The following is a 57,671-nucleotide window of genomic DNA, read 5'->3' as shown; positions in this document are numbered from 1 at the left end:
GCCGGACGAGACGTACCTGCCGCCCCGAATAATGTAGTGGCAACAAAACTTAGTACCATAAGTGCTTCAATCAGTTGGGAAGCGCCGACCACCGGATTAAACAACAGTTGGTTTGATAAGGAGTCATTAGCTTATAAAGTCATACGTAAACCTGATAACACAACACTGATAAACGGCACAAAAGAGACATCTTACACAGACGAAAACGTAACAAGTTTCTCCAATTATAGTTATCAAATCATTGCTATCAGCGCTGATGGTGAAGGAGGTAGCGCAATATCAAATTCCGTAGCTTTAGGAGAAAGTATTCAAATGCCATTCTCATCACCATTGGACACAGAAGAGGATTTTAATTTATGGACAGTATTCAATAGAGATGAAAAAGAAGATTGCTGGTATTTTGGAAAGTCTGTAGGTTCTAAAAATGGAGCCGAATCATGTGCAGACAAAACCAATTTCACTCCAACGAATAATTGGTTAGTATCTCCTCCTTTAGCACTCGAGAAAGGTAAAATATATGAATTATCATTCAAAGCAAATACTGCTTATTATGAAACAGAACGACTAAGAATTACTTTAGGCAAAGAAATAGAACCGGAAGCACAAACTATTATCGTACAAGATCTGGAAATAAAGTCATATTATGGCACTGTATTCTATGTCACATTACCTGTATTGGAAGAAAGCGGTAAATACTATTTAGGACTGCAACATACTTCCGTTTCAAATCAAGGAATGGTACTTCATATCAACGATGTCCTGCTGAAAGAACAGGATAAAGGAGAAGTAGCAGGAACTGTTACAGACGGAACAAACCCATTGGCAAATGTTACTTTAACGCTAAGCGGACAAGAAACGTTTACTACACAATCCGATACAGAAGGCAAATATAGCTTCACGGACATCATTGCCGGAGAATACAATTTAAAAGCTACTTTGCTCGGATATGAAGAAAAAGAAACAAAGATAACCGTAACACCGCTAAAAACAACGGAAAGTAATATTACAATCACAACATTACCTCAGTACAGCGTGAATGGAAAGATTACCGACAACGGAAATACTCCCGTTCGAGGAGCTTGGGTAACCATAAGCGGATACAATAATTACAAGACATCCACAAACGAAAACGGAGAATATACGTTTGATAAAGTATATAAGAGTGACAATTATCAGTTAACGGTCAGAAAGAATAACTTTGAAGTAATTTCTAATCAGCCATTGCAGGTACAGGGTAATGTCAGCAATGAAGTCATTAAATTAACCTATAAGAATATCCCGCCGTCCTCTGTCACCACAGAAGAATCAAACACAGGAAATCAAACTATTAATTGGGAACGTCCCTTCGATACCGTAGAATATTTATATGACAACGGTACACCTAAAGAACCTATGGGATATAACGAAGGTGGCGAATACCATATATTAGGAAATATTTTCCGTACTCCTACCACTATCCATCGCGTAAAATGGTTCACCAATAGCAGCGAAGGAAAGAAGCCGTATGTTCACGTGTATATCATTGATCTTGATGAAAACGGAATGCCTACAGGCACATTATTATTCTCACAAAAGAATGTTCCTACAAATGACGACGTATGGACTACATTTGAACTACCGGAACGAGTAAACGCTCCACGTGGTTTCATGCTGGCTCTGAGCAGTGATGGAAACGTATATTTAGCCAACGATAATAATTCTGATGTCATAGGAAAACAAATCCAATGTTTCAGTACAGACTATCGGTACCCCAATGGTTACACTTATTTCGACGCAAGAAATTGGGAAGGCGCTCTCATGCTACGGGCAGAAGGCGAAATGATAGAAGCTAGCGAACATCCGCTAAATGTAACCTACGATGTATGGAGAATGACCGAAAAAGAACAGTCTACTCCTGAAAAATGGACAAAGATAAAAGCAGGAACAACAGAATTGACAACAGTCGATGAAACGTTTGCCAATCTACCTAAAGATACATACAAATATGCCGTTAAGGCAAACTATCCGCTAGACAAGCTTACCTCTGATGCCACAATATCAGCTCCTATTTACCATAAACAATTCACAAACATCACAATGAACGTAACAACCAACTCTGTTCCGAAAGATGCAGAAGGGGCCTCTATCAACATAGACGATAATAAAGGAAATAAGTACCAAACAACGGTATCGAATGGAAAAGCAACCTTCCAGAAAATATGGAAAGGCAATTATACTTTGACTTTAATGCAACCCGGATTTGAGAAACAGGTTACGAATCTGAATGTAACGGAGAATGACCAATATGAGTTCTCATATACGCTAATTCAGAAAAAAGCTCCTGTATCTAATATTGATATTATGGCAACAGACAAGCCGGCAGAATGGCAATTATTATGGAATCTGTTTGCCAATATTGAAGACGGATTCGAAGATTCCTCTTATGAAGATTTCGAACTTAATCCGGTTGGTAATACAGGATGGCAATACGTAGATAACGACCGATACCCAACTTATGGATTTGGTGCTACAACATTCCCGAATATGCGTGAACCGATGGCTGCTATCATATTCAATTCTAATACAACCGAGCCTCCATTGGGCATTAACACAGCTCATTCCGGCCAGCGTGCTTTAGGATTCTTCGCTTCAAGAGAAACAGAAGATGAAAACGAACAAATAATTATGCACGACAGTGATGACTATTTAATCTCACCGAAACTTAATTTCCACAAAGACTTCACTTTCAGCTTCTTTGCCAGAAGCTATGACAGTGAGAACGGATTGGAAAGAATTCGTGTCGGATATTCTACCACAGATGCCCAATTAAGCAGTTTCACTTATCTGGAAGAGGAGTTTATCAACGTTCCTACAGAATATACGGAATATTCTTATTCCATACCGAAAGAAGCCAAATACGTGATATTAAATAGTCATTCAAGAAGTAGTTTCTTATTGTTGGTTGATGATGTCTTTATTGGTACAGACAAGAACTTTATAACAAATCCGGAAGAAGGAAACGGTTCTTTCAAGACTTATAAAGTATATCTGGACAACAAGCTGATAACCGAAACTCAAGACAGCAAATACTTATTGACCGGACTATCATCGGGCAAGCACACTGCCGCGATAACTAAAGTTTATAATTCAGGAGAATCAAATCCGGTATCTATCGACTTTACAGTAATAGGAGGCGATAATATCGATTATGTAAATGATGGAAATCTCATTGTTTATCTAACTCCCGAAAACAAACTGGTGATAAATGGTGATTATAAGCTGATGAATCTATATTCTATGGCCGGAACGCCGATTATGAGTTCAGAAAATCAACCGGAAATCGATTTGAACAGATTATCGAAAGGTGTTTATATGGTATACATAACAACATTGGATAACCGCCAGTCTATCCATAAGATTATCATAAAATAGAATCTTTATTCTTAAACAAATATTTGCCATTAATCAAAATTCTCTTAATTTTGTGCAAATAAGAGAATATAATGAAAACACTTATACTATTCCTATTCCTATTCCTGGCTTTATCAGAGTCAGGAATAGGAATTTTAGCACAAAATGACGACGTCGAAGCCATACTTAGAAAAGCATATGAATTAGACACGTCAAACCCTGAAGAAGCAATAAAAAATGCCCAGCAGGCATACGAAATAGGTAAAGAAAGAAACGATCCTGTCATTTGCAGCCGGGCTCTTTTCATTTACGCAAGAATAACTATGTTTGAGGGAGATTTCGACCTCGGACTAAGTTTGTGCTTCAATGCATTAAACTACTGTCCTGACGATTCCATCTCTTTACAAGCAGAAATATACAATGGCATTGGTTGGGGTTATACAAAACTAAACAATAAAGATAGAGCAATAGACTATACAGACAAGAGTTTGGAAATATATCAAGAATTATCCGATTCCATTGGCATTGCGTTGTCATACAATCATAAAGGATTTATCTACTATAATGCACAGGAATATGATAAAGCTGACTATTTCTTCAATATGGCACTTGATATTTTTAGAAAAACCAATAGCCAAAGAAATATAGCCGCCGTCATCAACAACTTATGTATGTCACCGGGCAACAGTGAAGAAAAGGTCAAACTTATACAGGAAGCTATAAAAATCAACTTATCTCTTGGAATTATCTGGTCTGTAGCCGCAAATTACAATAATCTTGGAAAACAATATTATTATTTGCACAAGTATGAGGATGCTCTGGTTGCATTGGACATGGCTAAAGAATATGCACAGAGGGTAAAAGCAAAAGATCTTTTAAGTGAAAACTATCTGCAACGCTCACTGATTTATGCGGCTCAAAAAGATTATCCATTGGCTTATAGCTGCCTTCAAAAGCAAACGGAAGTCAATAAAGAGATACAATCCGAAAAGAACCTGCGGGAAATAGAACGTAAAATAACAAGTCAGCAATTGCTTAAACTAAAACAAGAGTACGAGCTTCAACAAAAGGAACATGATCTTGCCATACTACAAAAGAACTGGATAATAACATTTATTGTCATGTTACTTTGTATACTATTATTATTTGCCCGTTTCCGCTGGTTCAAAAAGAAAAAAGAACTGGAACTAATCGCCCAACAATACGAGCTAGAGCAGTCACAACGCAAAATTATGGAATTGGAAATTAAAGAAAAAGAAGAAAAGATAGGAAATATAGATCATGAACTGCAAGCTGCAAAAGAGAAGTTAGGATATATGTTATTGTTCTTAAGAAGCAGAAACGAATTGCTTGAAAAGATAAGGAATATGATCAGAGAAACCTATAAAATGGAATCGGCAGAACAACTCACATACTTGAAAAAAGTAAATACATTTATCGCGCAATATCAAATAGAAGAACAGAAGGACGAGTTATCCATCCAGATAGAAGAACAAAACAAAGCCTTTTCAAAACGTCTGGAAGAACGATTTCCTTGTATTACAACTGCTGAAAAGAATCTGGCTGTTTTGCTCAGAATGAACCTTTCTTCCAAAGAAATAACTCTCATTACCGGCAACTCTACCAAAACAATCAGTATGACACGACATCGATTGAGAAAACATCTGGAATTGGCTTCCGATGAAGATATTATTGCATTTCTTCAGAAGGTTTGATTAATCCGGCTTCACGCAAATATTTAATAACAGTACGAGCAGATGTCCTGTCTCTTCTATTCTCGTTTCTATAACGTTCTAATAAATCAGGACGTTTAAATAACATTTGCTCCACATCCTCCTCATAAATCCGATTAACATTCTTAGAATCAGAAGATATTGAATAACAAACAAGCTTATCATAGACAATAGAAGCACCTACTAACCCAAAACTTGTTGTTATAAAAGCTTCTCTACTACCAACCGGCATAGAAGCAAATATTATCTTTTTATAACTATAGCAAAATGCAGGAGCATATCCTGTCCCTAAACGAAAAGCTCCATTTTTTAATCCTTTACAATTAACCAAAAGCATATTCTGGTATTCGATAATACGCGCTTTTTTAAGAACCTTCTTTAAATCTTTATTTTTTACTTCAATCTTTAAATCGCCCCCTCCAATCAAAGAATTTTCACGCGCAGATACTACCAAATCTGTTATCTCATTATATTTCCCTATTACATAATCCCCATAAGTCGAATAATACTTCCCACTAGTAATAAATACAGAATCATTATCCTGAGACTTTTGTTTGGGTCTAACCGAATATTTCTCTTGAGAAAATGATGATAAACTTACACACAGAAAACAAACAACAGCATAACAAAAATACTTCATAGCTTATTTTCCTTTCACAATTTTCTTAATATCATTCAGCTTATTCAAGGCTTCAAGCGGAGTCAGGTTATTGACATCAAGATTAAGAATCTCATCACGAATCTGACAAAGGATAGGATCATCCAACTGGAAGAAGTTTAATTGCATACCTTCTCTATGCTCACTTACTTCAGATAACGGTTTAGAAATTCCCTGTTGACGATTATCCGTTTCCAGTTGATGCAGAATATCATCGGCACGTTTTACAATGCTCTTAGGCATTCCCGCCATCTTTGCCACATGGATACCGAAAGAGTGCTCACTCCCACCCCGTTCAAGTTTACGAAGAAAAATTACTTTATTATCGACTTCTTTAACCGATACATTGTAGTTTTTAATACGGTTGAAAGATTTCTCCATTTCATTTAATTCATGGTAATGGGTAGCAAAAAGCGTTCGCGCTTTACCTTTCGGATGCTCATGGATATATTCTACAATAGCCCATGCAATAGAGATGCCGTCATACGTAGAAGTTCCACGCCCCAACTCGTCGAAAAGCACCAAACTTCTGGGAGATATATTATTCAGAATATCAGCCGCCTCATTCATCTCAACCATGAAAGTAGACTCGCCAACGGAAATATTATCACTTGCACCCACACGGGTAAATATTTTATCGACTAATCCTATGCGGGCACTCTCAGCAGGTACAAAACAGCCTATTTGAGCCAATAAGGTAATTAATGCAGTCTGCCTTAATAAAGCCGACTTACCTGCCATATTCGGACCGGTAATAATAATAATCTGCTGCTTTTCACTATCGAGATATACGTCATTTGCAATGTACTTCTCTCCTATCGGCAATTGTTTCTCAATCACTGGATGCCTGCCCTGCTTAATATTAATGACATCACTATCCTCTATTATCGGACGGATATAATTATTCTCACGAGCTATATTGGAAAAAGCAAGTAAACAATCCAAACGGGCTATCTGATTGGCATTAATCTGTATAGCCGGAATAAACTCGGTCAAGGCAAGCACCAAATCATTATAAAGCTTTGTCTCCAGTACCAGAATCTTATCTTCCGCACCAAGAATCTTTTCTTCGTATTCTTTCAGCTCCTGCGTAATATAACGTTCTGCGTTGACTAACGTCTGTTTACGAATCCACTCCTGAGGTACCTTATCTTTATGTGCATTTCTCACTTCAATATAATAACCAAATACGTTATTATAAGCGATCTTCAAACTTGGAATACCCGTCAACTCACTCTCACGCTGTTGTATTTGAAGCAAATAATCCTTACCCGAAAAAGCAATCTTACGAAGTTCGTCCAGTTCCTCATTCACTCCATCCTGAATAAATCCTCCTTTATTAATCAGCAAAGGAGGGTCGTTCTTTATCTCTTTGGCAATACGGTCACGAATAGAAACACAGAGATTAAGCTGTTCTCCTATCCTGTTCAAACTCGGATTATCGGCAGCGGAACAAGCCTCTTTTATCGGCTCTATCGCTTGTAAAGCAATTTTTAGTTGAACGACTTCACGAGGAGATACACGTCCTACGGCCACTTTAGAAACAATACGCTCCAAATCGCCAATCAAATGAAGTTGTTCCTCTATCATTTCCTTAAATTCCGGCTCACGGAAGAAATACTCCACCACATTGAGACGTTCGTTGATAGGTTTCTCATCTTTCAAAGGAAATACCATCCAGCGTTTCAATAGACGGGCTCCCATCGGGCTGATTGTTTTATCAATAACGTTGAGCAGACTAATGCCCCCGTCATTCATACTGTTGATAAGTTCCAAACTACGCACAGTAAACTTATCAAGACGTACATAACGGTCTTCTTCAATCCGTGAAAGCGATGTAATATGACCAATCTGCGTATGTTGTGTCATATCCAAATATTGCAGGATAGCCCCTGAAGCAATAATACCGTTTCTTAAATGCTCTACTCCGAATCCTTTAAGATTCTTCGTTTCAAAATGTTTTAATAGTTTTTCACGCGAACTGCTTTCGGTGAATATCCAGTCATCCAACTCAAAAGTAAAGAACTTAGAGCCGAAATTACCTTCGAACATGCCACGTTTGCCCCGTTCAAACAACACTTCTTTCGGAGCAAAATTATTCAATAGTTTATCCACATAATCGAAAGGTCCCTCTGCCGTAAGAAATTCTCCCGTAGAAATATCAAGGAAAGCAACGCCACATGCAGCCTTTCCAAAATGAATAGCGGCAAGAAAATTGTTTTCCTTATAATTCAATATGTTATCATTAATGGATACACCCGGAGTGACAAGCTCCGTAATGCCTCGTTTAACCAGTTTTTTTGTTGTTTTCGGATCTTCCAACTGGTCACAAATAGCAACCCTCTTCCCTGCCCTGATCAGCTTCGGCAAATAAGTATCGAGTGCATGATAAGGAAAACCTGCCATCTCAATGGTTTTTTCTTTACCGTTAGCGCGTTTTGTAAGTGTTATGCCAAGTATTTCTGCAGCTACAATAGCATCTGTGGAATAAGTTTCATAGAAGTCTCCACAACGAAACAGCATCACCGCATCCGGATGCTTGGCTTTCAAGTCCAAAAACTGCTTCATCATCGGGGTTAAAACGATATCATTTGCCACTTTTATATCCTTTCTTTTTAATAAATAACGAGGACAAAGATACTCGTTTTTTGATGAAGATAGATAAAGAAAATAGATAAAATTAATGAAGATAGGCTTAATACCACCCAAGATAAATATAAGTTTTAAGGTACAAGTATTAGGAGATTTCATGCTTCTTTTCTACATTTGCCAAATAACATTAAAGATAATGCCTATGGCGAACTAAAATATTTTAAAGACATATATATAAAAGAGCGTTAGCTTTTATTCTTAAATTTACTGGAATCTGGAAAATTCAACGTCTAACAAAGAATATAGAGTTATACGCCCGTGTCGTTTATGACGTGGGCTTAATTTTATTGTTAGACGGGTATTCCAGAACCTCAGTAAATAATAAAGTTCGGTTCCACGTCTTTTTTATATCCCTTTGATTCGATCACCCATATAAACATACAAAGTAATTAAGCAGATGGAACCATGCTTATATATCACAACCTTTCATTGCCAAATTTATGAAAACCATCAGCGAATTGATAAAGGAAGAACTTGAACATCAAGGAAAGAGCATATCATGGTTTGCCCAAAAACTCTCTTGTGATCGCTCCAATGTTTATCGTATCTTTCAAAAAAACAGTATTGACACTAACATACTCACCCGAATCTCAATAATTCTCCATCGTAATTTCTTCAAAGAACTTGCAGAAGAGATAAATCAAAAGGAAAAGTCGCAATATTCGCAATAAAAGCGTGTCATTCCTGCAATACAAAATTGATTAACAGTAATCTTTTTATACGGACATTTGCATAATGATTACTTAACAATAAAAACGACATTATTTATGAGAAAGTTATTATTAATTATGTTCTTAACAACTGTTGGGTTTAGCGGAGCATACGCACAAAACAAAGTAGAATTCAGAGAATCTCAGGCACGTTTGCTTGAACCCGTACAAAATGCCTATGTAAAACCTTTAATTGTAGAATTGGAAATAAATGAAAGTAAAGGGAAAATTGTCGACAGCTGGAAATTTACCAATAAAGAAGTTAATGCACTCAATGGTGAAGTAAGTAATCTCAGAACCCGTGCACTTTTCAATTCAACTCAAAAGCATAATGCAGACGTTATTGTAGCTGCTACCTTTGATATAGCTTCTCTTAGTGACGGAACCGGATATGAAGTAAAAGTTATCGGTTATCCTGCCAACTATAAAGGATGGACTACTGCAAAACCGGAAGATTACGAATGGATTCGCATGGAAAAAACAATCACAACTAATGAGAAAGACAAAATACAAGCAATAATCAAAACAAAATAAATTGAATAAACAACACTATTAATTTAATTTCTTAGAACAATGAAAAAACTATTACTGATTTTGAGTACCACCCTATTTTGTACAGCAATAAATGCACAAATTGTTACTTCCAGAAGCGTTTCAACCGTTTCTACACCCAAAGAATCCAAAACAACGTGGATGTTTCGTGTTGGTGTAGGTAGTAATACATTCAGCGGAAGTGATTATAAAGATGTCGGATCTAAATTTGGATATAATTTAGGATTTGACTTCAATAAAACAATCAAAAGTAAAGGTGCATATTGGGGTATGGGATTTGCTTTGGGAAGCAGAGGTTACAAATATTCCGAATCTGCCGGCGGTTATAAAGTGGAAGAAACATATACTGCACATAATATACAATGGGCTCCATTCAACTTCGGATGGAAAATTGCAGTGACAGATGATATAAAAATAGATCCGCATGTGGGTATTTATTTAGGTTGTGATTATGCAGGAAAAGCGACCGATAAAGTAAGTTACAAAGGAGATAGCGAATCTGAAGATATTAAATTAGGCGATATAGAAGATTATAACCGTCTTGATGTGGGTATGAATATCGGCGTCGGTGTATGGTATAAACGTTTTAATCTGGATCTTATGTATCAAAAAGGATTCTTGGCTACAGATTTTGATTTAGAAGGAGGAGCCAGCAATTTCATGGTACGACTCGGAGTTGCTTTTTAAGCCTACTGTTCTTAATCACTTATAACAAATTATCAGAGCTCCTTGTTAAAAGGAGCCTGATTTAAATATTTTCCATAATTATGAAGAAACTATTGTTTTTCATTCTCATTTTCATATCAATCAGAGTTTCTGCCCAAATGTATCAGGAACAAGGCGACAAGTACCCTATCATAGCAGACGAAAACAAATACATCGTAAGCGGGTTTATCGCATTCAATGGATTGGGCGATGAAACAATTTTCTCAAACGCTCTGTTATGGGCTATCGACAATATTTCTCCAAAGATGCGTGAAAACCTGAATAATATAAATGTGAAAGAAAAAAGCTTTGAAGCTGCAATAACAATCGCTTCAATAGCAGGATCAGGAGTTAACAACACTTATCACTGTAAGGCTATATTCCGCGTTGCCAATGAAAAACTAGTTTATCATATTTCAAATATTACGCTGGAATCATCCGGACTTTTGAATAGCAAACTCATCCCTTTTGAAAGTTTCAATCCACAAAAAAAAGAGAATCATAAGATTGCCATGGAAGATTTCACTGCATCGGAATCCCTTATGCTCAATAAACTCTTTGACTTCATTCTTACAAACAAAATACCAACCATAACACATTGGGAAGAAATAGGCAAACAAAAAGCCATAAAGGGAATGAATGAAACAGAATGTAAACTAGCATTCGGAAAACCTCAAGATATTCAGGACAATGGTACGGAAATACAATGGATGTACACAAGTTCTTTTTATCTTTTCTTTAAAAACAATCTTCTTGACACGATTATTAAATAAACTCATAAAACAACATCAGTATGAAAACAACAAAGAATTATTTTAATTACTTATTCATAGCACTTACCTTAGTATTTTCCATTAGTCTATCATCTTGTAGTGATGACGATGAAAATGTTGGTTCTAAAAACGATTTGATCGGTACATGGCAATGCATACATTCTGAAGGATACGAAAAAGACAACAAATATCCGGAAGATAATGATAAGTGGGACGAAGATTACAAAAATGGATATGTAATTACATTCAACGATGATAAAACTTTCAACCATGAGGGTGAAGAGGGAACTTGGAGTCTTTCCGGTAACAAACTCACGATGAATTACAAAGGTTACTATGAAGGTGAAGACTGGACAGAAGTGTGGAAAATTTTAGAACTTAATACTAATACATTTGTATTTGAACTTCATGAAAAAGATAGTGAAGGAGATTTTTACACCAAAGAAACTTTAAAAAAGATCAGTGATTAAATAAACAGCAATTCATTTAAACAAAAAGAAAGTGTTTCAAAATTCTGATAAAAAGTTATTTGAAACACTTTCTCAAATTAATTTGCGTAAATACATCACTGAATGAACAAATGGAAGCACGACATAAATACAATACTCCCTATTAATAATTATGAAACCAATTGGTGAATTAATAAAGGAAGAACTTAAACGCCAAGAAAGAAGCGTATCCTGGTTTGCAAGACAACTTTGTTGTGACCGTTCAAATGTTTATCGTATCTTTCAAAAAAGTAGTATTGATACCAGCACTCTTGTTCGAATTTCGATAATACTGCATCATAATTTTTTTGAGGATCTAGCAAGAGACATAATCGAGAAAAAAGAGTCCCAGGAAGTGTAGTAAAACGAGACAGTACAACATACGGTCGATTGTTTATGAACGATAGGAGTTTGTTATCAATCGACCGTATGTTTGTTCACAATCGTCTAGACGTTTTTTAAAATCAACTCGATGATTGATTACGATCAACCTGATGTTTTTGAAAAACATCTAGATCAATTTAAATAAACCTTATCCGACATTTTTCAGGAGAAAACCATATAAATAAGGATAAATCCTACTTATCCTTCAATCCTTCAGTCATTGTTTTTATATTTGATTATCAGCTCATTATCCTGAACCTTTACGCTCAAAAAGATTCAGTCAATAAAAATCATCCCTCTCTCCTTCCCAATCACTCCCTTAAGCGTTGCTTCTCGCCTAAAGGAGTGACGGCTAACGCTCAAGGGAGCGATAGCTTACAGCTACGGGAGCGTAAAGCATTACTCCCTTAGGCGTTTTTAGCTCGTTTATTCTACTAATTTAGCTGTTTTCAACTTTTACTTTGAACTGCCTTCACCTTAGCACTATTTACTTATTTATGGTTGATTGTCAACTAATTAAAGTGAAGGCACTCTTTTTAAATTGAGAATTATTCACCCTCCCTTTTTTGACTCTCAATTCTTAACTCTCAACTCTCCATATAAAAAGTACCTTCACTCCTACCGACTATAAATCAACGTTTTATCTTCAAACAGTGAAGACGTGAAGGTACTATTTTACTTTTTCAAATCTGTTAATTCTCCCCTACCAATCCACCAACCCATTAAGTTTTTTGCAGTTGTTCAACCTTATAACCTGAACTTTCACTATCTTTGCGCTCTAAATTATCACTTTACGAATAAACTAACAGAAATAAGATAAAAGAATATCACTATGGAATATGATTTCAGGGAGATTGAAAAGAAATGGCATCAGAGATGGGTGGACCAGAATACCTATCAGGTGAAAGAAGATGAATCGAAAAAGAAATTCTATGTGCTCAACATGTTCCCCTACCCTTCCGGTGCAGGTCTTCACGTGGGACATCCACTTGGTTATATCGCTTCTGATATTTACGCCCGCTACAAACGTTTGCAAGGTTTCAACGTGTTAAACCCGATGGGTTATGACGCTTACGGTTTACCTGCAGAACAATATGCCATTCAAACCGGGCAACACCCTGCAATTACTACCGTAAATAATATTAACCGCTATCGTGAACAGTTGGATAAAATCGGCTTTTCATTTGATTGGAGCCGTGAAATACGTACTTGCGACCCGGAATATTATAAATGGACGCAGTGGGCTTTCATTCAAATGTTCAACAGTTACTACTGTAATGATGAACAACAGGCACGCCCTATCACTGAACTTATCTCCGTATTCGAAAAGAACGGCACAAAGGGATTGAATGTAGCCTGTGGTGAAGAAATGAATTTCACGGCAGATGAATGGAATGCTAAATCCGATAAAGATCAACAGGAAATCCTGATGAATTACCGTATCGCTTACTTAGGAAATACAATGGTAAACTGGTGTCCGCAACTTGGAACGGTACTTGCTAATGATGAAGTGGTAGACGGTGTTTCCGAACGTGGCGGTTACCCGGTCATTCAAAAAGTAATGCGTCAGTGGTGTTTACGTGTATCCGCTTATGCACAACGCTTACTTGACGGACTTGGCAAAATAGAATGGACAGACTCTCTGAAAGAAACCCAACGTAACTGGATAGGACGTTCGGAAGGTGCTGAAATGCAATTCAAGGTAAAAGATTCCGATATGGAATTCACTATTTTTACCACACGTGCCGATACTGTATTCGGAGTTACTTTTATGGTGTTGGCTCCTGAAAGCGAACTGGTAGCTCAACTAACCACTCCCGAACAGAAAAACGAAGTTAATGCATATCTTGAACGTACCAAGAAACGTACGGAACGTGAACGTATTGCAGACCGCAGCGTTAGCGGTGTATTCTCCGGAAGCTATGCCATCAACCCACTTACGGGCGAAGATATTCCTGTGTGGATAAGTGATTATGTACTGGCAGGATATGGTACGGGAGCCATCATGGCTGTACCTGCTCATGACAGTCGTGACTATGCTTTTGCTAAACACTTCGGTCTTGAAATCCGTCCGCTGATAGAAGGTTGTGATGTCAGCGAAGAAAGTTTCGATGCGAAAGAGGGAATCATGACAAACTCTCCCCGTCCGGGATTTGAAACAGCAGACGGATTAAATCTGAATGGATTAACAGTAAAAGAGGCAATCGCTAAAACAAAAGAATACATTAAGGCAAAAGGTCTTGGAAAAGTAAAAGTCAATTTCCGTCTACGCGATGCTATTTTCTCGCGTCAACGTTACTGGGGAGAACCATTCCCTGTTTACTACAAAGACGGTATGCCTTATACAATCGATGAAAGTAAACTGCCGCTTGAATTACCCGAAGTAGATAAGTTCCTGCCGACAGAAACCGGTGAACCTCCATTGGGTAACGCCACAAAATGGGCATGGGATACAGAAAACAATAAAGTTGTGGAAAATAGTAAAATAGACAATAAAACGGTTTTTCCTCTCGAATTAAATACCATGCCGGGATTCGCCGGCTCAAGTGCTTATTATTTGCGCTATATGGACCCTCGTGACAATGAGGCGTTAGTATCTCGCAAAGCCAACAATTATTGGCAAAACGTAGACCTTTATGTTGGCGGTACGGAGCATGCCACCGGACATCTTATCTATTCCCGTTTTTGGAATAAATTCTTATTCGATTTAGGAGTTACAATCAAAGACGAACCGTTCCAAAAACTTATAAATCAAGGAATGATTCAAGGAAGAAGTAACTTTGTATATCGTATTAAAGATACGAATAAATTCGTGTCTCTAAATTTAAAAGATAAATACGAAACTACCCCTATTCATGTAGATGTCAACATCGTTAGCAATGATATTCTTGATTTGGAAGCATTCAAAAACTGGCGTCCTGAATATAATAATGCCGAATTTATCTTGGAAGACGGTAAATATATCTGCGGATGGGCTGTAGAAAAGATGAGTAAATCAATGTATAACGTTGTGAATCCGGATATGATTGTGGAAAAATACGGTGCAGATACGTTAAGAATGTACGAAATGTTCCTCGGACCGGTAGAACAATCCAAACCATGGGATACAAACGGAATAGACGGCGTACATCGTTTTATTCGTAAATTCTGGGCACTTTTCTACAACCGCAACGGAGAATATGTAGTAAAAGATGAACCTGCAACGAAAGATGAATTGAAATCCTTGCATAAACTGATTAAAAAAGTAACGGGAGACATTGAAACTTTCTCTTACAACACATCAGTAAGTGCATTTATGATCTGTGTAAACGAACTTACCTCTTTAAAATGCAGTAAGAAAGAAATACTTAATGAACTGGTTATCCTACTTGCTCCTTTTGCTCCTCATATCAGTGAAGAACTATGGGAAGTCTTAGGACATGATACTAGTGTATGTGATGCCCAATGGCCTTCTTATGATGAAAATTATCTAAAGGAAGATACGGTAAACTACACTATTTCTTTCAACGGTAAAGCTCGTTTTACTATGGAATTTCCGGCAGATGCAGATAATGAAACAATTCAATCTGCTGTTATGGCAAACGAATCAGCTCAGAAATGGATTGAAGGTAAAACGCCTAAGAAAGTTATCATTGTACCAAAGAAAATTGTGAATATCGTACTTTAATATATTTAAACCATGATGCATAGACCCACAAAAACAGAAATGATGAGGGAAGCCAGAGATTATATCTTCATCACTTTGGGATTGATCAGTTATTCCTTTGCTTGGGCTGCCTTTTTGATTCCTTATGAAATCACTACAGGTGGTACGACAGGTATCGGTGCCATTATTTATTATGCTACCGGATTCCCGATTCAATGGTCTTATTTCATCATTAATGCCGTTCTGATGACATTTGCCATTCCTCTTTTGGGTCCGAAATTCAGTATAAAGACTACTTATGCAGTCTTCATGCTGACATTTATGTTATGGTTCTTTCAAGTGATAGTAAACAACTACATTGTTAATGCAATTGCTTATAGTCCATCCGGAAAACCGTTATTATTGGGAGAAGGACAAGATTTCATGGCTTGTATCATAGGTGCAGCGATGTGTGGATTGGGTTTAGGAATTGTATTTAATTGTAATGGAAGTACAGGAGGTACGGATATTATAGCAGCTATTGTAAATAAGTACAAAGATGTCACACTAGGACGTATGATTATGCTCTGTGATGTCATAATTATCAGTTCATGTTACCTCGTATTCCATGACTGGCGAAGAGTTATATTTGGATTCGTTACACTATTCATTATCGGTTTTGTATTAGACTATATCGTAAATAGTGCCCGCCAATCCGTACAATTTCTTATATTCTCTAAGGAATATGAAAAAATAGCCGACCATATTACTCAAGAAACCCATCGGGGAGTAACTGTGTTGGACGGAAAAGGATGGTACAGCAAAAACAACGTAAAAGTTTTGGTAGTATTAACCCACAAGCGTCAATCTGTTGAAATATTCCGTCTCGTAAAAGATATAGATCCTAATGCTTTCATATCTCAAAGTTCCGTCATCGGAGTTTATGGGGAGGGTTTTGATAAGATAAAGGTGAAATAATCTCATAAGAAATAAAAAATAAAGAGATAAGTATAGTATTAAATAAATTGTAATACTATATCTATCTCTTTTTTCATATCATTATACAATTAATGACTATCATTCAACGTTATATCTAAAACAGATAATAAGATGAAACTTGTTTTTGCTACAAATAATCAACATAAATTGGAAGAAGTATCAGCTATTTTAGGCAATAGCATTGAATTACTTAGTCTGAAAGATATCAATTGTGATACAGATATTCCCGAAACAGCTGATACATTAGAAGGAAATGCTTTATTAAAAGCACAATACATTTATAATAATTTTGGTATAAACTGTTTTGCTGATGATACAGGACTCGAAATAGAAGCCCTAAACAACGAACCGGGAGTATACTCAGCCAGATATGCAGGAGAAAATAAGAATCCGGAGGCAAATATGCTTAAAGTTTTAGATAATCTAAGAGAAAAAGAAAATAGAAAAGCACGATTTAGAACTGTAATTGCATTGATTTTAAATGGAAAAGAATATTTGTTTGAAGGTATTATTAATGGAAAAATAACTAATTCAAAACAAGGCAGTGCAGGATTTGGATATGATCCTATTTTTATGCCGGAAGGATATAATGAAACATTTGCCGAATTAGGTAATAATATTAAGAATAAAATAAGTCATCGTGCATTGGCAATCAACAAACTATCTGACTTTTTGAAAACAATTTAATCTACAAATATGAAAAAATATCTGTTTATATTGTTAGCATTCCTATGTTTTAATAATCTAATACATTCACAGGCTATTGGAGATTGGACTATATATATGGCATATCATAACGCCACAATGACAGCACCTGCCGGGAACCTTATATATGTATTAAGTGACGGATCTTTATATTCTTACGATACTGAAGATACAAGTATTCAAACATATGATAAGACAAATTATTTAAGTGATGTTGACATTACAAATATCGTATATAGTAAAGACTATAAAACTCTATTGATAGTCTACGAAAATTCAAACATAGATTTATTTATTAATAATGAAGAAGTATTTAATATTCCGGATTTTATGAATAAATCAATGATTGAAGATAAAACCCTTAATAACATATCTATTAAAAATGAATATGCGTATTTATCTACAAACTTCGGTATTGTAATTGTCAATTTAAAAAAGAAAGAAATTGCTAACACATATAATTTAGGTAAAATTGTTTATCAATCAATCTTAATTGATAAAACTATATATGCTGCAACAAAAGAAGGTATTTTTAAAGGTAACATAACAGATAACCTTTTAGATAATAAAAACTGGGAATTGTTTAATAATTCCACATATGATAATATCATATATTACAATAATTCCATCTTAGCAAAAAACAGTGAAGGTTTATTCAAATATGATGAAACAAGTCAAAAATTCAATTCTATTTTAAACGGTTCATATTCGTATATAAACCAATATGACGAACAACTTATTTTAGGAAATGTAAATACAGTTACCATTTACAATACATTAAGTTCTAAGACTACAATCAATACAGAAAATACTAATCATATTTCTTACAGTAACAATATATATTGGGGTAGTAATGGAGAAAAAGGATTAAATGGTTATAAATATAATAAGAACAACAATACATTTGAAAAAACTATTGAATCAATTATACCTAATAGTCCTAAAAGAAATTTAGATTATTATTTAACTTATACAGATAGATTACTAATTGCGGGAGGTGGTATATGGAAAGATAGAAATAACGATCCAGGAACTATAATGGAATTAAATAATAATGAATGGAGTTACTTTGAAGATAATACTATACCTGATAAAACAGGATTACTATATAAAGATATTAATTGTATTGCAGAAGATCCTAAAGATAAAGAACATATATTTGCTTCATCCGGAGGAGAAGGTTTATACGAATTTAAAGATAAAAAATTCGTAAAACTTTATAATATAGATAATAGTCTTTTAGAAGCTGTTGATCCAACATCCAACAATAGGTATATTTATACACGTATAGCAGGATTAAAATATGACAATAATGGAAATTTATGGATACTTAATTCTAAAGCACAAAGAGCTTCTATAAAAGTGATAAAAAAAGACAATAGTTGGATGGAATTTCATCATCCTAATCTTATAAATAAAGAAACTTTAGGAAATATTATTTTTGACAATAGAGGATGGGCTTGGATAAATGCAGCCAGAGTAGAAAGAGGTGTTTTTTGTTTTAACACTAATAATACATTAGAAAACACAAGTGATGATAAAACCGTATTTTATGATACATTTATTAATCAAAATTCAGAATTAGTAAGTCCAACAAATATTTACTGTTTAGTTGAAGATAAAGAAGGAGCTATTTGGATAGGTACCAATGCAGGTCCATTAATAATAAATAATCCAACTAAAATTTTTGAAAGTAATGCTTGTACACAAATTATAGTTCCTAGAAATGATGGAAGTAATTTGGGAGATTATTTATTAGAACATGAAGATATTAAAGTTATTTGTATAGATGGCGCTAATAGAAAATGGATAGGTACTCAAAAAAATGGAATTTATCTTTTGAGTGCAGATGGCTTAGAAACAATCCATCATTTTACCTCAGAAAATAGTCCACTGCTGTCCGATAATATACAATCAATAACAATAAATCCCTATAATGGTGAAGTTTTTATTGGAACTGATAAAGGATTAGTCTCTTATAAAAGTGATGCGACAGAAGCTGAAACAAGCTTTAATGATGATAATGTATATGCATATCCTAATCCTGTTCGCTCAAATTACGATGGAATAATTGCAATTACAGGATTAGTACGTGACAGTGATGTAAAAATAGTCGATATAAGTGGTAAATTAATCTATTCAGGAACATCAGTAGGAGGGCAGTTTACGTGGAATGGTAAAAATAGAACAGGAAAAAGAGTTGCTTCCGGAGTATATCTTGTTCTTGCTACAAATTCGGAAGGAAAAGAAGGAATCGTTACAAAAATTACAATGATAAAATAGTTCATAAATAAAAAAGCTATCTCAATTTTCTATTATGAGATAGCTTTTTTATTTATAACCCTAATCTTCGAGAAATTTCTAACATTTTCTTTATAGGCTTAACAGCCTCTTTTGCTATTTTTTCATCGACTTCAATAGTTGGAAACTCATATTTCAAACAATTATAAAGTTTTTCTAAAGTGTTTAATCGCATAAAATTACATTCATTGCATGCACATGTACTATCATTAGGAGGAGCAGGAATAAATGTTTTCTGAGGGCATTGTTTTCTCATCTCATGAATAATACCCGATTCTGTAGCTACAATAAACTCATTTTTATCCGATTTAACGGCATATTTTAATAAAGTAGCTGTAGACCCTACTACATCAGCCAACTTTAAAACTACGCTCTTACATTCAGGATGGGCAAGAATTACTGCATTAGGATACTGTTTTTTCAATTCTACAATCTTTTCAACAGAAAATTGTTCATGTACATGGCATGCACCATCCCATAACAACATATTTCTGTTGGTAATAGAGTTAATATAATTACCTAAATTTCTATCCGGACCAAAGATTATTTTCTCATCTTTGGGAAAGCTTTCTACAATTTGACATGCATTTGTTGAAGTAACTACTATATCAGTAACTGCTTTTACCGCTGCGGTTGTATTAACATAAGAAATAACCGTATATTCGGAATGCTCTTTGACAAACTGTACAAATCTATCAGCAGGACAACTATCAGCCAAAGAACATCCGGCATTTAAATCAGGTACTAAGACTTTTTTATCAGGACAAATAACTTTAGCTGTCTCTCCCATAAAATGAACACCACACAAAACAATAATATCTGCGGTAGTTTTTGCAGCCCACTGAGCTAATGCCAAACTATCACCAACATAATCTGCTATATCTTGTAAATCTCCTTGTTGATAATAGTGGGCAAGGATTACAGCATTTTTTTCTTTGCGGAGTTCATTTATAGCTTTTTTCAAATCTATCGATTTATCTATAGGTTCATCTATAAAACCTTTTTTTAACCATTCTTCTTTACTCATTATATTTATATTTTTTCTTTTTTAAATTTAAAAAAAACAATGTTAGTAATAATAGTCGGTTAATAATGTTGGTAATAATATATTGTTTTTCTTGCTTTTAAAGTTATTATTTGAAAATATTCAGTTATTAATATTTTATAAACAGCTAAGAACTTAATTTATTAGTTGATTATTAATACTATATAGTTTTCTATTAACATATTGTTGATAATATGCAAAGTTAGAAACTTTCTAATATATTTGATTTAAAATCGGGGTAAAAAGATGTTTAAACACAAGAATAAAGTTTATTATTATTAATTTGGATTGTTTATTTACGTTCTTCTATGAACCTTTTTATGATTTATGCAAGTGTAATTTATGAATTTCTTTTCTGATTCTTTTGACAGCTTTTCAATGGTTATTAACTGGGTATTGTGAATTGTTAGTATCTTTGCGATAGATAAAATGAATAGCATGAAAAAACTTAAAATTACGGAACTTAATCGAATAAGTATAGAAGAATTTAAAGTAGCTGAAAAGTTACCTTTGATTGTTGTATTAGATGACATAAGGAGTCTACATAATATAGGTTCTGTATTTCGTACATCAGATGCTTTTCGTATAGAATGTATTTATCTTTGTGGTATTACAGCTGTTCCTCCGCATCCAGAAATTCATAAAACAGCTTTAGGTGCTGAATTTACTGTAGATTGGAAATATTTTGAATCTACTGTGGATGCAGTAGATAATCTTAAGAAACGAGGATATATTGTATTGGCTATTGAACAAGTGGAAGGAAGTACAATGCTTGATGAATTAGATTTAGATCCATATAAGAAGTATGCTATTATAATGGGAAATGAAGTAAAAGGAGTGAAACAAGAAGTAGTGGATCATTGTGATGGTTGTGTAGAAATTCCTCAATATGGTACTAAACATTCATTAAATGTTTCTGTAACGACAGGAATTGTCATTTGGGATTTCTTTAAAAAGTTGAGTATTAGGATTTGACAGAGTTTTAAACAGCTAGTTCATAACTGTCCATTTTCTACTAGTGTGATAACTCTTTCAGTTAATTTATCATTTCCTTCTGCATCATATTGTTTTTTAAGACTAGCTCCGAATAATGCAGCAAAAGTTTGATAAAAACCTGCTTTAAAAGGTCCCATAAAAGCCTTAACTAATTCATAAGAAGATTGATTACATTCTCTATCCACTAATTTTATGAGTAATTTACCTTGTGCAAAAGTTAGTTTCTTCATCATTGGAGTGTATTGTTCTTTCAAGCCTTTTTCAACACGTTTCAAATGTTTTTCTTTAGCTTTTTTATTTGGAAGTGTTTCCATGTACTCATAAGTTTCAAGAATAGTACGGTTAATAATTCGTGCAATAGGAAGTGTTTTTTTTACATTACGTACTAAACGATAATATTCTAGTTGTTCTTTTTTATTTTTAAATTTTAATTCAGGAAATATATATGTATTACGTAAAGTAACACAAGGAATAGTATCTCCATTATAAACACATACAGGAACTAACTTGCCACTGATTGACATTTGCTGTTGAGCCTTTGTTTTAAATGCGCATAAGACTATGAAACAGAGTATGATTACTATTTTTACAGTTCCTTTCATATGGGCAAAAATACATCATTCTATTTTATTTTAATTAGGTTACTAACAATTATTTGTTGATAACTTTGTCTTATAAGCCTATTTTAACTAACTTCGCCGAATATAAAAAATATTAGATGAAATGCTTTTTAATAAGCATCCTCTACTTTACTGTTTTTCCATACTTCTTAAGTATTTGTAAAGCCTTGGATGTCTATCAATATATAGATGCTAAGGCTTATTCTATGGGAAATACTCTATCTGTATTGCCTGGATTTGCTAATCCGGCAAGCTGTTCTTTTACTACTGTTCGTAGTGCATCTTTGCAATATGTTAATCGTTATGGGGTTAAGGAATTATCAACGTATGCAGGTCTAATTAATTTGCCTAATAAGTATTTAAATACAGGATTATATATGTCTCGTTTCGGATTCAATGCATATCACGAAACAATGGTTAGTGTCAATGTGTATAAAAAACTGTCTTCTTACTTAGGTTTAGGTATTCGCATTAACTATTTAAATTTGCATTACTCTGATAAAGAAACGAATAAGTCATTAGTAACAGGAGATATAGGTGTTTATATAAAACCAATAAAACATCTTATATTATCAGTATTAGCTGTAAATCCTTTAAGAACAGGTATTAAAGTAGGAGAGAATAAATCTGATATATCGGTAATTTTATCAGTTGGAGTTTCCTATGAAATAGCAAAATATTTTTTAGTAACAGGAGAGTTGGAGAAAGATTTTTTATATCCTGCAATAGTAAAATTAGGGATGGAATATATTCCTATTAAACAATTGAGTATTCGTGCAGGAATGTATGCTAAACCATTTACTCCTTCATTTGGATTGGGTATCAATATTTCTCCTTTTGTAATAGATTTAGCATTTAATAGGCATCCTGTATTAGGTTTTTATTCATGTTGTGGCTTGCTATTTAACTTCTGAATCAATGGATATACAGAATAATATTAACCGATTGTTTATTTCTTTGTTAATAATTTGTTTTTCAATGAGTTTATCTGTTAATAAACTCTTTTCACAGAATAATTCTACAACGGATTGGGAAGAAATTATCGAGCAAATATCGTCTGATGAGGCGGAAGAAGAGAAAAGTGTTGAGAATTATATTGAGGAACTATCAGAACTAAATAATCAACCGTTTAATATTAATGCTGTTACAAAAGAACAATTAGAACAATTTCCTTTTCTTTCTGATATTCAAATTGAAAATATCCTTTTCTATCTTTATATTTCCGGTCCGATGCAAACAATCTATGAATTGCAAATGATAGAAGGAATGGATAGACAGACAATTCAATATCTTCTTCCATTTGTATATCTGGGAGAGTATAAAGAGAATATTTCAACTCCTTCGTTTAAGAAAATGTTGAAATATGGAAAGCATGAATTAATAACTCGCTCAGATATTCCTTTGAATAAAAAATCAGGTTATAAATCAATTTCCGATAGTGTTTTACAAGAGAATCCGAATAAACATTATTTAGGTTCTCCACTTTATCATTCTTTACGTTATGGATTTCATTACAAAGAACAATTATATTTTGGTTTTACTGCAGAAAAAGATGCTGGAGAACCTTTTTTTAGAAAACAGAATAAGAAAGGATATGATTATTATTCTTTCTATTTTCTATTGAAAAATATGAATTATTTAAAAGCTTTAGTATTAGGTAATTATAGATTAAGTTTTGGTCTTGGATTAGTGATGAATACAGATTATAGTATGGGAAAATCTTCTTCCATTGCAACAATTAGTTATAAGAATAATGGGATACACAAACATTCATCAACAGATGAATATAATTATTTTCGCGGAATAGCAGCTTCTTATCAATTAAAATGTTTTGTTTTAACTGCTTTTTATTCTCATAGAAAATTGGATGCTACTGTGGAAAATAAGTTAATAACTTCGTTGAAAAAAGATGGAATTCATCGACTTATACATGATTTTGAAAGAAAAGAAAATACGGTTATGCAGGTATTAGGAGGGAATATTACATATAAAAATAATACTTTTCACCTAGGTTTAACAGGTGTTTATAACTTTTTTAACCGACTGTTCATTCCGGATATTAAGCCCTATAATATATTCTATCCTAGAGGTAAATGTTTTTATACATTGGGAATAGATTATAAATATCGCTGGAATAAATTGTCTTTTGTGGGTGAAGCAGCTATTTGCCAGAGTGGGAGAGTGGCTATACTTAATATACTTCGTTTTACTCCTTTTTCAGGTTATCAACTGGTAATGTTACAACGTTATTATGATAAAGGATATGCAGCTTGGTTTGCCCGTTCTATTTCGGAAGGAAGTGATATACGTAATGAAAATGGTTTTTATATGGGTGTAGAAGCTAATCCTATAAAATATTGGAAATTATCTGCTTATGCAGATTTTTTTCATTTTCCATGGTTACGTTATGGTGTTGATAAACCTTCTTCAGGTTTTGACGGTTTAGTACAAGCTACATATACCCCGAAACGTAATATGACTATGTTTTTGCGTTATCAATATAAAGTAAAAGATCAAAATTATATAGGAGAGAAAAAGATAACTTGTCCTTATGTGAAGCATAAACTTCGTTATCAATTAGGATATACTTTACAGAAGTTTTTTTCATTACGGACTACAGTTGATTTTGTGATTATTCATCCTGAAAACGTTTCTTCCAGTCATGGATTTATGCTTTCACAAATGTTTTCTTATAGTTTTCAACAACTACCTTTACAACTATCTGTTAATTATGGATTCTTCGATACGGATAATTATGAATCACGGCTAACTACCTATGAAAAAGGTATGTTATACTCATTGTCATTGCCTTCATTTTATGGAAAAGGTATTCGTACTTCTTTGCATGTTCGGTATGATTTCAACAAGTATTTAACAGCTCTTGTTAAAATCTCCCAAAGTAAATATATGGATAGAGATGAGATAGGCACAGGATTGGAAATGATTGCGGGAAATAAGAAATCGGATATGAATATGCAAATAAGATATAAGTTCTGAGTTATTTGTCGGTCATTTCAGAAATAGATTTGTTATCTTTGTTTTGGATTTTTAAAAGATAGAGTTTATGTCAACTGTTATTTATCCTTCTCCCATTTTTGGTCCTATTCACAGTCGTCGTTTAGGAGTTTCTTTAGGAATTAATTTGCTTCCATCGGACGGAAAAGTATGTTCATTTGATTGTATTTATTGTGAATGCGGTTTTAATTCCGATCATCGTCCTAAGAAACCGATGCCTACCAGAGAAGAGGTTTATGAAGTATTGGAAAACCGTTTGAAAGATATGTCGGTAAATGGTCCTAAACCGGATGTATTTACTTTTGCAGGAAACGGAGAACCTACTGCACATCCGCATTTCCCGGAAATAATAAATGATACGTTAGAACTTCGTGATAAATATTTTCCGAATGCCAAAGTCAGTGTATTGAGTAATTCCACTTTTATTCATCGTCCTAAGGTTTTTGAAGCATTGAATAAGATTGATAATAACATACTAAAGCTTGATACGGTCAGTGCAGAGTATATTGATATGGTAGACCGTCCTGCCGGTCATTATGATGTGAATGAAATAATAAGCCATCTGAAAGTCTTTAACGGGAATTTAATCATTCAGACGATGTTTATGAAAGGTACTTATCAGGGGAAAAGTGTTGATAATACCTCTGATGAATATGTATTGCCGTGGATTGAGACTGTAAAGTCCATTGCTCCCCGTCAGGTAATGATTTATACAATTGATAGAGAAACTCCTGACCAAGATCTTCTTAAAGCATCCCATGAGGAACTGGATCGTATAGTTGAATTATTGGCGAGAGAAGGAATTTATGCTACCGCATCTTATTAATAAGTAACTATCTATTCGCAAAATGTTTTAAAGTCTTGTTCAAACTGTTTGAATCCTTTTGGGTAGATGCGGTCTATTAATTGAAAAATAGTTGAACGATCATCCGGGTCTTGTAATGCAGAAATGAAATCTTTGAAAATCTGATTAGGAACTTTTTCTATCCAAAAGGTGACAAGAGCATGAGATAGGATATAGGAATATTGTTCATCTGTGTATTCTTGTTCCAAGAATTGTTTGTTGTTCTTATTTACAAATGTCGATAAATTTATCTCATCAAGCATATACATGGTACGGATTCTTCCTTGTTCATATTCGGTAAGAGTATGTTCGATTCCTTTTTTATTTATTTTGCAATGTTCAAAAAATTCAGCCAAGCCTTCGTTTAGCCAAATGGGCGGATGATTATTAGTTATTTTTCTGGTGAAATGATGACTTAGTTCATGATAAATGACTCCAAGAGTTTTTTCTCGTCCGTCTTCCCATCCTAAAATAAATGCTTTGTTCAGACTGGATGAATACATACCAATTATGCTTCTGTGTAGAAATATGTTTTTTCCTGCCAGATAAGCAATTCCGTCCATTTTTCTTTTAAATACATGCATTTGTAGACTGAGTGTATCGGGTAGTCCGAATTGAGAATAGAATTTTACTTCGTAGCGTAACATCTGTTCTATTTTCTGGTGGTCTTTTTGGGAAATCGGATCACCTACATAGTCTACTTGTACGGTTTGTGTATGGAGTAGCCCATGAAAAGTGAAGAATAGTATTATAAAAGTAAGAAAGCGCATTTTATTTTTTCTTTTTGAGATATTTCTTTTGTTCACGTTTACTCATATCCTGCATGATAAGTGCGTCGTCAATAACGGAATAGTACTCTTTTTTCTCTTTGGTCTTTATATCTCCTTCTGTTGTGCGAAATACCGGTGTAAAATGAGAATAGGGATATCCGGAAGGAAGATTTGCGTTAAATTTGTTTTTATCAAGGAAGAAATAAGAAATAGATACACCCATTTCTCCGGCCAATCCTACGGGTTGTCCTACTAAAACTTCCTCACCCGGATGTATAAAGTTTTGGTTCATCATAAGATAAGCGGCAAAAGTGCGGTCGGAATGGTAAATCAGTAATTGTAACGGTCGTGTAGTTTGGCAGGCAATGCCGCTACGAGTTGCATAAACCGTATCGCCGCTTTTTAGTTGGAAGTTGAGTGTTTTTCGTGATTCACGTAAATCTATTTTCCATGAAGTCTTTCCACCATTTTTTACCGGGAGGGCATAAGGAGTGTTGATTTGGAATTTTTCAGGGAATTGACCGCGATAAAATATATAAGTAGATGGGTTTTTGAATGGATTATCTACGTGAGAATTTTTTAATATGCTAAATACGGTATTTTTTCCGGGACGCAGATTATAAGACCGATCATTTTTACGAAACAAATAATAGTCACAATAATCTCCGTTATAATAGTTCAGCTCTTCGGCTTCTTGTGTGTTTATTTCCCATTTCGACTCTATAATGTTGATAGGTCGCTCTAATATTTGACGTAAAGATTGAGCAGAGGTCTGTGAGGCAGATAGCGTGAACATTGCTATTAATAGTAGTAGTGTGTCGTATTTGCAATTCATAAAATAGATTCTATTTAAAGTTTAATACCTCTTTACTTCAAAGTTATGAAAACTTCTTCGTTTTTAATGGCTCTAAAGGTGTATTTTTGATTGTATTGCCTATTTATTACTGATTGTTTCCGCTTTTTGAATGGCCAGATTAATATTACTGCAAATGTTTTCTTTACCAAGTAGTTCATAGAAGCCCGATTTCTCAAGTGTTTCATGAACTTGTTCGTTAACGCCGGAAAGTATGATATGTATGTTATCCTTTTGTGATAAACGGCAAAAATTACTAAGATTGTGTATGCCGGTAGAGTCGATAAAAGGAACTTTACGCATACGGATGATACGTACTTTGGGACGATCTCCCAACTGTGCCATTGTTTCTTCAAATTTATTAGCGATACCAAAGAAGAAAGGACCGTCTATTTCATAAACTTCCACTCCTTTCGGCACAATCAGTTTCTCTTCTCTGACGGCAATATCCAGTTCGTTGTTCGGATCTATTTCGTTACGTATCACAGAGACATGTGTTGTTTCCATTATGCGTTTCATAAAAAGCAAACAGGCAATGACAAGGCCGATTTCTATGGCGATGGTAAGATCAAAAATAACAGTCAGGAAGAAAGTGATTAACAACACTGCAATATCTGACTTCGGATTTTTCATCAACATCCGGAACGTACGCCATTCACTCATATTATAGGATACGATAACGAGTACTCCGGCGAGGCATGCCATCGGTATATATTGCGCAAGTGGCATAAGGAATAAAAGAATCAATAACAGTACAATGGCATGGATAATACCGGCAACAGGTGTCTTACCGCCATTATTGATGTTTGTCATGGTACGGGCGATTGCTCCTGTGGCGGGTATTCCTCCAAAAAGCGGTGTAACCATATTGGCGATACCTTGTCCGATAAGTTCTTGGTTAGAGTCATGTTTGTCTCCCGTCACACCATCGGCAACAGTAGCTGAAAGCAGGGATTCTATTGCTCCCAAAACGGCGATGGTAAGTGCGGCGGGCAATAGCCCTTTGATAACTTCCCAACTTATATCGGGAACTTCTGCATTTGGCAATGAAGCGTTAATGGTAAATCGGTCGCCTATTGTCTCTATTGAAGTAATTCCGCCGTATGCTTTCATTAAATAGACGATTATTGTCATCAATATGATGGCAATAAGAGAACCGGGTATTTTTTTTGAAAAACGTGGTGTGACAATGATTATCACAATGCTTAGAATACCTACAAGCGTAGACCATAGGTTGATTGTAGAGAAGTCATGCGCATAGGCAATCCATTTGGAAAGAAAATCAGCCGGATTATTTTCCATCGTTAATCCGAATAGGTCTTTTACCTGTGTGGTGAAGATAGTAACTGCAATACCACTGGTAAACCCTACGACAATGGGGTAGGGAATGAATTTGATAATCGTTCCCAGTTTGAATATGCCGAGAAATATTAGGATGATACCGGCCATGATTGTTGCAACGATAAGTCCTTTTTCACCATATTGCTGAATGATTCCGTAGACAATTACAATGAAAGCTCCCGTAGGACCGCCTATTTGCACGCGGCTACCACCTAATAACGAAATGATGAAACCTGCTATAATGGCGGTAATGATCCCTTTTTCCGGTGATACTCCGGATGCGATACCGAAAGCGATGGCAAGCGGCAGGGCAACAATACCAACGATAATACCTGCCATCAGGTCGGACATAAAAGTAGCTTTGGAATAATCTTTTAAAGCTGTATAAAGTTTTGGTTTGAATTCAAATGCTTTCATCTGTTTTATATGTTCAAATATTGAGGGTGCAAAGTTACAAAATAAGATTATATTAACATCTGTTTTGTTTTATAAATTAAGTAATAGATGCAGTCTATCTGTCCATAAAGGAATTTTATGGAATTATTCTTAATATGTTGAACCAAATAAGTTATCTTTGTGTTATTAAAATAATGGCTTGCAAAACGTACGAATTTACTAACTTAAATTACAGATAATTATGGCTAAAAGTATTAAAGGAACACAGACTGAAAAGAATCTGTTGACATCATTTGCCGGTGAATCTCAGGCAAGAATGCGTTATACTTATTTTGCTAGTGTGGCAAAGAAAGAAGGTTATGAACAAATCTCTGAAATTTTCACAGAAACTGCTAATCAGGAAAAAGAACATGCAGAACGTATGTTTAAGTATCTTGAAGGAGGTATGGTAGAAATTACTGCAAGTTATCCTGCAGGTGTTATCAGCACTACTCTTGATAATTTGAAAGAAGCTGCTGCCGGAGAACATGAAGAATGGTCATTGGATTATCCTCACTTTGCAGATGTGGCAGAACAAGAAGGTTTCCCTTCTATTGCAGCTATGTATCGTAATATCTGTGTTGCAGAAAAAGGACACGAAGAAAGATATCGTGCTTTTGTGAAGAACATTGAAGAAAACCACGTATTTGCTAAAGATGATGTAGTAGTATGGCAATGCCGTAACTGCGGATTTATTATGGAAGCTATGGAAGCACCGAAAGTATGTCCGGCATGTTTGCATCCTCAGGCGTATTTCGAAGTTAAAAAGAATAACTGGTAATCAGGAAAAAAGATTTCGATTACTTTTAAATAAGTAGTCATTGAGATAGGGCAGCCCTGCAAATATTTTGCAGGGCTGTTTTTGTAATAACAACTGCATTTCTGTTTTAAGTATTTTTCGTTTGGTTTTTCTGATGACAGTCTATTTATGAATGTACAGTTAAGTGGTGAAAACGCTCCCTTGAGCGTTGTCTTTCACTCAAGGGAGCATCAGCTTACGCTCCCTTGAGCGATAGCTTACATCTACTGGAGTGTAAGGCATCACTCCCTTAGGCGTTTTTAGTTTGCTTATTCTGCCAATTTAGCAGTTATTCAATTTACTTTGATTTGCCTTCACCTTATCACTATCTACTGCTTTATGTTTGATTGTCAGTTGATTGCAGTGCAGGTAACTTTTTTATGGACACTTGAAAATTGAGCGTTGAAAATTGAAAATAGGAGAGGAGGCTGTTTTACCGGCTGAATCTTTTCTATGATAAAGGTTCAGGATAACCCACTGATACTCAAATGTAATATTCAGGAACTGAAGGATTGAAAGATGAATGAGAATGATTCTGTTTTAACAGGTGTTTCTGTCAGTAAAATGCAGCATTTGTTTCCTGAACTGAAAACATCTTGATGATTAAAAAAAGACATACGGTCGATTGCAAACAAACATACGGTCGTTTGTCTATAAACTCCTATCGTTTGTAATCAATCGACCGTATGCATTTAAAAGTATATTCTTATTCCTTTTTATGTGGATAGTCAATCGTGTAATGCAGTCCGCGGCTTTCCTTACGCTCCATAGCCTGACGGGTAATAAGATATCCTACATTAATCATGTTGCGCAATTCACATATTTCACGGGAAGCTTTACAACGTTTGAAAAGGCTTTCGGTCTCCTCATATAAAATATCCAAACGATTCCATGCACGGGTCAGACGGAGATTACTGCGTACGATACCTACATAACACTCCATAATTTGATTTACCTCTTTTGCACTCTGTGTAATCAGGACTCTTTCTTCGTTGGAGATAGTACCTTCATCGTTCCATTTCGGTATATCCTCGTTAAAATCGTAACGGTCCAGTACATTTAATGAATGTTTAGCTGCCGCGTCTGCATATACCACTGCTTCTATCAGTGAATTGGAAGCAAGGCGGTTTCCTCCGTGCAGTCCGGTACAGGAACATTCACCGATAGCGTATAATCGTTTGATGCTCGATTGTCCGTCTAAGTCCACTTTAATTCCACCGCATAAATAATGCGCTGCCGGTGCTACCGGAATATAATCTTTCGTAATATCTATACCTAAACTGAGACATTTCTTGTAGATATTCGGGAAGTGTTTCTTTGTTTCTTCCGCATTTTTGTGCGTGACATCGAGGTACACATGGTCGTCTCCGCGCAATTTCATTTCGTTGTCGATAGCCCGTGCCACAATATCACGTGGAGCAAGAGAAAGGCGCGGATCATATTTCTGCATAAACTCTTCACCCGCCGAGTTGCGCAGTACGGCTCCATAACCACGCATTGCTTCTGTGATAAGAAAACACGGACGGTCTCCCGGATGAAACAAGGCGGTAGGATGAAATTGTATGAATTCCATATCCTTTACTGCTCCTTTTGCACGATATACCATTGCTATACCGTCGCCTGTGGCAACTAACGGATTAGTCGTGTTACGGTAAACAGCCTCGCAGCCTCCTGTCGCCATGACGGTTATCCGGGATAGGAAGGTATCTACCTCACCTGTTTCTTCATTCAGTACATAAGCTCCGAAACATTTAATGCCCGCTGTATGGCGGGTTACGATGATGCCCAGATGATGTTGGGTAATAATCTCTACAGCAAAGAAATTGGTAAAGACTGTAATGTTCGGATGTTCTTGTACGGCTCTGATAAGACTGTCTTGAATTTCAGCTCCGGTATTATCTTTATGGTGCAGGATGCGGAATTCGGAGTGTCCCCCTTCTTTATGTAAGTCGAAATCACCTTTTTCGGTTTTATCAAAATTCACTCCCCAATGAATTAATTCTTCTATTTGGGCAGGAGCTTCCCTCACTACTTTTTCTACAGCTTCCCGGTCACTTATCCAATCACCGGCAATCATCGTGTCTTCAATGTGTTTTTCGAAATTGTCTAATTGCAAATTGGTAACGGAAGCTATGCCGCCTTGTGCGAAATATGTGTTAGCTTCTTGTAAACCAGCTTTACAGATAAGGGCTACTGATTTCCCTTTATTTGCCACTTTCAGGGCAAAGCTCATCCCGGCAATGCCGGAACCGATAACTAAAAAGTCAAACTTTCTAACCATAACTGTATGTTTATAGTTTGCAAAGCTACGAAATAACTTTTTTCCTTGTTCCTTTTGGGGTAAATAATTGATAAAATCACTATCTTTCGGGCAAATTAAAGGAAATGTATGGATCGTGTTTTTCATTCTAAGATAAATTGGACATATTGGAATATTACGGGAGTGTTGGCCGTGAGCATGCTTTATTTCTTTTGGATTAAAGCGATTATTCCTGCGGCGTTGATTGCATTAATTGAACTATGTCTTATCGAAATGATCATACATACTCAATATGTAGTGACTACAGAAGGCAAATTGAAGTTGAGTTTCGGGAGATTTTATCCTTCTTCCATTATTTCCGTAGGAGATATCCTGTCTATTCAGTCTGCATATCATTTTACTGCATCTTCGGCAGATAAAATCAGAATTGCCTATCGTGGAAAACAGACGAATGAAACAGTTTGCATTTCTCCTGTTAAGAAGAAAGAAATGGTCACTTTGTTGTTGAAAATGAATGACCGGATTATTATTGATGAAAACCTTAAAAAAATACTATCATGAATTATCAAATTGCGATTATTGGCGGTGGTCCTGCCGGATATACAGCTGCTGAAGCTGCCGGAAAAGCAGGACTGAGTGTTGTTTTATTTGAGAAGAATAATTTGGGCGGTGTATGTCTGAACGAAGGGTGTATTCCGACGAAGACGTTACTTTACTCGGCCAAAGTGTATGATTATGCTAAACATGCTTCTAAATATGCTGTTACAGTGCCTGAAGCATCTTTCGATTTAGGCAAGATTATAGCTCGTAAATCTAAAGTTGTTCGTAAACTGGTGTTAGGCATTAAAGCCAAACTCACGGCTCATCAGGTCAATATTGTGACGGGTGAAGCTGAAATCATGGATAAAAACCATGTTCGCTGCGGTGATGAAGTGTATGAGTGCGAGAAGATGATTGTGTGTACGGGTTCAGAAACTTTTGTTCCTCCTATTACGGGGATAGGGGAAGTGAACTATTGGACACATCGTGATGCATTGGATAGTAAAGAGCTTCCGGCTTCATTGACCATTGTAGGCGGTGGAGTTATTGGAATGGAATTTGCCTCTTTCTTTAATAGCTTGGGCGTAAAAGTAACGGTAATCGAGATGATGGATAAAATATTGGGTCCGATGGATGGAGACATATCTTCCATGCTTTGTGCCGAGTATGCAAAACGAGGCATTGCTTTCTTGCTTAGTACAAAAGTTGTTGCTATTTCCCAATCGGAAGAAGGAATCACGGTTTCCTATGAAAATGAGCAAGGAGCAGGAAGTGTGCTCTCTGAAAAACTATTGATGAGTGTAGGTCGTCGTCCGGTAACGAAAGGTTTTGGTCTGGAGAATCTTGGTTTGGCTACGACGGAACGTCGTTGCATAAAGGTTGATGAGCATTTGCAATCTTCCGTAGAAGGAGTGTATGTATGTGGAGACCTGAATGGTGTATCTCTGTTGGCACATACGGCAGTGCGTGAAGCAGAGGTCGCAGTCAATCATATTGTCGGAAAAAAGGACAGCATGAGTTACCGTGCCATTCCGGGAGTGGTTTATACAAACCCGGAAGTTGCAGGAGTAGGTCAGACGGAAGAGGCTTTACAGTCTGCAGGAATTGCTTATCGGGTAGAAAAACTCCCAATGGCATATTCCGGACGTTTTGTTGCTGAAAATGAAGGTGTGAACGGACTTTGTAAAGTTATCATGGCAGAAGATGGTACAATACTTGGAGCACACGTGTTGGGTAATCCGGCTTCGGAAATAATCACTATTGCGGCAATGGCGATAGAGACTGGCATGAAGGCTGAAGAGTGGAAGAAAATTGTCTTCCCTCATCCTACAGTTGGTGAGATATTCCGTGAAGCATTATGATTGTCGGTGAATGAAAAGAAACCTGTTTATAGTATCATTTTTGTTTGCCTGTCAAGTAGTTATATTTGCACAGGCAAACTTAAAGAACCGCTTGGATGCATTAATGGATGCCGATTTTCTGAAAACCTCAGAAGTCGGTATTGCTGTATTTGACCTTACTTCTGGTAAATCATTGTATGATTATCAGGCTAAGAAATTGTACCGTCCGGCGTCTATAGAAAAATTAATAACAGGAATTACCGCGCTTGATAAGTTGGGAGTGGGGTATCGTTTTAAAACATCACTTTGTTATACCGGCCAATTGGAAGATAACCAACTTAATGGCGATTTATATGTAATAGGAGGTTTTGATCCGGAGTTTGCCGATGAAGGAATGAATCGGTTGGTGGATATAGTGGTGCAATCCGGTATTAAAAAGATAAATGGCAGATTGTATGGTGATATTTCTATGATGGATTCTTTGTATTGGGGAATGGGTTGGTCTTGGGATGATAACCCCTACTATTTTCAACCTTATCTTTCTCCTTTGATGTATAATAAAGGATATGTGGAAGTAACGGCACATCCTGCGCAAAAGGATTCTGCCGCATTACTCACCATAACTCCTGTTTCTTCTTATTATTCTGTCAATAATCAGACAAAAAGCAAGAATTCGTCTGCCGGTAAGTTTGAAGTTACCCGTAATTGGTTAGAAGGAGGAAATGATATTCTTGTAAGAGGAAATGTAGCATCCGCACAGATAGACAGGGTAAATATGTGTACTTCCCAAGATTTCTTTATGCATACTTTTCGTGAGCGGTTGATGCAAAAGGGAATAGATGTTTCTGATTATGCATTTTCCGATTGTCCAACCGATAGTATGATGCTTCTGAATACCTATTATCATACTTTGCTTGATGTCTTGATGCGTGCCATGAAAAAGAGTGATAATCTGTCTGCTGAGGCTATGTTTTATCATTTGGCGGTGAGTGACGGAAAGATGCGTGTTGGTAGTGATGATGCAGTAGAACCGATAAGAAAGAAAATAAAGCAACTTGGTTTTGAACCTAAAAACTACCGTATAGTGGATGGTAGTGGTGTATCACTCTATAATTATATTTCTCCGGAGCTGCTACTTGCTTTTTTAAAGTATGCTTATTCCAATGAAAATATTTATGAACCATTATATAAATCATTGCCGATAGCAGGTGTGGACGGAACTTTACGCAATAGGATGAAAGAGGGTAAAGCTCATAATAATGTCCGTGCCAAAACGGGTTCTGTAACCGGAGTCAGCTCATTGGCTGGATATGCCAAAGCTTCGAATGGTCATATATTGGCTTTTGTCATTATCAATCAAAACGTTTTGAAACAGTCTGAAGCCAAGGCGTTTCAGAACAGATTTTGTGAAGAACTGTGTAGATGATAATCCGGATAAAGGATATATTTCTCATTTGAACATAGGTGATACAAACCATTTTTTATACATCCATGTGGCTAAGTAGTAAAGTCCGATAGCGGAGATAAATCCTGCAATGGCATCTATCAGATAATGTGCCTGTATGTAGACAGTAGCACAACAGAGCAGGCAATAAAAAGGCATTAAGCAGGAAAAGAGTATTTTATTGCCACGGTATGCCATAATCATAAGTATGGTGGAAATCCCAACATGTGAACTGGGGAAAGCAGCTGTAGGCCGTTCACCTACCTGTTGGGAGGCTTCTACCAGATTATAAAAGAATCCATGTTCATAACCCGGTCCGGGCAGCAGTTCCAAATGATGATTAAAATAGTCTCCGATGGATGGGAAATAGCCCGAACTAACATTTTCCATGCCTATTGCAGGGAAATAGAATTGAGGACCGGCAACGGGAACGATGATATAAAAGAAATAATAGATGAAGAAGGCTGTAACTAATACGAAAGATACCTTTTCAAATAGTTCGAAACGGAAAAGGAAATACCATATACAGACGATCAATATCATCGGGTAGTAAGAGAAATATCCCATATTGAAAGGTTCGCTCAACCACATAGCCGGAACATTATTGCTAAATTCTACAGCAGGTTGACAACCGAAGATAAATTGTTCGGCTCTTGCAAATACATGATCTAAATTGGGCAGTAACCGGTTAAATTCAAAAGTATCCGGATACCAGTAAGAAAGGAGGCCCATTTGCACGGCGATACGCACGAAAGCAGAGAATTTACATGGAGCCAGACGATACAGATACATTAATGCGAAAGTCATTCCAGCGATTAGCACCCGCTCCCATAACATTTGGAGTGGATGGTCCATTTCTTTAAACATGAAGAGTATTAAAATGGAAGTAAGCAAGTTGTAAATCAGACTTATTTTTTCTACGGCAAATAATCCTTTTTGCGTATCTACACGTTTAAATATATCTAGAGCCATTTTTCTTTCTTATACCAGGCAATAGTTTCTTTTACACCTCTTTTCAGTGGATATTCGGGCTTGAATCCCAAATCGTTAACTAAAGGTGAAATATCGCATTGCCAGTTGCGTTGTTTCATTATTTTATATTTATCGGCATTGAGTGTACTGCTTTTTCCCAGCAACGCAGCAACAAAACCAGCGAGCAAAGATACTATTTTTAAAATAAATAACGGACATTTAATATGAATAACAAAAGGATTACCTAATTCTTTTTGGATATAATCGGAAAAAGCACGGCTGGGATAGATCTCTCCATCACTTACAAAATAGGCCTTTTGAGTAACATTCTGTTCGATGGCTAAAAACAATGCTTTCACCAGGTCTTTTACATAAATGAAGGTTAAGTCTTGTCTTTCAAATCCGGCTGCAAAATCTATGTGTCGTTTTATGGATTTTGCCATTAGAAAATAATCTTTCTCACGAGGTCCATAAACTCCGGTAGGACGGAAGATAACGTATGGGAATGCTTGTAGGTTACGGATATATTGTTCGGTTTTTATTTTGCTGATTCCATAAGCGGTGTTTGGTTTCGGGATATCTGTATCTTTTATTGGTTCATAAGTTTTTTCATGTATAGGTCCATAAACACTTAGTGAACTGATATAGATAAATTGTCGGGGAATCATATCTAAGCTTTGTAATGCTTCAATAAAGTTCTTTGTCGCTACATAGTTGCCTTTGTCGAAGCCATCTTTATCTTTACATTTGGTGACACCGGCACAATGGATAATATAGTCCCAGCAAACGGACATTTTCTTGCAATCACTAAGCTGTTCCGATAGTCTATCCGGATTATTAAAACTTAGCTCTAGAAAGTGTATTCTGTTATCTTTCAGATATTTTTTGCTACTTGTAGAACGTATACCTGCCCATACTTCAAAATCACGGTTTAATGCTTCCTCTACTATAAAGCTTCCTATAAAACCACTTGCACCGGTTATTAATATTTTTTGTTTCATCATAATTACTTATTGCTGGCAGGAATATCTTCCGTTTTTGGGATTGATTTTATAGGTTCAACGTGTATTCCTATATGTGTATCCTGTCCGTACTGATCTTTCAATTTGTTTTCAATTTGGGTGGCCGTATGGTGTGCTTCACATAAAGATATATTTCCATCCATTCGTATATGAATTTCTATTGCATAATGATTGCCTATTCTTCTGGTACGCAGATTATGTGGCTGTTTTACTCCGTCAAAAGAAGTAACAATGCTTTCAATTTCTTTTTCGACATCATCAGGGAGGGATTTCTCAAGTAATTCGTCTAAACAGGGTATTAAAAGTTGTATTGAGACTTTCATAATGAAGAAACTCACTATTACGGCAGCAATGGGGTCAAGTACTCGCCAATTATCTCCCAAAAGAATAGCTCCGCCAATACCTATGGCAGTTCCGATAGAAGAAAGTGCATCACTGCGATGATGCCAGGCATTAGCCGTTACAGCCTGTGAGTTTAACTGTTTTCCTTTTATAACCGTGTATCTGTATAAAATTTCTTTAGCAATAATGGATAAGATAGCGGCTATCAATGCTAATATTCTAGGACTTTGTAAGGTTTCTCCTTTTATGAAAGAAATTATCTCGGAGGCGCCATTCCATAAAACACCGAACCCGGCTAATAGCAAAATACTACCGATAATGGCTGTTGCCATTGTTTCGTATTTTCCATGTCCGTAGTCATGTCCCTTATCGACAGGTTTGTTGGATATACGGACAAAAATGATTACAATAACATCTGTGATGAAGTCTGAAAGAGAATGGACTGCATCTGCTATCATGGCAGCACTGTGTCCCCAGATTCCGGCAATGAATTTGAAGACAACAAGCATAAAGTTGACCATACTGCCAATGATCGTAACTTTATAAATGCCTTTTTCCCTGATTTTATTGGCGATTTCGTCCGCTCCTTTTGGACTATTCATTTTGCAAATATAAAACATAAATTAATGTATTGTGTCTTTTATTCTGCATAATAGCATTGCGATATGCTTTTTTAGACGGATTATTAATATTAAATCCATTTATTTTGTTTACTTTGTATTCCAATAAAATGATGATCTTATGGCAAAGAAAAAAGAGAAAAAAGCCGGTAAACGGATGAAAAAAGGTGAATTGTCTGATAAATTGATGAACCTTTTCCGTGAGAAATCTACAGAAACGCTTAGTACCAAGCATATATTTTCAGAACTTCAGTTAACAACACATCCTTTAAAGATGCTCTGCATGGATATTTTGTCGGACATGTTGGAAGATGATTATCTTACCGAGGTTGATAAAGGAAAATATAAATTGAATGATCACGGAACAGTATTGGTAGGAACATTCCAACGTAAAAGTAATGGAAAGAATTCGTTTATTCCCGAAGGTGGAGGTGAACCTATTTTTGTTGCGGAGCGCAATTCGGCTCATGCAATGAATAATGATAAGGTAAAAATAGCCTTTTATGCAAAACGAAAAAAACGAGATGCAGAAGGAGAAGTTATAGAGATTCTTGAACGTGCTAATGATACAATGGTAGGCACTTTGGAGATAAGTAGGTCTTATGCTTTTCTTGTGACGGAGAACCGTACGCTTGCCAATGATATTTTTATCCCTAAAGATAAATTGAAGGGAGGTAAGAATGGAGACAAAGCTGTGGTGAAAATTATAGAGTGGCCTGATAAAGCAAAGAATCCTATCGGACAGGTTATTGATATTTTGGGTAAATCTGGAGATAATACAACAGAAATGCATGCTATCCTTGCAGAGTTTGGTTTACCTTATGTGTATCCGAAAGCTGTAGAAACGGCGGCAGATAAAGTTCCTGCTGAAATATCCGATGAAGAAATAGCCAGACGTGAGGATTTTCGTAAAGTAACCACCTTTACTATTGATCCGAAAGATGCGAAAGATTTTGATGATGCTCTTTCCATTCGTAAGCTGAAAGAGGGTTTATGGGAAGTAGGAGTTCATATTGCCGATGTTACACATTATGTAAAAGAAGGAGGTATCATAGATAAGGAAGCGGAGAAGCGTGCAACGTCAGTATATTTGGTGGACCGCACTATTCCTATGCTTCCGGAAAGACTTTGTAATTTCATTTGCTCTTTGCGCCCAAATGAAGAGAAACTGGCTTTTTCCGTCATTTTTGATATTACAGAAAAAGGTGAAGTTAGAGATTCTCGGGTAGTGCATACGGTTATTAAGAGCGATCGCCGTTTTACTTATGAGGAAGCCCAAGAGATTATCGAAACGAAAAAAGGTGATTTTAAGGACGAAGTACTGATGCTTGATACCATAGCAAAGGCTTTGCGTGACAAGCGCTTTGTGGCCGGTGCTATTAACTTTGACCGTTATGAAGTAAAGTTTGAAATAGATGAAAAAGGAAAGCCGGTCAGTGTTTATTTTAAAGTATCGAAAGATGCAAATAAGTTAGTGGAAGAATTTATGTTGCTTGCCAACCGTACGGTTGCCGAGAGAATAGGAAAGGTAGGCAAAGGGAAGAAAGCAAAAGTGCTTCCATATCGTATTCATGACTTACCGGATCCGGAAAAATTGGATAATTTGGCGCAGTTTATAGCTCGTTTTGGTTATAAGCTCCGTACAAGTGGCACAAAAACGGATGTATCCAAATCAATTAATCATTTGCTGGATGATATTCAGGGAAAGAAAGAAGAAAACTTAATAGAAACCGTTTCTATCCGTGCGATGCAGAAAGCAAGGTATTCAGTTCACAATATTGGACATTATGGTTTGGCGTTTGATTATTATACCCATTTTACTTCACCGATCCGTCGTTTTCCTGATATGATGGTACATCGTTTGGTAACTCGTTATTTAAGCGGTGGCAGGACTGCTTCCGAAACGAAATATGAAGATTTATGTGTGCATAGTTCCAGCATGGAACAAATTGCTGCAAATGCAGAACGTGCATCTATTAAATATAAACAGGTAGAATTCATGAGTGAACGCCTTGGACAGACGTATGATGGTGTTATTTCCGGAGTTACCGAATGGGGATTATATGTAGAGTTGAACGAAAATAAATGTGAAGGCATGATTCCGATTCGTGATTTAGATGATGATTATTATGAATTTGACGAGAAGAATTATTGCCTTCGTGGGCGTCGTAAGAATAGGACGTATAGCCTTGGAGATGTAATTACTATTAAAGTAGCACGTGCTAATATAGAGAAAAAGCAACTGGACTTTGCTTTGGTTGAATAGACTAAAGTTGCATATTCTATCCTCATTTTTTAAACATTTTATCCACAAGATTGTTTATTCGGATAAATGCGACATTTATCCAAATAAATTAATTAATATGAAAAAGGATGAGAGTGTGGAGTCTGTTCCCTTTGTGGATTTAGATAAATACATGGGTGTGTGGTATGAAATTGGGAGATATCCTTGTTGGTTTGAAAAAGGAGCTTCTCATGTTAAAGTTGAGTATACGTTACGCGACAATTATGTTGAAGTTATCAATCGATGTATCAAAAAAGGGAAAGAATCTTATGTTACCGGTAAAGCGTATGTGATGCCGGATTCGGGGAATGCAAAGTTAAAAGTCAGGTTTAAATGGCCATTCCAAGGAGATTATTGGATAATAGATTTAGATGAGGATTATTCATGGGCTGCTGTATCTAATCCGAAGAAGACCAGACTTTGGATTTTATATCGAGAGCCTAATGTTACAAATGAATTGTTACGTTTAATTGCAAAACGTGTGATACAAAAAGGGTTTAATTCTGCAAAGATTATATGGACAGAACAATAATTTTGAATTAATATTATGAAAACAATTGCTTTAGAAGATAAAGCGGACATAGAAGCTATTATTTCCCGTTGTGATATTTGTTATGTAGGCATGGTTGATAAGGAAGGTTTTCCGTATGTGATACCTATGAACTTTGGATATAAAGATAATACCCTTTATTTGCATTCTGCTCCAACAGGTCATATCATTGATATACTGGATAGTAACAATCATGTTTGTATTACTTTTAGTATAGATCATGAATTAGTTTTTCAACATCCTAAAGTGGCGTGCAGTTATCGAATGAAGGCAAAAAGTGTAATTTGTAGAGGGAAAGTAGAGTTTGTAGAAGAGCTGGACGAGAAACGTAACATATTGGATATTATTATGTTGCATTACTCAGGAAGAATGTTTGAATATGGAGATCCGGCAGTTCGGAACGTGAAAATATGGAAAGTTTGCATTGAAGAAATCTCTGCAAAGGAATACGGAGCTCCACATTAATAAGATGTGGTATATTAAGTTATTTTATTCGTCTATTTAATTGGTTATTGGCTTTTGACGGTTTAGATTTGCCTACACGCTTGCCTGTAGGCTTTTTTTTATCTAATTTCTTACCATTTATTGAGGCAAAAGGATTTTTATCGTTTCTATTATTCATAATGCTTTTTGTATTTTTGATTTATTGATGGCAAATGTAGCTATTTTCCCATAAAAAAGAGCTCTAAATATTGAAATGCCAGACTTATTTCCTAACTTTGCATTTTCTAGTGCATCGTATAATTTATTGACATGAGTCCACTAAATTTTACTCATATTCTGACACAGGCAGTCGATGAGCTTTCGGAGAGCGAATCTTATAAAGGGCTGTTTCACCAACATCGTGACGGAGAACCACTTCCTTCCGCTAAAGTTCTGTATGAAATAATAGAACTGTCGCGCGCTATTTTATTTCCGGGATATTATGGTAATTCTACAGTAAATAGCCGAACGATCAACTATCATATCGGAGTAAATATTGAGACTTTGTTCGGATTGCTTTCCGAACAGATTCTAGCCGGACTTTGTTTTGGTAAAGGAGATCAGTGTGAAGAATGCATTAGTTCGATGCGTGAAAAAGCTGCTATATTGGCTGCCGAGTTTATCAGTAAACTACCGCAGATGCGCCGTATACTTGCTACAGATGTAGAAGCGGCTTATAATGGTGATCCTGCTGCCATCAGTTTTGGAGAAGTTATCTTTTGTTATCCTGCTATTAAAGCTATTAGTAATTATCGTATTGCCCATGAACTGCTTGAGCTAGGAGTACCTCTTATTCCTCGTATCATTACTGAAATGGCGCACTCAGAAACAGGTATAGACATTCATCCGGCAGCAAAGATAGGAACACATTTTACAATAGATCACGGTACCGGTGTGGTAATCGGGGCGACGAGTATTATTGGAAATAACGTGAAACTTTACCAAGGTGTTACATTAGGTGCTAAGAGTTTTCCATTGGATGAAAATGGCAAACCGATTAAAGGAATACCCCGTCATCCTATTTTGGAGGATAATGTTATTATCTATTCTAATGCTACAATTTTAGGTAGAATTACAATTGGTAAGAATGCTACGGTGGGAGGTAACATTTGGGTGACGGAGAATGTAGCACCCGGGGTGCGTATAGTACAGACAAAAGCAAAAAAATAATTATCAAATAAGAAATAAACGTGGAGAACGAAAAATTTGAGCTCATAGCTAAGACCTTTCAAGGGCTTGAAACAATTCTGGCAGAAGAGTTAACTAATCTTGGTGCTGATAATATACAGATAGGTAGGCGGATGGTTTCATTTACGGGTGATAAGGAAATGATGTATAAAGCAAATTTTTGTCTTCGTACAGCCATTCGTATTTTAAAGCCTATTAAACAGTTTAAGGCGAAAGATCCGGATGAAGTCTATGAGGCGATTAAAGCAATTTGTTGGGAAGATTATTTGAATGTAGATAAGTCGTTTGCGGTTGATTCGGTTGTGTTTTCCGATGAATTCCGGCATTCTAAGTTTGTAGCTTATAAAGTAAAAGATGCTATCGTAGATTATTTTCGTGAGAAAACAGGAAAACGTCCTTCTGTCCGTATTAATAAACCGGATGTTCTGCTGAATATTCATATTGCACAAGATAAATGTACACTTTCTTTGGATAGTTCGGGGGAATCGTTACATCGTAGAGGCTATCGGCAAGAAGCAGTTGAGGCTCCCTTGAATGAAGTACTTGCTGCCGGAATGATTTTAATGACGGGTTGGCGTGGAGAATGTGATTTGATTGATCCTATGTGTGGTTCGGGGACGATTCCGATAGAAGCTGCTTTGATAGCGCGTAATATTGCGCCGGGTGTATTCCGAAAAGAATTTGCTTTTGAGAAATGGAATGATTTCGACCAGGACTTATTTGATAATGTATATAATGATGATTCGCAAGAGCGGGAGTTTACTCATAAAATTTATGGGTATGATAATAATCCGAGAGCTAATGAGATTGCCCTTCATAATATGAAAGCTGCAGGAGTAAGTAAAGATATAGTGTTGGCATTACAACCGTTCCAGCAATTTCAGCAGCCCAAAGAAAAAGCAATACTTATAACCAATCCTCCTTATGGAGAACGTATTTCTACAAATGATCTGTTGGGATTATATCAAATGATAGGTGAACGGTTAAAACATGCGTTTCAAGGAAATGATGCTTGGATTTTAAGTTATCGTGAAGAGTGTTTTGATCAGATTGGTTTGAAACCTTCTCAAAAGATTCCTTTGTTTAATGGTGCTTTGGAGTGTGAGTTTCGTAAATATCAGATATTTGATGGTAAATACAAAGAGTTTAGGAAAGAAGAAGTAGAGAATAAAAAAAGATGGAGAAACTAAGAAAAATATCTGCTTTGCTATTAGTAGGGTTGATTTCAGTGACAGTTATGGCACAGGAAAAGAAAATGCTTACTTTGGAAGATGTGATTCCCGGCGGGGAGACTTATCACCAATTCAGGCCTGAGAATATTTATGGTTTACAATGGTGGGGAGATATCTGTGTCAAACCTGATATGGAAGATATAAAAACAATTGATCCCCGTACCGGAAAGGAAAATGTAATTGCGACTTTAGAAGAAGTAAATAAGGCAATCACAGATGGAGAAAAACCTTACAGACTATCACATCCGTTGAAGCCATTGCAACATTTTATGAATGTTACATTTCCATGGATGGATAAGCAAATAATGGTATTTCGTCAGAGTAATTACATCATTTATTATGATTTCGGACAGAAAAAGATAATTAATCTTTTCTATCTTGATTCTAAAGCTATGAATCTGGATTTCTGCCCGGAGAATGGTTATGCAGCTTATACTGTGGGAAATAACCTGTTCATAAATAATAAAGGAGATGATGATGAGATTATAAATCCTGTATTAACTGACGATAGTGCTGACGAACAGGGAATTGTTTATGGACAGGCGGTTCACCGTAATGAATTTGGGATAACGAAAGGTACGTTTTGGAGTCCTAAAGGTACTTATTTAGCTTTCTATCGTATGGACCAAAGCATGGTATCCGATTATCCATTGGTCGATATTTCCCAACGTGTCGCCTTATTGGATAATATCAAATATCCGATGGCAGGAATGATTAGCCATAAGGTTACCATAGGAGTATATAATATAGCTACCGGTAAAACGGTTTATTTGCGGGCGGGTGATCCTACCGATCGTTATTTTACAAATATAGCATGGAGCCCGGATGAGAGTAAAATTTATGTGATAGAGTTGAATCGCGATCAGAATCATTCTCAGTTGGTTCGTTACGATGCGGGAAGCGGTGAACGGGAAACCGTGCTTTTGGAGGAAACGCATCCTAAATATGTAGAACCAATGTATCCGATTCTTTTTGTAAAAGGTAATGATAAGCAGTTTATCTATCAAAGCCAGCGAAATGGTTTTAATCATTTGTATTTGTATGATACGGATGGAAAGTTAGTTAAACAGTTGACTTCTGGTAATTGGTTGGTACAGAATATTCTTGGTTTTGATAAAGACGGAAAGAATTTATTCTTTATGTCTACGGAAAAGAGCCCTATGGAGAGCCATCTTTATAAGGTGAATTTGAAATCAGGTAAACGTACATTGATAACCTCACAAGCGGGAATGCACGATGTTCTTGTTAGTGCTTCCGGAGCGTATGCTATTGATAAGTATTCTTCGGCAAACATTCCTCGTGTTATTGATATTGTGGATACGAATAAAGGGAAAGTAATGCAAAATCTTTTGACTGCGAAAAATCCTTTTGAAGAATATGCTATGCCAATAATTGAAACAGGCACTATTAAGGCGGCAGATGGGGTGACGGATCTTTATTATCGTCTGATTAAACCGTCGGATTTTGACTCTAATAAAAAATATCCGGCTATTATTTATGTTTATGGAGGGCCTCATGCACAAATGATTCATAATAACTTTAATTGGGATGCGCGTGGATGGGACATTTATATGGCGCAGAAAGGCTATATCATGTTTACATTGGATAATAGAGGTAGTGAAAACCGTGGATTGGATTTTGAAAATGTCACTTTCCGTCATTTGGGAGTTGAAGAAGGCAAAGATCAAGTGAAAGGAGCAGAGTTTCTAAAATCTCTTTCGTATGTGGACGGAGACCGTATCGGAGTACATGGTTGGAGTTTTGGCGGACACATGACAACATCTTTATTGTTGCGTTATCCGGAGTTGTTTAAAGTGGGTGTAGCCGGCGGACCTGTCATAGATTGGAAATATTATGAAATAATGTATGGTGAGCGCTATATGGATACTCCTCAGGCAAATCCGGAAGGATATGAAGAATGTAACTTGAATAATCTGGCTAAGAATTTGAAGGGACATTTGTTGATTATTCATGATGACAATGATCATACTTGTGTATTGCAGCATACTTTATCATTTATGAAAGCTTGTATTGAGGCGCGCACTTATCCTGATTTGTTTATTTATCCCGGACACGATCATAATGTGAAAGGACGTGACCGTGTTCATTTGCACGAGAAGATTACCCGATATTTTGAGGATTATTTAAAGTAAAATCAAAAACAGATATATACATGAAATTATTGTTGTTAGGTTCCGGCGGACGAGAACATGCTTTGGCTTGGAAAATAGCCCAGAGTCCTAAAATAGAGAAATTATATATTGCTCCGGGAAATGCCGGTACAAATGATATAGGGGAAAATGTTACTATAAAAGCAGATGATTTTGCTGCAATTAAAGCGTTTGTCATTGCCAATGGGATAGATATGGTTGTAGTAGGACCTGAAGATCCGTTGGTAAAAGGAATTTATGATTATTTCAAGGAAGATGGAACATTGAGGAATGTTCCTGTGATAGGTCCTTCCCGGAAAGGAGCAACTTTGGAAGGAAGCAAAGAATTTGCAAAAGGGTTTATGCAACGGCATTGTATTCCGACTGCAGGTTATAAAAGTATAACCGCTGATAATCTGGAAGAAGGAATTGCATTTCTGGAAACTCTGCAAGCGCCTTATGTCTTAAAGGCCGATGGGTTATGCGCCGGTAAAGGTGTATTAATTCTTGCTACATTGGATGAGGCAAAAAAAGAATTGCGGGAGATGCTTGGAGGAATGTTCGGCAGTGCTTCGGCAACAGTGGTTATTGAAGAGTTCTTGAGCGGTATAGAATGTTCTGTATTCGTACTTACAGATGGTAAAAATTATAAGATTCTTCCGGAGGCAAAAGATTATAAACGAATTGGCGAAGGAGATAAAGGTCTGAATACGGGTGGTATGGGTAGTGTATCTCCTGTTCCGTTTGCAGATAAAGCATGGATGAAAAAAGTAGAGGATCGTATTATCCGACCTACGGTGGAAGGCCTTGCCGAAGAGGAAATCGATTATAAAGGTTTTATTTTCTTTGGGCTTATTAATGTAAAGGGTGAGCCGATGGTTATTGAGTATAATGTACGTATGGGCGATCCGGAAACAGAATCGGTCATGCTGCGTATCAAAAGTGATTTGGTAGAACTTTTTGAAGGAGTTGCTTCCGGTAATTTGGACGAAAAGGTATTGGAAACAGATCCTCGTTCCGCTGTTTGTGTGATGTTAGTATCCGGTGGATATCCGGAAGCCTATGAAAAAGGTTTTCCTATCAAAGGGTTAGATAAGGTAAAAGACAGTATTGTTTTCCATGCGGGAACTACTTTGAAAGATGGTCAGGTTGTTACAAACGGGGGGCGTGTTATTGCTGTCAGTTCTTATGGCAGGAATAAAGAGGAAGCTCTAGCACAGAGTTTTGAGGGAGCTAAACAGATTGATTTTAATAAAAAATACTTTCGTAGTGATATAGGATTCGATTTATAATGGCAAAAAGAAGATTTCAATATGAAGTGGCAACGGGTAAGTTAACATTACCCGTTACTATTTTATTGTCCACTGTTTTGTGGATTGTTTTTTCTTTTTTTAAGCCAATCCCTACACTTAATAGTTCTTATCCGTTCTGGCAGATGTTGTTGGAATGGGTTCCGGGAAATGTATCGGGTAATATTTTCTGTTTCTTGTGCTATGGGGTTATCGCCTATTTGCTGATAGAATTTAATAATGCTTATTCGATTATTCGAATGAGAACTTCTCTGCAAACTTCCGTCTATTTGCTGATGATATTGGCTTTCCCGTTCTTGCACAGGTTGAATATCGGCTGTCTTGTTTCTTTGTGTACGATTATATCTTTGTATCTTTTGTTCAGATGCTATCAAAAACAGCAACCGGTAGGATATTTCTTTCATTCCATGCTGTTTATGGGAATTGCAAGTTTACTGTTTCCTAAAATTCTATTGCTTGTTCCTGTGTTTTTAATAGGAATATATAATTTCAAAGCATTGACCATGCGTACTTTTTTTGCAGGAATGATGGGGTTGACATTACCCTATTGGTTTCTGTTCGGACATGCATTCTATCATGGTAAAATGGATTTATTTTATATTCCGTTTAAAGAGTTGGTTTGTTTTCAACCTCTTTTTAGCTTGAATTTGGGAATACCTTTTTATATATCTGCCGGTTTTACGTTTTTCTTGTTATTGGTTAGCAGTATCCATTATTGGATTACCAGCTATGAAGATAAGATACGGATTCGTGCTTACCTGAATTTCTTGATAATATTTAGTTTTTCAACTATTATATTTGGAGTATTACAGGTACAATATGCAGAGATTTTGTTGCAGGTTTTACTGCCTGTTGTTGCTTTGTTGATGGGGCATTTGTTTGCATTGAGTCATACAAAGGTCTCAAACCTGTTTTTTATTTTCTCTATTCTATTATTGGTCATTATAATGTGTTATAACTTATGGACGCTTTAGTACAGTTTCTCATAGATTGGGGCTATTTAGGGATGTTTTTCTCGGCTCTGTTGGCAGGGAGTGTCGTCCCTTTTAGTTCGGAGGCGGTATTGGCTGCACTTGTTCTGCCCGGCACTGGGTTAAATCCTGTATTGTGTATTGTATTTGCGTCTTTAGGTAATCTACTGGGAAGCCTTACCTGTTATTGGATGGGACATCTTGGAAAGATGGAATGGTTGGAGAAATATTTTCATATGAAACCAGAGAAAATAAACCGTATGCGTGTTTATTTAAGCGGACGGGGCAGTTGGATGGCTTTTTTTGCTTTTCTCCCCATTATTGGTAGTGTTATAGCCGTTGCATTGGGCTTTCTTCGTAGTAATATTATTTATGTATCTCTCTACATGTTGGCCGGTAAAGTGTTGCGTTATGTATTAGTAGTAATGGCAGCAGAAGGTATTTTTTCTTTCTTTAGTTAAAAGAAGATGAAAAGGGAAATAGAAATAACATCAGACGGTAGCCGTACACTTTATGTGCCCGGATTAGATGAACATTACCATTCAATAAAAGGTGCATTGGCAGAATCTCGTCATATCTTTATTGATATGGGGCTAAATCATCATTCTTCTTCGCAACTGCATATCCTTGAAATAGGTTTTGGCACTGGTTTAAATGCATTCCTTACGTTGTTGGCTGCAGAAGAAATGGTAAAGAAAGTTCATTATACCGGGATTGAATTATATCCGTTGGAAATGGATGTGCTTCGGGAACTTGCCTATCCGGATACCATTAATATAGAACGTTCGGAAGATTATTATCGTTTACATCAGGCTGAATGGGATAAAGATGAAACCATAACTCCTGCTTTTACGTTACATAAGATAAAGGGAGATTTCACGAAATATGAATTTCCGAAAGAATTTTTTGATATTATCTATTTTGATGCTTTTGCACCGGAGAAACAACCGGAAATGTGGTCGCAATGTTTATTTGATGCATTATATAGGAGTTTGAATATAGGAGGTATACTGACTACTTATTGTGCCAAAGGAGTTGTAAGAAGAATGCTCCAGTCTTCGGGATTTGAGGTAGAACGTTTACCGGGACCTCCGGGGGGTAAAAGAGAAATTTTGAGAGGAATAAAAAGAAAATGAAACAGGCTGTTTATTTAATTATATGGATGGGGATGCTTTTAGTAGGAAGCAGTTGTTCCCATAAAGCGGAAAAGGATATGCCGATGCGTACAATCAGTGTGACGGTAGAGCCGTTACGCTATTTTACGGAAGTAATAGCCGGAGATAAGTTTAAGGTGGTGAGTATGGTTCCGAAAGGTTCCAGTCCGGAAACTTATGACCCTACGCCACAGCAACTTGTTTCGCTTGGTGGGAGTGACGCTTATTTGCGTATCGGATATATCGGTTTTGAGCAGATATGGATGGATAAATTAGCGGCGAATGCTCCGGATATGCTAATCTTCGATATGTCTGAAAGTGTGGATTTGATTCGTGAAGAGGAGCCGGATCATGGAGATCATCGTCATGAAGGTGGAGTTGAACCTCACATTTGGAATTCCACACAGAATGCACATATCATTGCCGATAATATTTATAAGGCACTATGTGAACTTGATACGGTCAATATTTCTTATTATGCTCATCGTCGGGATAGTTTGCATGATCTGATTAATCAAACGGATACGCAGATAAGAGATTTGCTGACTGATGCCGACCGTTCGTTCATGATTTACCATCCGGCATTATCTTATTTTGCCCGCGATTATGGTTTGCATCAAATATCGATTGAGAAAGGTGGGAAAGAGCCTTCTCCCGCTCATTTAAAAGAATTGATAGATACCTGTAAAGCTGAAAATGTACACGTTATTTTTGTACAACCGGAGTTTGACCGCCGCAATGCAGAGATTATAGCAGAGCAAACAAATACAAGAATAGTACCGATCAATCCGTTGTCTTATAACTGGGTAGAGGAAATGTTGGTTGTGGCGCGTACACTGAATAATCCGGAATAGTCGAGGCAGTATAAATGAAGTGATATGGAAAAACAACCTTTAATAGAAATATGTAATCTTTCGGCTGCTTATGATGGACGTACGGTTCTTCATGATGTGAATTTAACCATTTACGAACATGATTTCTTAGGAATTATCGGTCCTAACGGTGGGGGAAAGACTACTCTGGTAAAAGTTATCCTTGGTTTGAAGAAAGCGTCGGGCGGTCAGGTTTCTTTTTTTCAGAATGGGAAACAGGTAGAACATATCACGATGGGCTATCTTCCTCAATACAGCTCCATAGATAAAAAATTTCCTATCTCCGTACAAGAAGTTATTTTGTCCGGATTAAGTAGCCAAAAGCCACTTATCAGTCGTTTCAGCAGTAGTCAGCGTGCACAGGTGGGGGAGGTTATTAACCGTATGGGGTTGCAAGGGCTTGAGAAGCGTCCTATCGGAGCTTTGAGTGGCGGGCAATTACAGCGGGCTTTACTTGGTCGTGCTATTGTTTCCAATCCGGATATTTTGATTCTTGATGAGCCGAGCACTTATATTGATAAACGTTTCGAGGCAAAACTTTATGAATTGCTGGAAGAGATAAACCATGAGTGTGCCATTATCTTGGTGAGCCATGATATTGGTACGGTACTTCAAAATGTAAAGTCCATTGCCTGTGTCAATGAAACGTTGCATTATCATCCGGATACGGAAGTTTCTGCAGATTGGTTGGAAAAGAATTTTAATTGTCCGATTGAATTGCTGGGGCACGGACAATTACCGCATCGGGTACTGTGCGAACATCATCATCACGAATAAAAGAATGATTTTAAAAGTTCTGTATGAAGTCTTCCAGTGAAGCATCTTCATCCATATTCATTTTATCATGTTTCATTCGGTTTCTCCGTTTCTTGAGAGCCATCTTGCTGGTATCCAGTAGACAGATTATATTGGATATCGGAATACCCATCTTCATAAAGCAGCAAAGGTTTATATCAGCTTCTGTAAGAGCAGGAAACTGTTGATGTAACCGGTCGGCAAAATTATTATAGCAAATATTTACGGTTTCTATCAGATTTTCAAGGTCTTGATCAGATAAAATAACGGCTGAACTTATTTTATCTTTTTGGTTCATATCATTTAATGCTTCTATTTTTCGTATAATTTCACTTGTGCGCAGAATTTCTTTTCGCATTTGTTGTTCATTAGATGAATACAGCTTCAAAACCTCTTCTTTTTGAGAAAGTTCCTTTGCCAGTTCCAATTCTTTTAGAGTTATTTCTTCCCTTGTTTCTTGTAATGCAATGTTTTTTTCTTGCAGTTGCAGACGCATTTGTTTTAAGAAGTCATCTTTCGAATGGATAATCTCTTCTTTTATTCTTTTGTCTTTATTATAATAATAATATAGAATACCTCCGACAATTAGAACTATTATGCAAATGCATAATATCCATATATAAAGATGTTGTTGCTTTATTTTAAGCCGGCTGTTTTCATTCTTTACGGTTGAGTAGTCATATTTCTTTTGCAGTTCCATCATCTCTGTGGCTATATTCGTTTCATAAATAGAATCTAGAAAAGTGTTATATTTCTTCCAATGATTCATGGCTTCCTGATAATTACCCACTTTTTCTTCATATTCTGCCCATATTTGATGATGTCCGGCTTTCTCATTTAAAGTATTATAACGTGTGTCTTTGGCAAAGTAATATCTTGCGGAATCGTATTGCTGAAGATCCATAAAAATATCGCCTTTAGTGATCCAGCTGGGATAAAAATCCAAAAAATCTTTACTCTTATTTAGTTCCAGACTCTTATTGATATATTGCAATGCTTTCTGTGGTTGTTTCTCCATTTGGAAGATAACGCTTAAACGTTGCAATAGTCTGACTTCACAATCTTTATCTTTTATTTTTCTCGCCAAGTCCAATGCTTGTAAAGTCGTAACCTCTGCCTGTTTGTAATCTTGTTTTCTAACGTAGTTCCAACTTATATTTTCCAATATAAGTATTATAGAACTCATATCATGTATCGTTTTTGCATAGTACATTGATTTATCTAACTTTATTAAACTCTCATCGAATAATTCTTGTTTAAGTAACAAGTATCCCCAATGAGAATAAAGTAATTTTAGAAAGATATAATTATCAGTATATTGAGAGGCTCTATCAGCTTTTTGAAAGTACCTTAATGCTTTTTCTGGTTTATTCATATCCCAATAAACTTGAGCGGCATAAAAATAAGTCCATGCTTTATGTATAGAGTCTGCGTTGGTACTATAATATTTTTCTGCTATCTGAATTAATGAATCTGTTTTGACAGGAATATAGTTTTTATATTGGGCTTGTGTGAATAAGAGTGCATATAATGCCTGAGTTTCTCCTTCCAGTATTTCAGGATATGATATATTCTTTAATAAACTTAGAGCACTGTCCGGCTTTTCATGCATTATAGCTTCTGCTTTCTGTAAAAGAATATAATCTTTTGATTGGTTGCTTTGTTTCGGTATGAAAAAGATTACTGCGAATATAACAGTTATGATGAGAATAGAGAAGAAGATGTTTTTCATTAGTGCTTGTTTTGTTTCAACAAAAGTAAAATGTTTTTTTTGAATAGCCAAAATATGATGATACTAAGTTTGGATTTCTTGTGTTTTGATTCTCTTTTTAATTGTGTTCAAACGTTTGGTCGGTAAGTGTCTACCCTCTAATTTTAAATATGTCTGATAATTAGATATTTATGTGCTACTATAATGCTTAAAATGTCTACCCTGTGTCACCCCTATTTCCTTGCTTATAACTTATGTCATTGCTATCTTTGTGTTAAACGATCAAGAAAAACAGTATTAATTAAAATGATGATAAATATGAAAAAAGCATTTTTATTAATGATTGCTATTCAATTAGGGCTTGTTAGCATTGAGGCTTCTGATGTTAAAATTGAATTAAAAAGTAATGGAAAATCACGACCTAGCCAGTTTGAACTTCCTATTCCCGTTCATGCAGATATTTATAATTCTGTATTAGGTATCTATTTTGAGAAAGCAAAGCAAGTATTTGTGTTGGTTTCCGGTCCGGACGGTGTTGTTTATCAACGTGAAGTTACTTCTGAAACAGAAAAGTCTATTTATGTAGATCTAGCCCAATATCAGGAAGGTGAATATACTATTTATTTTCAAGATGCGGAAGGGAATGAGGTATCAGGAGATTTCTTAAATGAGAAAGAGTGAATTTAACCATATTATCAATTTAAATTTTTATGATTATGAAACACATTATTTTTAAATCTGCAGTAGCTGTATTAGTTTCTGCTGTTACGTTTATTTCATGTAATAATGAAGATAAGTTTGTTAGTGATGTCTCTAATCAAAATGCGGAAGTAGAAATATTGATTAAAGAATTACAAAATTTAAATGAAGAGACATTGGCTGAATATGGTAAGACAATTGATTTTACAACTCGTGCTACTATCCCTATTAATAAAGATACTCCTGAATTAGAACAGGCTAAAATGAAGTGGTGGAAACGTTTATTATCAGTAATAGCAGCTGATGCGGTTGGAGCTGCTTGTGGAAATCATTTTGCCGGTCCGGCTGGGGGCGTTATTGTGGGAGCTGGAGCTTCGCTTCTTATGTATTGGGCAACAGGATGCGGCAGTGCTATTAATAATCAGGGTATAGGAAATGATTTCTCTCAAGATGATTTATCGGCATACACAATTGTTATGGATAGTATTTTTTATAATATGAATAATGATATTACAGATTTTGATAAAATTGGTGACTGCCATAATACAATTGTTCTTGAGATATTAAAGAATCAGGATTATTATGTAAATGCGGATGGTTCATTGAATGAGGATATTCTGATACAAAAAATAAAATCTACGGCTCAAACAATGGGATATAATACTACTTCTATTAATACTGCTCGCATAAAAAATGAATTGAATAGGATTTCTGATGCAAGAGCTGCTTGTGTTGATTCAACTTTTGAAGTTCAAATTGAAAGTTATGCAACTTTATTGCCTGATAAGAAGAACGAGATTTCTATATTGAAAGATTATATAAATACGGCTGCTTCACTTCCTAATGTAGAAGCTGTAAAAAAGTATTCTGCTGCTTTTGAGAATAAGCTTTATTATTCACAAGTAACAGGATTGGATAAGAAGATGATATTTGCAGCAGAATCTGTAGCGAAAAACAGTGCTGTGGGATGGACTGTTGCTTCTACTTATAAACCATAAATAATAAGAGTATGAGGTTACAATCTTTATTTATCGTAGGAATATTAATGATTTCTACTATATCCGTCAAAGCCCAGAAGGGCTTTGACGTGCCTCATAACCTCTTTAGTATAAAAGGAGGTTATGCCCTTACCGGATTTGGAAAAACAAATTTTTCTCCGTGGGGAAAAGATTATAAAAGTAAATTGAAAGGCGGTCCTACTTTTGATGCTAATTATTCACATCTATGGGTAGGAGAGAGTAAACAAGGTGGCATGGGTATAGGACTTTTATATTCCATAGTTAATACTTCTGCAAATTATTCATTGAATAATTTGCCCGTCGCGGTAGAAGACAAAATTGTTTTGCATTACATCGCTCCACAATATGTGGTGGTGCGCAAGCTGGGAAATAGGCTTTTATCCGGTATGAGTTATGGGGTTGGCTATATGTACTATCATAATAATGGTGAGAAAGACGGTAAATCATGTGTTACAAATAGCAGCGGACTTGGTTTTAATGTGGATTTTAATTTGAACTATTATGTAACACCTTGTTTTAGTGTAGGTGTTGATGTAGATGTAACATGCGGAGTTTTTAATAAGTTACATCGTACCTTTGAGGGGACTAAGAAATCTATTGATTTAAATGATGATTATAAATTTAATCCTTCTCGTGCGGATTTTATGTTAGGTCTTCATTATTATTTTTAATAGGTAAAAAGTTATGTTAGTTATGTGAAAATGGCCAGGTAGCATAATGTAACATAACTTTTTCCATTTTATTTATCAATCTGTATGAGAAAACTTTATCTTTGTAGCTCGACAAGATTATTAATATTTATATGAAAAGGTCTACGATATTCTTTTTTATAGGAATTGCAATATTGCTTATTTTCAATGTTATTTATGCTTTGCTTTATGAATATTTAAATTCATTTTTTCTTCTTATTGGCACATTTAGTGCAACATGCTGTTGGGTATATGCTTATAAAATAGGAGAAAAGAAATAGGATATTTAATCTTTTAGTGATTGAAATATAGAAGTTAGTACATTTTTTTAATGTTTAGTCGATAGAAACTGATTAATAATGAAGCAATTATGAATAAGAAGATTTTCTACTGCCTGCATTATATCTGCCTATTCTTCTTTTTGGCAATCACTTTGTATGCTTTTGTAAGATCCCTGTCGGGTGAAAATATGTGGGGCGGTATTCTATGGGGGATCGGAGTGGGGTTAACTCTTTTTATTGCCTTTTGCAGTTATAAAAGTAAAACTGCTCCGAGATTGATTACTAGCCGGAGGCGTTACATACAACTTTTTAATATCTTTATATTTGCGGCTTTGGCGGTTGTGGTGCAAGATGTTTGTGTGAAGCTAATCGTAATTAATTGCATATTCTCTGCTATTATTTATTTGTTTGAGACAGGTGGTTTTAACATACGGTCGGTTGTCGGCAAACGATAGGAGTTTGTGAACAAAGAACCGTATCTTTGTCTCTAAACGTCCTGATGTTTTTTTCAATCAACCTGATGATTTTAAAAAACATCAAGATCATTTCAAAATTGCCTAAGGGAGCATTGCCTAACACACAAGGGGGCGTTGCCCTACGCTCAAGGGAGCGATAGCTTACATCTACTGGAGCGTAAGGCATCGCTCCCTTAGGCGTTTTAGCTCGTTTATTCTGCTAATTCGGCTGTTTCAACTTTTACTTTGACTTGCCTTCACCTTATCACGATTCACTCCTTAATCGTTGAGTAGTAGCTTGTTGCGGTGAAGGCACTTTTTTTAGTAGAGAGTAGAGAAAGCCGATGGTTTACGAATGACACGGATGGAGCCGATGAAGACGGATTTCTTTTTTATTAATCCGTTATAATCAGCCTAATCAGCGTTATCCGTGAACCAAGTTCTCTAAATCTCTTGATTAAGTTCTCAACTCTCAATTTTCAACTTTAAAAAAATGTACCTTCACTATACTGCGCTATATATCAGATATATAAAACAAATCGTGATAAGGTGAAGGCATAAGTATATAAAACTAAAATACATACAAATATGTAATTTCTGTCCAACTTATCAAATTACTGCACCCGAAAATCATCCATTCTTTATTCACTTTCTCACACACAGGCTTATAAAAAATGAACACGCAGTCAAGATCATGCCAACCCCTACTACTCCGTGCCAACCAAACAAGTGCCAAAAGCTTCCTGCCAAAAACGTGCCGAATGAACCTCCGACGAAATATGTAGTCATGAAAATAGTATTAATGCGATTGGAAGCGGCCGGACAAAGTTCAAAGATAGTAGTTTGATTGCTCAACTGAATGCATTGCATCCCTATGTCAATAATAACAATACCT

Annotated in this window: 49 protein-coding genes and 1 pseudogene (2 of these 50 cut by a window edge); 36 read left to right on the top strand and 14 right to left on the bottom strand. The window is 36.0% G+C overall.

What is annotated here, in order from left to right; genetic code table 11:
* Positions 1 to 3,411, top strand: partial view of a carboxypeptidase regulatory-like domain-containing protein gene (locus tag DXB63_RS01290; RefSeq protein ID WP_122124553.1) — the 3' portion only. It extends 1,083 nt beyond the left edge of the window; only the last 3,411 of its 4,494 coding nucleotides appear in the window; the start codon falls outside the window, past its left edge; the stop codon is at positions 3,409 to 3,411.
* Between the two features lie 71 nt (positions 3,412 to 3,482).
* Entirely contained in the window at positions 3,483 to 5,105 is a 1,623-nt protein-coding gene (locus DXB63_RS01285; protein ID WP_122124552.1) for a tetratricopeptide repeat protein, read from the top strand.
* Here the strand turns inward: DXB63_RS01285 and DXB63_RS01280 are convergent.
* Complete coding sequence (locus DXB63_RS01280; protein WP_122124551.1) at positions 5,080 to 5,763, bottom strand: DUF6563 family protein; 684 nt, start codon at positions 5,761 to 5,763, stop codon at positions 5,080 to 5,082. The two genes, DXB63_RS01285 and DXB63_RS01280, sit on opposite strands and share 26 nt — an antisense overlap.
* A gap of 3 nt (positions 5,764 to 5,766) precedes the next feature.
* Entirely contained in the window at positions 5,767 to 8,379 is a 2,613-nt protein-coding gene (gene mutS, locus DXB63_RS01275) for a DNA mismatch repair protein MutS (protein WP_233522719.1), read from the bottom strand.
* A gap of 494 nt (positions 8,380 to 8,873) precedes the next feature.
* Between mutS and DXB63_RS01270 the strand changes: the two genes are divergently transcribed.
* The 10 genes from DXB63_RS01270 to DXB63_RS01225 all read left to right on the top strand — a co-directional run bounded on the left by DXB63_RS01270 (position 8,874) and on the right by DXB63_RS01225 (position 19,657).
* Complete coding sequence (locus DXB63_RS01270; protein ID WP_122124550.1) at positions 8,874 to 9,104, top strand: XRE family transcriptional regulator; 231 nt, start codon at positions 8,874 to 8,876, stop codon at positions 9,102 to 9,104.
* 96 nt (positions 9,105 to 9,200) lie between these two features.
* Entirely contained in the window at positions 9,201 to 9,677 is a 477-nt protein-coding gene (locus tag DXB63_RS01265; protein ID WP_122124549.1) for a hypothetical protein, read from the top strand.
* 39 nt (positions 9,678 to 9,716) lie between these two features.
* On the top strand, positions 9,717 to 10,382 hold the full coding sequence (locus tag DXB63_RS01260; RefSeq protein ID WP_122124548.1) for an outer membrane beta-barrel protein: 666 nt from the start codon (positions 9,717 to 9,719) through the stop codon (positions 10,380 to 10,382).
* An 80-nt stretch (positions 10,383 to 10,462) separates the two neighbouring features.
* Entirely contained in the window at positions 10,463 to 11,173 is a 711-nt protein-coding gene (locus DXB63_RS01255) for a hypothetical protein (RefSeq protein WP_122124547.1), read from the top strand.
* 20 nt (positions 11,174 to 11,193) lie between these two features.
* Complete coding sequence (locus DXB63_RS01250; protein ID WP_122124546.1) at positions 11,194 to 11,643, top strand: lipocalin family protein; 450 nt, start codon at positions 11,194 to 11,196, stop codon at positions 11,641 to 11,643.
* 151 nt (positions 11,644 to 11,794) lie between these two features.
* Positions 11,795 to 12,022 (top strand): XRE family transcriptional regulator, encoded by a 228-nt coding sequence (locus DXB63_RS01245; RefSeq protein ID WP_122124545.1) that lies wholly within the window; start codon positions 11,795 to 11,797, stop codon positions 12,020 to 12,022.
* Between the two features lie 855 nt (positions 12,023 to 12,877).
* A complete protein-coding gene (leuS, locus tag DXB63_RS01240; protein ID WP_122124544.1) occupies positions 12,878 to 15,712 on the top strand; it encodes a leucine--tRNA ligase in 2,835 nt (944 codons plus the stop codon).
* Positions 15,713 to 15,727: 15 nt separating this feature from the next.
* A complete protein-coding gene (locus tag DXB63_RS01235; protein ID WP_122124690.1) occupies positions 15,728 to 16,648 on the top strand; it encodes a YitT family protein in 921 nt (306 codons plus the stop codon).
* A gap of 132 nt (positions 16,649 to 16,780) precedes the next feature.
* A complete protein-coding gene (locus DXB63_RS01230; protein WP_122124543.1) occupies positions 16,781 to 17,356 on the top strand; it encodes a non-canonical purine NTP diphosphatase in 576 nt (191 codons plus the stop codon).
* A gap of 9 nt (positions 17,357 to 17,365) precedes the next feature.
* Positions 17,366 to 19,657 carry a two-component regulator propeller domain-containing protein gene (locus DXB63_RS01225; RefSeq protein ID WP_122124542.1) on the top strand — a complete coding sequence of 764 codons (2,292 nt, stop codon included), beginning with the start codon at positions 17,366 to 17,368 and terminating at the stop codon, positions 19,655 to 19,657.
* 52 nt (positions 19,658 to 19,709) lie between these two features.
* Here DXB63_RS01225 and nadA read toward each other — a convergent pair whose 3' ends face one another.
* Positions 19,710 to 20,702 carry a quinolinate synthase NadA gene (gene nadA, locus DXB63_RS01220; RefSeq protein WP_122124541.1) on the bottom strand — a complete coding sequence of 331 codons (993 nt, stop codon included), beginning with the start codon at positions 20,700 to 20,702 and terminating at the stop codon, positions 19,710 to 19,712.
* A 456-nt stretch (positions 20,703 to 21,158) separates the two neighbouring features.
* Here nadA and DXB63_RS01215 point away from each other — a divergent pair, with 456 nt between their 5' ends.
* A complete protein-coding gene (locus DXB63_RS01215; RefSeq protein WP_122124540.1) occupies positions 21,159 to 21,695 on the top strand; it encodes an RNA methyltransferase in 537 nt (178 codons plus the stop codon).
* Between the two features lie 20 nt (positions 21,696 to 21,715).
* On the opposite strand, the gene DXB63_RS01210 is transcribed toward DXB63_RS01215, so the two are convergent.
* Entirely contained in the window at positions 21,716 to 22,318 is a 603-nt protein-coding gene (locus DXB63_RS01210) for a DUF4294 domain-containing protein (RefSeq protein ID WP_122124539.1), read from the bottom strand.
* 116 nt (positions 22,319 to 22,434) lie between these two features.
* On the opposite strand from DXB63_RS01210, the gene DXB63_RS01205 reads away from it, so the two are divergent.
* From DXB63_RS01205 to DXB63_RS01195, 3 genes are all read left to right on the top strand, one after another.
* Entirely contained in the window at positions 22,435 to 23,250 is an 816-nt protein-coding gene (locus DXB63_RS01205) for a hypothetical protein (protein WP_122348119.1), read from the top strand.
* A 64-nt stretch (positions 23,251 to 23,314) separates the two neighbouring features.
* On the top strand, positions 23,315 to 25,333 hold the full coding sequence (locus tag DXB63_RS01200) for a helix-hairpin-helix domain-containing protein (protein WP_233522717.1): 2,019 nt from the start codon (positions 23,315 to 23,317) through the stop codon (positions 25,331 to 25,333).
* A gap of 67 nt (positions 25,334 to 25,400) precedes the next feature.
* Positions 25,401 to 26,177, top strand: a complete 777-nt coding sequence (locus DXB63_RS01195; RefSeq protein ID WP_122124536.1) for a radical SAM protein — start codon at positions 25,401 to 25,403, stop codon at positions 26,175 to 26,177.
* 11 nt (positions 26,178 to 26,188) lie between these two features.
* Here DXB63_RS01195 and DXB63_RS01190 read toward each other — a convergent pair whose 3' ends face one another.
* From DXB63_RS01190 to DXB63_RS01180, 3 genes are all read right to left on the bottom strand, one after another.
* Positions 26,189 to 26,965 (bottom strand): basic secretory protein-like protein, encoded by a 777-nt coding sequence (locus tag DXB63_RS01190; protein WP_122124689.1) that lies wholly within the window; start codon positions 26,963 to 26,965, stop codon positions 26,189 to 26,191.
* 1 nt (position 26,966) lies between these two features.
* Positions 26,967 to 27,800 (bottom strand): M23 family peptidase, encoded by an 834-nt coding sequence (locus DXB63_RS01185; protein ID WP_122124535.1) that lies wholly within the window; start codon positions 27,798 to 27,800, stop codon positions 26,967 to 26,969.
* 99 nt (positions 27,801 to 27,899) lie between these two features.
* Entirely contained in the window at positions 27,900 to 29,576 is a 1,677-nt protein-coding gene (locus DXB63_RS01180) for a SulP family inorganic anion transporter (protein WP_122124534.1), read from the bottom strand.
* A gap of 220 nt (positions 29,577 to 29,796) precedes the next feature.
* Between DXB63_RS01180 and rbr the strand changes: the two genes are divergently transcribed.
* A complete protein-coding gene (rbr, locus tag DXB63_RS01175) occupies positions 29,797 to 30,375 on the top strand; it encodes a rubrerythrin (RefSeq protein ID WP_122124533.1) in 579 nt (192 codons plus the stop codon).
* Positions 30,376 to 31,099: 724 nt separating this feature from the next.
* Here rbr and nadB read toward each other — a convergent pair.
* The gene (nadB, locus tag DXB63_RS01170; RefSeq protein ID WP_122124688.1) at positions 31,100 to 32,674 is read right to left on the bottom strand and encodes an L-aspartate oxidase; all 1,575 of its coding nucleotides are present in this window, start codon (positions 32,672 to 32,674) and stop codon (positions 31,100 to 31,102) included.
* A 108-nt stretch (positions 32,675 to 32,782) separates the two neighbouring features.
* Here nadB and DXB63_RS01165 point away from each other — a divergent pair, with 108 nt between their 5' ends.
* Genes DXB63_RS01165 through dacB form a run of 3 tightly spaced genes read left to right on the top strand, consistent with a single transcriptional unit; the run spans position 32,783 to position 35,959 of the window.
* Complete coding sequence (locus tag DXB63_RS01165) at positions 32,783 to 33,214, top strand: PH domain-containing protein (protein ID WP_122124532.1); 432 nt, start codon at positions 32,783 to 32,785, stop codon at positions 33,212 to 33,214.
* The gene (gene lpdA / locus DXB63_RS01160; protein WP_122124531.1) at positions 33,211 to 34,554 is read left to right on the top strand and encodes a dihydrolipoyl dehydrogenase; all 1,344 of its coding nucleotides are present in this window, start codon (positions 33,211 to 33,213) and stop codon (positions 34,552 to 34,554) included. The genes DXB63_RS01165 and lpdA overlap by 4 nt, the downstream gene beginning before the upstream one ends.
* A 10-nt stretch (positions 34,555 to 34,564) precedes the next feature.
* The gene (dacB, locus tag DXB63_RS01155; protein WP_122124530.1) at positions 34,565 to 35,959 is read left to right on the top strand and encodes a D-alanyl-D-alanine carboxypeptidase/D-alanyl-D-alanine-endopeptidase; all 1,395 of its coding nucleotides are present in this window, start codon (positions 34,565 to 34,567) and stop codon (positions 35,957 to 35,959) included.
* 24 nt (positions 35,960 to 35,983) lie between these two features.
* Here the strand turns inward: dacB and DXB63_RS01150 are convergent, their stop codons facing one another.
* Genes DXB63_RS01150 through DXB63_RS01140 form a run of 3 tightly spaced genes read right to left on the bottom strand, consistent with a single transcriptional unit; the run spans position 35,984 to position 38,915 of the window.
* Complete coding sequence (locus DXB63_RS01150) at positions 35,984 to 36,949, bottom strand: phosphatase PAP2 family protein (protein WP_122124529.1); 966 nt, start codon at positions 36,947 to 36,949, stop codon at positions 35,984 to 35,986.
* Positions 36,940 to 37,950, bottom strand: a complete 1,011-nt coding sequence (locus DXB63_RS01145; protein ID WP_122124528.1) for an NAD(P)-dependent oxidoreductase — start codon at positions 37,948 to 37,950, stop codon at positions 36,940 to 36,942. Before DXB63_RS01145 ends, DXB63_RS01150 begins: the two co-directional genes overlap by 10 nt.
* A gap of 5 nt (positions 37,951 to 37,955) precedes the next feature.
* Positions 37,956 to 38,915 (bottom strand): cation diffusion facilitator family transporter, encoded by a 960-nt coding sequence (locus tag DXB63_RS01140; RefSeq protein ID WP_122124527.1) that lies wholly within the window; start codon positions 38,913 to 38,915, stop codon positions 37,956 to 37,958.
* 139 nt (positions 38,916 to 39,054) lie between these two features.
* Here DXB63_RS01140 and rnr point away from each other — a divergent pair, with 139 nt between their 5' ends.
* The 3 genes from rnr (at position 39,055) to DXB63_RS01125 (ending at position 42,232) form a co-directional block, all read left to right on the top strand.
* Positions 39,055 to 41,199, top strand: coding sequence for a ribonuclease R (gene rnr / locus DXB63_RS01135; protein WP_122124526.1), 2,145 nt, complete (start codon positions 39,055 to 39,057; stop codon positions 41,197 to 41,199).
* Between the two features lie 97 nt (positions 41,200 to 41,296).
* On the top strand, positions 41,297 to 41,749 hold the full coding sequence (locus DXB63_RS01130) for a lipocalin family protein (RefSeq protein ID WP_122124525.1): 453 nt from the start codon (positions 41,297 to 41,299) through the stop codon (positions 41,747 to 41,749).
* 15 nt (positions 41,750 to 41,764) lie between these two features.
* Positions 41,765 to 42,232: a pyridoxamine 5'-phosphate oxidase family protein gene (locus tag DXB63_RS01125; protein WP_122124524.1), complete on the top strand. Its 468-nt coding sequence runs from the start codon at positions 41,765 to 41,767 to the stop codon at positions 42,230 to 42,232.
* Positions 42,233 to 42,251: 19 nt separating this feature from the next.
* Here the strand turns inward: DXB63_RS01125 and DXB63_RS18070 are convergent, their stop codons facing one another.
* A complete protein-coding gene (locus DXB63_RS18070; protein ID WP_199604132.1) occupies positions 42,252 to 42,389 on the bottom strand; it encodes a hypothetical protein in 138 nt (45 codons plus the stop codon).
* A 131-nt stretch (positions 42,390 to 42,520) separates the two neighbouring features.
* Between DXB63_RS18070 and DXB63_RS01120 the strand changes: the two genes are divergently transcribed.
* The 9 genes and pseudogenes from DXB63_RS01120 to DXB63_RS01080 all read left to right on the top strand — a co-directional run bounded on the left by DXB63_RS01120 (position 42,521) and on the right by DXB63_RS01080 (position 51,904).
* A complete protein-coding gene (locus DXB63_RS01120; RefSeq protein WP_122124523.1) occupies positions 42,521 to 43,420 on the top strand; it encodes a serine O-acetyltransferase in 900 nt (299 codons plus the stop codon).
* 20 nt (positions 43,421 to 43,440) lie between these two features.
* A pseudogene (locus tag DXB63_RS01115) lies at positions 43,441 to 44,610 on the top strand (class I SAM-dependent RNA methyltransferase); the annotation flags it as partial.
* A 5-nt stretch (positions 44,611 to 44,615) separates the two neighbouring features.
* Positions 44,616 to 46,823, top strand: a complete 2,208-nt coding sequence (locus DXB63_RS01110; RefSeq protein WP_122124521.1) for a S9 family peptidase — start codon at positions 44,616 to 44,618, stop codon at positions 46,821 to 46,823.
* Positions 46,824 to 46,843: 20 nt separating this feature from the next.
* Positions 46,844 to 48,112, top strand: coding sequence for a phosphoribosylamine--glycine ligase (gene purD / locus DXB63_RS01105; protein ID WP_122124520.1), 1,269 nt, complete (start codon positions 46,844 to 46,846; stop codon positions 48,110 to 48,112).
* Positions 48,112 to 49,104, top strand: a complete 993-nt coding sequence (locus tag DXB63_RS01100) for a hypothetical protein (RefSeq protein WP_122124519.1) — start codon at positions 48,112 to 48,114, stop codon at positions 49,102 to 49,104. Before purD ends, DXB63_RS01100 begins: the two co-directional genes overlap by 1 nt.
* Positions 49,092 to 49,562: a YqaA family protein gene (locus DXB63_RS01095; protein ID WP_122124518.1), complete on the top strand. Its 471-nt coding sequence runs from the start codon at positions 49,092 to 49,094 to the stop codon at positions 49,560 to 49,562. The genes DXB63_RS01100 and DXB63_RS01095 overlap by 13 nt, the downstream gene beginning before the upstream one ends.
* A gap of 6 nt (positions 49,563 to 49,568) precedes the next feature.
* The gene (mnmD, locus tag DXB63_RS01090) at positions 49,569 to 50,237 is read left to right on the top strand and encodes a tRNA (5-methylaminomethyl-2-thiouridine)(34)-methyltransferase MnmD (RefSeq protein WP_122124517.1); all 669 of its coding nucleotides are present in this window, start codon (positions 49,569 to 49,571) and stop codon (positions 50,235 to 50,237) included.
* A 32-nt stretch (positions 50,238 to 50,269) separates the two neighbouring features.
* A complete protein-coding gene (locus DXB63_RS01085; RefSeq protein WP_233522727.1) occupies positions 50,270 to 51,109 on the top strand; it encodes a metal ABC transporter solute-binding protein, Zn/Mn family in 840 nt (279 codons plus the stop codon).
* 24 nt (positions 51,110 to 51,133) lie between these two features.
* Positions 51,134 to 51,904: a metal ABC transporter ATP-binding protein gene (locus DXB63_RS01080; RefSeq protein ID WP_122124515.1), complete on the top strand. Its 771-nt coding sequence runs from the start codon at positions 51,134 to 51,136 to the stop codon at positions 51,902 to 51,904.
* Between the two features lie 10 nt (positions 51,905 to 51,914).
* On the opposite strand, the gene DXB63_RS01075 is transcribed toward DXB63_RS01080, so the two are convergent.
* Positions 51,915 to 53,654 carry a hypothetical protein gene (locus DXB63_RS01075; RefSeq protein ID WP_122124514.1) on the bottom strand — a complete coding sequence of 580 codons (1,740 nt, stop codon included), beginning with the start codon at positions 53,652 to 53,654 and terminating at the stop codon, positions 51,915 to 51,917.
* A 297-nt stretch (positions 53,655 to 53,951) separates the two neighbouring features.
* Between DXB63_RS01075 and DXB63_RS01070 the strand changes: the two genes are divergently transcribed.
* The 4 genes from DXB63_RS01070 (at position 53,952) to DXB63_RS01055 (ending at position 56,776) form a co-directional block, all read left to right on the top strand.
* On the top strand, positions 53,952 to 54,314 hold the full coding sequence (locus DXB63_RS01070) for a DUF3244 domain-containing protein (RefSeq protein WP_158563609.1): 363 nt from the start codon (positions 53,952 to 53,954) through the stop codon (positions 54,312 to 54,314).
* 35 nt (positions 54,315 to 54,349) lie between these two features.
* A complete protein-coding gene (locus DXB63_RS01065; protein WP_122124512.1) occupies positions 54,350 to 55,330 on the top strand; it encodes a hypothetical protein in 981 nt (326 codons plus the stop codon).
* Positions 55,331 to 55,341: 11 nt separating this feature from the next.
* The gene (locus DXB63_RS01060; RefSeq protein ID WP_122348121.1) at positions 55,342 to 56,022 is read left to right on the top strand and encodes a hypothetical protein; all 681 of its coding nucleotides are present in this window, start codon (positions 55,342 to 55,344) and stop codon (positions 56,020 to 56,022) included.
* Between the two features lie 388 nt (positions 56,023 to 56,410).
* Entirely contained in the window at positions 56,411 to 56,776 is a 366-nt protein-coding gene (locus tag DXB63_RS01055) for a hypothetical protein (protein ID WP_122348122.1), read from the top strand.
* Between the two features lie 645 nt (positions 56,777 to 57,421).
* Here DXB63_RS01055 and DXB63_RS01050 read toward each other — a convergent pair.
* Positions 57,422 to 57,671, bottom strand: partial view of an MFS transporter gene (locus DXB63_RS01050; protein ID WP_122124687.1) — the 3' portion only. It continues 926 nt past the right edge of the window; only the last 250 of its 1,176 coding nucleotides appear in the window; its start codon lies beyond the right edge, outside the window; its stop codon occupies positions 57,422 to 57,424.

The organism is Bacteroides sp. OM05-12, assembly GCF_003438995.1.
Classification (GTDB): domain Bacteria; phylum Bacteroidota; class Bacteroidia; order Bacteroidales; family Bacteroidaceae; genus Bacteroides.
This window is presented reverse-complemented; position numbering and strand designations above follow the sequence as displayed.

Bases quoted from the DNA above. Each gene is read 5' to 3' on its own strand.
- DXB63_RS01285 (WP_122124552.1), top strand. From the start codon at position 3,483: ATGAAAACACTTATACTATTCCTATTCCTATTCCTGGCTTTATCAGAG.
- DXB63_RS01280 (WP_122124551.1), bottom strand. From the start codon at position 5,763: ATGAAGTATTTTTGTTATGCTGTTGTTTGTTTTCTGTGTGTAAGTTTA.
- DXB63_RS01270 (WP_122124550.1), top strand. From the start codon at position 8,874: ATGAAAACCATCAGCGAATTGATAAAGGAAGAACTTGAACATCAAGGA.
- DXB63_RS01265 (WP_122124549.1), top strand. From the start codon at position 9,201: ATGAGAAAGTTATTATTAATTATGTTCTTAACAACTGTTGGGTTTAGC.
- DXB63_RS01260 (WP_122124548.1), top strand. From the start codon at position 9,717: ATGAAAAAACTATTACTGATTTTGAGTACCACCCTATTTTGTACAGCA.
- DXB63_RS01255 (WP_122124547.1), top strand. From the start codon at position 10,463: ATGAAGAAACTATTGTTTTTCATTCTCATTTTCATATCAATCAGAGTT.
- DXB63_RS01250 (WP_122124546.1), top strand. From the start codon at position 11,194: ATGAAAACAACAAAGAATTATTTTAATTACTTATTCATAGCACTTACC.
- DXB63_RS01245 (WP_122124545.1), top strand. From the start codon at position 11,795: ATGAAACCAATTGGTGAATTAATAAAGGAAGAACTTAAACGCCAAGAA.
- leuS (WP_122124544.1), top strand. From the start codon at position 12,878: ATGGAATATGATTTCAGGGAGATTGAAAAGAAATGGCATCAGAGATGG.
- DXB63_RS01235 (WP_122124690.1), top strand. From the start codon at position 15,728: ATGCATAGACCCACAAAAACAGAAATGATGAGGGAAGCCAGAGATTAT.
- DXB63_RS01230 (WP_122124543.1), top strand. From the start codon at position 16,781: ATGAAACTTGTTTTTGCTACAAATAATCAACATAAATTGGAAGAAGTA.
- DXB63_RS01225 (WP_122124542.1), top strand. From the start codon at position 17,366: ATGAAAAAATATCTGTTTATATTGTTAGCATTCCTATGTTTTAATAAT.
- nadA (WP_122124541.1), bottom strand. From the start codon at position 20,702: ATGAGTAAAGAAGAATGGTTAAAAAAAGGTTTTATAGATGAACCTATA.
- DXB63_RS01215 (WP_122124540.1), top strand. From the start codon at position 21,159: ATGAAAAAACTTAAAATTACGGAACTTAATCGAATAAGTATAGAAGAA.
- DXB63_RS01210 (WP_122124539.1), bottom strand. From the start codon at position 22,318: ATGAAAGGAACTGTAAAAATAGTAATCATACTCTGTTTCATAGTCTTA.
- DXB63_RS01205 (WP_122348119.1), top strand. From the start codon at position 22,435: ATGAAATGCTTTTTAATAAGCATCCTCTACTTTACTGTTTTTCCATAC.
- DXB63_RS01200 (WP_233522717.1), top strand. From the start codon at position 23,315: ATGAGTTTATCTGTTAATAAACTCTTTTCACAGAATAATTCTACAACG.
- DXB63_RS01195 (WP_122124536.1), top strand. From the start codon at position 25,401: ATGTCAACTGTTATTTATCCTTCTCCCATTTTTGGTCCTATTCACAGT.
- DXB63_RS01190 (WP_122124689.1), bottom strand. From the start codon at position 26,965: ATGCGCTTTCTTACTTTTATAATACTATTCTTCACTTTTCATGGGCTA.
- DXB63_RS01185 (WP_122124535.1), bottom strand. From the start codon at position 27,800: ATGAATTGCAAATACGACACACTACTACTATTAATAGCAATGTTCACG.
- DXB63_RS01180 (WP_122124534.1), bottom strand. From the start codon at position 29,576: ATGAAAGCATTTGAATTCAAACCAAAACTTTATACAGCTTTAAAAGAT.
- rbr (WP_122124533.1), top strand. From the start codon at position 29,797: ATGGCTAAAAGTATTAAAGGAACACAGACTGAAAAGAATCTGTTGACA.
- nadB (WP_122124688.1), bottom strand. From the start codon at position 32,674: ATGGTTAGAAAGTTTGACTTTTTAGTTATCGGTTCCGGCATTGCCGGG.
- DXB63_RS01165 (WP_122124532.1), top strand. From the start codon at position 32,783: ATGGATCGTGTTTTTCATTCTAAGATAAATTGGACATATTGGAATATT.
- lpdA (WP_122124531.1), top strand. From the start codon at position 33,211: ATGAATTATCAAATTGCGATTATTGGCGGTGGTCCTGCCGGATATACA.
- dacB (WP_122124530.1), top strand. From the start codon at position 34,565: ATGAAAAGAAACCTGTTTATAGTATCATTTTTGTTTGCCTGTCAAGTA.
- DXB63_RS01150 (WP_122124529.1), bottom strand. From the start codon at position 36,949: ATGGCTCTAGATATATTTAAACGTGTAGATACGCAAAAAGGATTATTT.
- DXB63_RS01145 (WP_122124528.1), bottom strand. From the start codon at position 37,950: ATGAAACAAAAAATATTAATAACCGGTGCAAGTGGTTTTATAGGAAGC.
- DXB63_RS01140 (WP_122124527.1), bottom strand. From the start codon at position 38,915: ATGAATAGTCCAAAAGGAGCGGACGAAATCGCCAATAAAATCAGGGAA.
- rnr (WP_122124526.1), top strand. From the start codon at position 39,055: ATGGCAAAGAAAAAAGAGAAAAAAGCCGGTAAACGGATGAAAAAAGGT.
- DXB63_RS01130 (WP_122124525.1), top strand. From the start codon at position 41,297: ATGAAAAAGGATGAGAGTGTGGAGTCTGTTCCCTTTGTGGATTTAGAT.
- DXB63_RS01125 (WP_122124524.1), top strand. From the start codon at position 41,765: ATGAAAACAATTGCTTTAGAAGATAAAGCGGACATAGAAGCTATTATT.
- DXB63_RS18070 (WP_199604132.1), bottom strand. From the start codon at position 42,389: ATGAATAATAGAAACGATAAAAATCCTTTTGCCTCAATAAATGGTAAG.
- DXB63_RS01120 (WP_122124523.1), top strand. From the start codon at position 42,521: ATGAGTCCACTAAATTTTACTCATATTCTGACACAGGCAGTCGATGAG.
- DXB63_RS01110 (WP_122124521.1), top strand. From the start codon at position 44,616: ATGGAGAAACTAAGAAAAATATCTGCTTTGCTATTAGTAGGGTTGATT.
- purD (WP_122124520.1), top strand. From the start codon at position 46,844: ATGAAATTATTGTTGTTAGGTTCCGGCGGACGAGAACATGCTTTGGCT.
- DXB63_RS01100 (WP_122124519.1), top strand. From the start codon at position 48,112: ATGGCAAAAAGAAGATTTCAATATGAAGTGGCAACGGGTAAGTTAACA.
- DXB63_RS01095 (WP_122124518.1), top strand. From the start codon at position 49,092: ATGGACGCTTTAGTACAGTTTCTCATAGATTGGGGCTATTTAGGGATG.
- mnmD (WP_122124517.1), top strand. From the start codon at position 49,569: ATGAAAAGGGAAATAGAAATAACATCAGACGGTAGCCGTACACTTTAT.
- DXB63_RS01085 (WP_233522727.1), top strand. From the start codon at position 50,270: ATGCTTTTAGTAGGAAGCAGTTGTTCCCATAAAGCGGAAAAGGATATG.
- DXB63_RS01080 (WP_122124515.1), top strand. From the start codon at position 51,134: ATGGAAAAACAACCTTTAATAGAAATATGTAATCTTTCGGCTGCTTAT.
- DXB63_RS01075 (WP_122124514.1), bottom strand. From the start codon at position 53,654: ATGAAAAACATCTTCTTCTCTATTCTCATCATAACTGTTATATTCGCA.
- DXB63_RS01070 (WP_158563609.1), top strand. From the start codon at position 53,952: ATGAAAAAAGCATTTTTATTAATGATTGCTATTCAATTAGGGCTTGTT.
- DXB63_RS01065 (WP_122124512.1), top strand. From the start codon at position 54,350: ATGAAACACATTATTTTTAAATCTGCAGTAGCTGTATTAGTTTCTGCT.
- DXB63_RS01060 (WP_122348121.1), top strand. From the start codon at position 55,342: ATGAGGTTACAATCTTTATTTATCGTAGGAATATTAATGATTTCTACT.
- DXB63_RS01055 (WP_122348122.1), top strand. From the start codon at position 56,411: ATGAATAAGAAGATTTTCTACTGCCTGCATTATATCTGCCTATTCTTC.